Source organism: Hyphococcus sp. D3-15 (assembly GCF_055809375.1).
In genome coordinates this window covers 2,910,637-2,965,506 of record NZ_CM147910.1, presented here as the reverse complement: position 1 = coordinate 2,965,506, position 54,870 = coordinate 2,910,637, and the positions used below count along the sequence as shown (strand labels likewise).

The 54,870-nt window shown below is 59.0% G+C and carries 58 protein-coding genes (2 of these 58 cut by a window edge); 32 read left to right on the top strand and 26 right to left on the bottom strand.

Features of this window, described 5'->3' with window-relative positions:
• Together AC0L8G_RS14715 and AC0L8G_RS14710 are read left to right on the top strand one after the other, a co-directional pair.
• Positions 1–809, top strand: the final stretch of a protein-coding gene (locus AC0L8G_RS14715; protein ID WP_473384931.1) for a S9 family peptidase. Its footprint begins 1,534 nt before the window's first position; 809 of the gene's 2,343 nt are visible here — the last part of the coding sequence; its start codon lies beyond the left edge, outside the window; its stop codon occupies positions 807–809.
• A gap of 104 nt (positions 810–913) precedes the next feature.
• Complete coding sequence (locus tag AC0L8G_RS14710; protein WP_473384930.1) at positions 914–1,291, top strand: hypothetical protein; 378 nt, start codon at positions 914–916, stop codon at positions 1,289–1,291.
• A 607-nt stretch (positions 1,292–1,898) separates the two neighbouring features.
• On the opposite strand, the gene AC0L8G_RS14705 is transcribed toward AC0L8G_RS14710, so the two are convergent.
• The 7 genes from AC0L8G_RS14705 to AC0L8G_RS14675 form a co-directional block, all read right to left on the bottom strand.
• A complete protein-coding gene (locus tag AC0L8G_RS14705) occupies positions 1,899–2,126 on the bottom strand; it encodes a hypothetical protein (protein ID WP_473384929.1) in 228 nt (75 codons plus the stop codon).
• Between the two features lie 100 nt (positions 2,127–2,226).
• On the bottom strand, positions 2,227–3,777 hold the full coding sequence (locus tag AC0L8G_RS14700) for a PepSY-associated TM helix domain-containing protein (protein WP_473384928.1): 1,551 nt from the start codon (positions 3,775–3,777) through the stop codon (positions 2,227–2,229).
• Positions 3,778–3,788: 11 nt separating this feature from the next.
• On the bottom strand, positions 3,789–4,097 hold the full coding sequence (locus AC0L8G_RS14695; RefSeq protein ID WP_473384927.1) for a hypothetical protein: 309 nt from the start codon (positions 4,095–4,097) through the stop codon (positions 3,789–3,791).
• Complete coding sequence (locus AC0L8G_RS14690) at positions 4,094–4,807, bottom strand: sulfotransferase family protein (RefSeq protein WP_473384926.1); 714 nt, start codon at positions 4,805–4,807, stop codon at positions 4,094–4,096. The genes AC0L8G_RS14695 and AC0L8G_RS14690 overlap by 4 nt, the downstream gene beginning before the upstream one ends.
• Complete coding sequence (locus AC0L8G_RS14685) at positions 4,783–5,562, bottom strand: tetratricopeptide repeat protein (protein ID WP_473384925.1); 780 nt, start codon at positions 5,560–5,562, stop codon at positions 4,783–4,785. Before AC0L8G_RS14685 ends, AC0L8G_RS14690 begins: the two co-directional genes overlap by 25 nt.
• Positions 5,563–5,570: 8 nt before the next feature.
• Complete coding sequence (locus AC0L8G_RS14680) at positions 5,571–7,703, bottom strand: TonB-dependent siderophore receptor (RefSeq protein WP_473384924.1); 2,133 nt, start codon at positions 7,701–7,703, stop codon at positions 5,571–5,573.
• Between the two features lie 1,194 nt (positions 7,704–8,897).
• Positions 8,898–9,626, bottom strand: coding sequence for a hypothetical protein (locus AC0L8G_RS14675; protein WP_473384923.1), 729 nt, complete (start codon positions 9,624–9,626; stop codon positions 8,898–8,900).
• 167 nt (positions 9,627–9,793) lie between these two features.
• On the opposite strand from AC0L8G_RS14675, the gene AC0L8G_RS14670 reads away from it, so the two are divergent.
• Positions 9,794–10,558 carry a response regulator gene (locus AC0L8G_RS14670; RefSeq protein WP_473384922.1) on the top strand — a complete coding sequence of 255 codons (765 nt, stop codon included), beginning with the start codon at positions 9,794–9,796 and terminating at the stop codon, positions 10,556–10,558.
• Complete coding sequence (locus tag AC0L8G_RS14665; protein ID WP_473384921.1) at positions 10,558–11,925, top strand: ATP-binding protein; 1,368 nt, start codon at positions 10,558–10,560, stop codon at positions 11,923–11,925. The genes AC0L8G_RS14670 and AC0L8G_RS14665 overlap by 1 nt, the downstream gene beginning before the upstream one ends.
• A 48-nt stretch (positions 11,926–11,973) precedes the next feature.
• On the opposite strand, the gene AC0L8G_RS14660 is transcribed toward AC0L8G_RS14665, so the two are convergent.
• Positions 11,974–12,306, bottom strand: a complete 333-nt coding sequence (locus AC0L8G_RS14660) for a hypothetical protein (protein ID WP_473384920.1) — start codon at positions 12,304–12,306, stop codon at positions 11,974–11,976.
• 288 nt (positions 12,307–12,594) lie between these two features.
• On the opposite strand from AC0L8G_RS14660, the gene AC0L8G_RS14655 reads away from it, so the two are divergent.
• The 10 genes from AC0L8G_RS14655 to AC0L8G_RS14610 all read left to right on the top strand — a co-directional run bounded on the left by AC0L8G_RS14655 (position 12,595) and on the right by AC0L8G_RS14610 (position 23,916).
• Entirely contained in the window at positions 12,595–13,005 is a 411-nt protein-coding gene (locus AC0L8G_RS14655; protein WP_473384919.1) for an EF-hand domain-containing protein, read from the top strand.
• Positions 13,006–13,156: 151 nt separating this feature from the next.
• Positions 13,157–14,221 carry an efflux RND transporter periplasmic adaptor subunit gene (locus AC0L8G_RS14650; RefSeq protein ID WP_473384918.1) on the top strand — a complete coding sequence of 355 codons (1,065 nt, stop codon included), beginning with the start codon at positions 13,157–13,159 and terminating at the stop codon, positions 14,219–14,221.
• 12 nt (positions 14,222–14,233) lie between these two features.
• The gene (locus tag AC0L8G_RS14645) at positions 14,234–17,296 is read left to right on the top strand and encodes an efflux RND transporter permease subunit (protein WP_473384917.1); all 3,063 of its coding nucleotides are present in this window, start codon (positions 14,234–14,236) and stop codon (positions 17,294–17,296) included.
• 10 nt (positions 17,297–17,306) lie between these two features.
• A complete protein-coding gene (locus AC0L8G_RS14640) occupies positions 17,307–18,692 on the top strand; it encodes an efflux transporter outer membrane subunit (protein ID WP_473384916.1) in 1,386 nt (461 codons plus the stop codon).
• Between the two features lie 6 nt (positions 18,693–18,698).
• Positions 18,699–19,292: a DUF1214 domain-containing protein gene (locus AC0L8G_RS14635; protein WP_473384915.1), complete on the top strand. Its 594-nt coding sequence runs from the start codon at positions 18,699–18,701 to the stop codon at positions 19,290–19,292.
• Positions 19,289–19,822 carry a DUF1254 domain-containing protein gene (locus AC0L8G_RS14630; protein ID WP_473384914.1) on the top strand — a complete coding sequence of 178 codons (534 nt, stop codon included), beginning with the start codon at positions 19,289–19,291 and terminating at the stop codon, positions 19,820–19,822. The genes AC0L8G_RS14635 and AC0L8G_RS14630 overlap by 4 nt, the downstream gene beginning before the upstream one ends.
• A gap of 322 nt (positions 19,823–20,144) precedes the next feature.
• Positions 20,145–21,125, top strand: a complete 981-nt coding sequence (gene dusA, locus AC0L8G_RS14625; RefSeq protein ID WP_473384913.1) for a tRNA dihydrouridine(20/20a) synthase DusA — start codon at positions 20,145–20,147, stop codon at positions 21,123–21,125.
• Positions 21,125–21,955 (top strand): sulfite exporter TauE/SafE family protein, encoded by an 831-nt coding sequence (locus AC0L8G_RS14620; protein ID WP_473384912.1) that lies wholly within the window; start codon positions 21,125–21,127, stop codon positions 21,953–21,955. The genes dusA and AC0L8G_RS14620 overlap by 1 nt, the downstream gene beginning before the upstream one ends.
• Positions 21,956–22,057: 102 nt before the next feature.
• Positions 22,058–23,032: a beta-ketoacyl-ACP synthase III gene (locus AC0L8G_RS14615; protein ID WP_473384911.1), complete on the top strand. Its 975-nt coding sequence runs from the start codon at positions 22,058–22,060 to the stop codon at positions 23,030–23,032.
• A gap of 89 nt (positions 23,033–23,121) precedes the next feature.
• The gene (locus AC0L8G_RS14610; RefSeq protein WP_473384910.1) at positions 23,122–23,916 is read left to right on the top strand and encodes a hypothetical protein; all 795 of its coding nucleotides are present in this window, start codon (positions 23,122–23,124) and stop codon (positions 23,914–23,916) included.
• Positions 23,917–23,947: 31 nt separating this feature from the next.
• Here the strand turns inward: AC0L8G_RS14610 and AC0L8G_RS14605 are convergent, their stop codons facing one another.
• Positions 23,948–24,778, bottom strand: coding sequence for a sterol desaturase family protein (locus tag AC0L8G_RS14605; RefSeq protein WP_473384909.1), 831 nt, complete (start codon positions 24,776–24,778; stop codon positions 23,948–23,950).
• 102 nt (positions 24,779–24,880) lie between these two features.
• On the opposite strand from AC0L8G_RS14605, the gene AC0L8G_RS14600 reads away from it, so the two are divergent.
• The 3 genes from AC0L8G_RS14600 (at position 24,881) to AC0L8G_RS14590 (ending at position 26,706) form a co-directional block, all read left to right on the top strand.
• The gene (locus AC0L8G_RS14600) at positions 24,881–25,579 is read left to right on the top strand and encodes a Crp/Fnr family transcriptional regulator (RefSeq protein ID WP_473384908.1); all 699 of its coding nucleotides are present in this window, start codon (positions 24,881–24,883) and stop codon (positions 25,577–25,579) included.
• A 132-nt stretch (positions 25,580–25,711) separates the two neighbouring features.
• Positions 25,712–26,428, top strand: coding sequence for a PepSY-associated TM helix domain-containing protein (locus AC0L8G_RS14595; RefSeq protein ID WP_473384907.1), 717 nt, complete (start codon positions 25,712–25,714; stop codon positions 26,426–26,428).
• 59 nt (positions 26,429–26,487) lie between these two features.
• On the top strand, positions 26,488–26,706 hold the full coding sequence (locus AC0L8G_RS14590; protein WP_473384906.1) for a SlyX family protein: 219 nt from the start codon (positions 26,488–26,490) through the stop codon (positions 26,704–26,706).
• Positions 26,707–26,718: 12 nt separating this feature from the next.
• Here AC0L8G_RS14590 and AC0L8G_RS14585 read toward each other — a convergent pair whose 3' ends face one another.
• Positions 26,719–28,218 carry a phosphomannomutase/phosphoglucomutase gene (locus AC0L8G_RS14585; RefSeq protein WP_473384905.1) on the bottom strand — a complete coding sequence of 500 codons (1,500 nt, stop codon included), beginning with the start codon at positions 28,216–28,218 and terminating at the stop codon, positions 26,719–26,721.
• Between the two features lie 197 nt (positions 28,219–28,415).
• Between AC0L8G_RS14585 and AC0L8G_RS14580 the strand changes: the two genes are divergently transcribed.
• From AC0L8G_RS14580 to AC0L8G_RS14570, 3 genes are read left to right on the top strand one after another with little or no spacing between them, the layout of a single operon-like run.
• Entirely contained in the window at positions 28,416–29,135 is a 720-nt protein-coding gene (locus AC0L8G_RS14580; RefSeq protein WP_473384904.1) for a Na+ dependent nucleoside transporter N-terminal domain-containing protein, read from the top strand.
• On the top strand, positions 29,017–29,703 hold the full coding sequence (locus AC0L8G_RS14575) for a nucleoside transporter C-terminal domain-containing protein (protein WP_473388880.1): 687 nt from the start codon (positions 29,017–29,019) through the stop codon (positions 29,701–29,703). The genes AC0L8G_RS14580 and AC0L8G_RS14575 overlap by 119 nt, the downstream gene beginning before the upstream one ends.
• A 34-nt stretch (positions 29,704–29,737) precedes the next feature.
• Positions 29,738–31,003: a metal-dependent hydrolase family protein gene (locus AC0L8G_RS14570; RefSeq protein WP_473384903.1), complete on the top strand. Its 1,266-nt coding sequence runs from the start codon at positions 29,738–29,740 to the stop codon at positions 31,001–31,003.
• 31 nt (positions 31,004–31,034) lie between these two features.
• Here the strand turns inward: AC0L8G_RS14570 and AC0L8G_RS14565 are convergent, their stop codons facing one another.
• Entirely contained in the window at positions 31,035–31,508 is a 474-nt protein-coding gene (locus AC0L8G_RS14565; RefSeq protein ID WP_473384902.1) for a YegJ family protein, read from the bottom strand.
• Between the two features lie 74 nt (positions 31,509–31,582).
• On the opposite strand from AC0L8G_RS14565, the gene AC0L8G_RS14560 reads away from it, so the two are divergent.
• Positions 31,583–32,179: a uracil-DNA glycosylase family protein gene (locus AC0L8G_RS14560; protein ID WP_473384901.1), complete on the top strand. Its 597-nt coding sequence runs from the start codon at positions 31,583–31,585 to the stop codon at positions 32,177–32,179.
• Positions 32,180–32,201: 22 nt separating this feature from the next.
• On the opposite strand, the gene AC0L8G_RS14555 is transcribed toward AC0L8G_RS14560, so the two are convergent.
• Positions 32,202–33,266 (bottom strand): lysozyme, encoded by a 1,065-nt coding sequence (locus AC0L8G_RS14555; RefSeq protein ID WP_473384900.1) that lies wholly within the window; start codon positions 33,264–33,266, stop codon positions 32,202–32,204.
• A gap of 245 nt (positions 33,267–33,511) precedes the next feature.
• Positions 33,512–33,874, bottom strand: a complete 363-nt coding sequence (locus tag AC0L8G_RS14550) for a hypothetical protein (protein ID WP_473384899.1) — start codon at positions 33,872–33,874, stop codon at positions 33,512–33,514.
• Between the two features lie 419 nt (positions 33,875–34,293).
• On the opposite strand from AC0L8G_RS14550, the gene dksA reads away from it, so the two are divergent.
• The gene (gene dksA, locus AC0L8G_RS14545; RefSeq protein ID WP_473384898.1) at positions 34,294–34,710 is read left to right on the top strand and encodes an RNA polymerase-binding protein DksA; all 417 of its coding nucleotides are present in this window, start codon (positions 34,294–34,296) and stop codon (positions 34,708–34,710) included.
• Between the two features lie 218 nt (positions 34,711–34,928).
• The gene (locus AC0L8G_RS14540; RefSeq protein ID WP_473384897.1) at positions 34,929–35,132 is read left to right on the top strand and encodes a cold-shock protein; all 204 of its coding nucleotides are present in this window, start codon (positions 34,929–34,931) and stop codon (positions 35,130–35,132) included.
• 247 nt (positions 35,133–35,379) lie between these two features.
• Here the strand turns inward: AC0L8G_RS14540 and lysM are convergent, their stop codons facing one another.
• A complete protein-coding gene (lysM, locus tag AC0L8G_RS14535; RefSeq protein WP_473384896.1) occupies positions 35,380–35,811 on the bottom strand; it encodes a peptidoglycan-binding protein LysM in 432 nt (143 codons plus the stop codon).
• 16 nt (positions 35,812–35,827) lie between these two features.
• Positions 35,828–36,424, bottom strand: coding sequence for a DUF937 domain-containing protein (locus AC0L8G_RS14530; protein ID WP_473384895.1), 597 nt, complete (start codon positions 36,422–36,424; stop codon positions 35,828–35,830).
• 321 nt (positions 36,425–36,745) lie between these two features.
• Between AC0L8G_RS14530 and AC0L8G_RS14525 the strand changes: the two genes are divergently transcribed.
• The 5 genes from AC0L8G_RS14525 to AC0L8G_RS14505 all read left to right on the top strand — a co-directional run bounded on the left by AC0L8G_RS14525 (position 36,746) and on the right by AC0L8G_RS14505 (position 40,878).
• A complete protein-coding gene (locus tag AC0L8G_RS14525) occupies positions 36,746–37,399 on the top strand; it encodes an RlmE family RNA methyltransferase (protein WP_473388878.1) in 654 nt (217 codons plus the stop codon).
• Positions 37,399–38,874, top strand: coding sequence for an IMP dehydrogenase (guaB, locus tag AC0L8G_RS14520; protein WP_473384894.1), 1,476 nt, complete (start codon positions 37,399–37,401; stop codon positions 38,872–38,874). The genes AC0L8G_RS14525 and guaB overlap by 1 nt, the downstream gene beginning before the upstream one ends.
• A gap of 17 nt (positions 38,875–38,891) precedes the next feature.
• Positions 38,892–39,014, top strand: a complete 123-nt coding sequence (locus AC0L8G_RS14515; RefSeq protein WP_473384893.1) for a hypothetical protein — start codon at positions 38,892–38,894, stop codon at positions 39,012–39,014.
• A 230-nt stretch (positions 39,015–39,244) separates the two neighbouring features.
• A complete protein-coding gene (locus tag AC0L8G_RS14510; RefSeq protein WP_473384892.1) occupies positions 39,245–39,502 on the top strand; it encodes a hypothetical protein in 258 nt (85 codons plus the stop codon).
• 77 nt (positions 39,503–39,579) lie between these two features.
• Positions 39,580–40,878: an RsmB/NOP family class I SAM-dependent RNA methyltransferase gene (locus tag AC0L8G_RS14505; protein ID WP_473384891.1), complete on the top strand. Its 1,299-nt coding sequence runs from the start codon at positions 39,580–39,582 to the stop codon at positions 40,876–40,878.
• A 175-nt stretch (positions 40,879–41,053) separates the two neighbouring features.
• Here AC0L8G_RS14505 and AC0L8G_RS14500 read toward each other — a convergent pair whose 3' ends face one another.
• From AC0L8G_RS14500 to AC0L8G_RS14450, 11 genes are all read right to left on the bottom strand, one after another.
• Positions 41,054–41,941, bottom strand: coding sequence for an MBL fold metallo-hydrolase (locus AC0L8G_RS14500; RefSeq protein ID WP_473384890.1), 888 nt, complete (start codon positions 41,939–41,941; stop codon positions 41,054–41,056).
• Between the two features lie 51 nt (positions 41,942–41,992).
• The gene (locus tag AC0L8G_RS14495) at positions 41,993–42,742 is read right to left on the bottom strand and encodes an SDR family NAD(P)-dependent oxidoreductase (RefSeq protein WP_473384889.1); all 750 of its coding nucleotides are present in this window, start codon (positions 42,740–42,742) and stop codon (positions 41,993–41,995) included.
• A gap of 15 nt (positions 42,743–42,757) precedes the next feature.
• The gene (locus AC0L8G_RS14490) at positions 42,758–43,765 is read right to left on the bottom strand and encodes an alcohol dehydrogenase catalytic domain-containing protein (protein ID WP_473384888.1); all 1,008 of its coding nucleotides are present in this window, start codon (positions 43,763–43,765) and stop codon (positions 42,758–42,760) included.
• Positions 43,766–44,590 (bottom strand): SDR family NAD(P)-dependent oxidoreductase, encoded by an 825-nt coding sequence (locus tag AC0L8G_RS14485; protein WP_473384887.1) that lies wholly within the window; start codon positions 44,588–44,590, stop codon positions 43,766–43,768.
• Between the two features lie 3 nt (positions 44,591–44,593).
• The gene (locus AC0L8G_RS14480) at positions 44,594–45,127 is read right to left on the bottom strand and encodes a 2,4'-dihydroxyacetophenone dioxygenase family protein (RefSeq protein WP_473384886.1); all 534 of its coding nucleotides are present in this window, start codon (positions 45,125–45,127) and stop codon (positions 44,594–44,596) included.
• Between the two features lie 12 nt (positions 45,128–45,139).
• Positions 45,140–45,547 (bottom strand): VOC family protein, encoded by a 408-nt coding sequence (locus tag AC0L8G_RS14475; protein WP_473384885.1) that lies wholly within the window; start codon positions 45,545–45,547, stop codon positions 45,140–45,142.
• Positions 45,548–45,550: 3 nt separating this feature from the next.
• On the bottom strand, positions 45,551–46,084 hold the full coding sequence (locus AC0L8G_RS14470) for a 2,4'-dihydroxyacetophenone dioxygenase family protein (RefSeq protein ID WP_473384884.1): 534 nt from the start codon (positions 46,082–46,084) through the stop codon (positions 45,551–45,553).
• A 75-nt stretch (positions 46,085–46,159) separates the two neighbouring features.
• On the bottom strand, positions 46,160–46,882 hold the full coding sequence (locus AC0L8G_RS14465) for a sulfotransferase family 2 domain-containing protein (RefSeq protein ID WP_473384883.1): 723 nt from the start codon (positions 46,880–46,882) through the stop codon (positions 46,160–46,162).
• A gap of 123 nt (positions 46,883–47,005) precedes the next feature.
• Complete coding sequence (locus AC0L8G_RS14460; RefSeq protein ID WP_473384882.1) at positions 47,006–47,434, bottom strand: twin-arginine translocation signal domain-containing protein; 429 nt, start codon at positions 47,432–47,434, stop codon at positions 47,006–47,008.
• A 77-nt stretch (positions 47,435–47,511) separates the two neighbouring features.
• Positions 47,512–50,058, bottom strand: coding sequence for a TonB-dependent receptor (locus tag AC0L8G_RS14455; RefSeq protein ID WP_473384881.1), 2,547 nt, complete (start codon positions 50,056–50,058; stop codon positions 47,512–47,514).
• A 487-nt stretch (positions 50,059–50,545) separates the two neighbouring features.
• A complete protein-coding gene (locus tag AC0L8G_RS14450; RefSeq protein WP_473384880.1) occupies positions 50,546–51,481 on the bottom strand; it encodes a helix-turn-helix domain-containing protein in 936 nt (311 codons plus the stop codon).
• Between the two features lie 559 nt (positions 51,482–52,040).
• Between AC0L8G_RS14450 and AC0L8G_RS14445 the strand changes: the two genes are divergently transcribed.
• The 4 genes from AC0L8G_RS14445 to AC0L8G_RS14430 form a co-directional block, all read left to right on the top strand.
• The gene (locus AC0L8G_RS14445; RefSeq protein ID WP_473384879.1) at positions 52,041–52,880 is read left to right on the top strand and encodes a p-hydroxycinnamoyl CoA hydratase/lyase; all 840 of its coding nucleotides are present in this window, start codon (positions 52,041–52,043) and stop codon (positions 52,878–52,880) included.
• A 24-nt stretch (positions 52,881–52,904) separates the two neighbouring features.
• Complete coding sequence (locus tag AC0L8G_RS14440) at positions 52,905–53,606, top strand: alpha/beta fold hydrolase (protein ID WP_473384878.1); 702 nt, start codon at positions 52,905–52,907, stop codon at positions 53,604–53,606.
• 66 nt (positions 53,607–53,672) lie between these two features.
• Positions 53,673–54,149, top strand: a complete 477-nt coding sequence (locus AC0L8G_RS14435) for a MarR family winged helix-turn-helix transcriptional regulator (protein WP_473384877.1) — start codon at positions 53,673–53,675, stop codon at positions 54,147–54,149.
• 30 nt (positions 54,150–54,179) lie between these two features.
• Positions 54,180–54,870, top strand: the 5' portion of a protein-coding gene (locus AC0L8G_RS14430) for an MFS transporter (RefSeq protein ID WP_473384876.1). Its footprint extends 629 nt past the window's final position; only the first 691 of its 1,320 coding nucleotides appear in the window; its start codon is at positions 54,180–54,182; its stop codon lies off the right edge, out of view.

The window sequence follows — 54,870 nt, the reverse complement described above, 5'->3', positions numbered from 1 at the left end:
TCGAAACGACCGTGCCGGACTATAATGGCGGAACCAGAATAGCGCGCAGCGTGGTCATCGCGCCTAAAAACAACGAGCCTTCAGACGGGCCCCCGCCGGCCATTGTCTGGCTCTATCCCGGCACCGACCTTTCGCGGTTCCTCAATCAGTTCGGCGCGCCCGTTTTCGGTGTTCCGGCAAGTGCCTATTCCAGTCACGGGTACGCGCTTGTCCTTCCCGATATTGACCTCGGGCCATCCGGGCGAAAAGCCGATCTGATGGAAGAGATCACCCGGCAGTTGCTGCCGCAAATAGGCAAGGCGGCGGAACTGGGTTTCATCGATATCGACCGTGTGGCGTTGCGTGGCCAGTCTTTCGGCGCACTTGCCGCTGCAGGCGTCGTGGCGAGTACTGATCTGTTTTGTGCGGCGTTGTTGAGCAGCGGCACCTATGACCTCGCCGGCGCCTATGGGGCTGTCGCCTTGCGCGGCGACGCTGCGCTTGACCGCAGCAATTGGATAGAGCGCGGCCAGCCGCGCCTCGGCGCCGATCTGTGGTCTGCGCGTGAGCGATATATTGAGAATTCGCCATATTTTCATGCGGATAAAATTGATACGCCGGTGCTGATCGTGCAGGGGAGCGCGGATGAGTTCGGATATGCCGAGGCCGGAAAGCTTTTCGCCGCATTGCGGCGGCGGTCAAAGAAAGTCGAACTCGCCATTTACGATGGCGGCGGCCATTTGCCCGCTAGCTGGCCGGCGCCGCAAGCCATTGACGCGCATCAGCGAATACTTGTCTTTCTTCAGACCTGCCGTGCGCAAGACGATTAGAAAGGCGCCGCATAAGCCATGGGCGGGATGCGGTATTTTGTACGCCACATCGGATAAGGTTCTCGACCGTAGATATTGTAGCGATGAAAAAGGATGCGAGCATCATGGAGACAACCCACACAATCGCAACGCTCGCCGGCGCGTATCTGATCGTCACGGGTCTGGGGATGATCATCTCCATGCAATTTTATGAGCGCATGACGGGCATGGGGGCGAAGTCAAATCCCGTCCTCATCAATCTTTCCGGCATGGTCCATTTTTTGATCGGCGGGTTGGGTCTTTTGCTGCATTTTCGCTGGTCATCGCCGCTTGAGATCGCCGTGACGCTGACCGTCGCGGCGACCGCGTTGAAAGGTGCGATGCTGATTATGATTCCGGCGCTCACCTTGAAATCTCCGCCGCAATCGCGAATGCAATTGCGCTTGACCGGCGCAGGGTTTTTCGCCTTTGGCGGCTATCTGGGCGTTTCCGGCTTGTTGTAACCCGGCGGCTTGGAGCATCCGCCTGTCTTGTCGGCGTTTCCGGACGCGCCGAAACCGCGAAGGAAGCTTGTTGATTGTAACCGGTTTCCTGTGCGCACCATGTGCAATGAGCAATCGAAACCGGTTTAAAGCTGCGCAAATTCGTCTATATGTGTGCGGGAAGGAGTCTGCCGAACCTGTTGCCGCCTAAGAAATATGAAAGAAAATCAATTATATAAGTTTTGCGCGGTGCTCCTGATGGATGATGAAGACTAACGATTGCTTCCAATGCCTTACGAGGCGGCGTGTGCAGTATGTGTGTGCACGGAAGGACTTGCAGAGACAAAGTTTTAATAAGAACGTGCAATCGAATGTCGCCTATGGTTTAGCGCAAGCGGTGCACGGGGTGACAAACTTGAAGGCGCCCGTTTGATTTATAGGGTCGCATTGTAATGGCTTTTGCATGTGAATTGCGAAAAGCCTGATTCCACTGTCTTTCGGAGGCCGAAGCGAAACTCGTCCCTGCGCATCCATCTTTGAAGACTTTTTTCGCGCTTGAAATCTATCGCGTGGAGCGAGTCCTATTGCGGATATCTGGCAATAGCCACTGGATTAAAATTCGATTGGACTAGTCATCACCGACTAGCGCATTTCGCCTGCGGGTGCGCCGCTTATACATGCTGAGAATCACAGTCATGGTCACAGCGACAAAAAATGCTGCAATCGAAAGGGTCAGGACCCAGACCAGTAAACCGAATGCCGGCCCAAAGCGGAACATGCCGAAGATCATGTTCGCGCCCAGCAAGGTAAAGCCCGTCCAGTTGAGCCTGTGCGGTGCTGCGGTGAGATAGGGCATTGTCTGCGCGATGGCGGCGCGGTGCTGCTGCTGGCCCGCAGCGAGCAGAAAAAACCTGCGAAGGATGTCAGCAGTATTGAAATGTAGACAAGGGTTTCCGTCATCTTGTGTCTGCCGATCCGGAGGCGAGGGTTGCTCCTGACAAAGGGCGACCGTTCAGCCTGAGCGCTGAATAGATGCATATGGCGGCGGCGGTCAGCATGAACATATCGACGCCGGCGACGCCGAACTGGCTGCGGGCGAGGGCCGCCGGTATCCAGTCGCCCGTCGTCAGGCCGTTCAACAACACCGCCGCAAGGCATGCCGCCGCGATCACCCAGCATTGCTCCCGCCAGGCAGTCCCGCGACGAATAAAGGCGTGCACGAACGCTCCGATCCAGGCGATATGGAACACCCAGACTTCAATAGCGTCGCGCTCGGCGACGCCGAGAGGCAACACGCGATTGGCGATCATGAAAGCGGCGGAGGCGATGAGCGCGCCGGTAACCGACCCGACGGCGAGACCTTCCACGAGCCTGATGCCGCGCATGCTGTTCTTTGCATATTTTTTGCGCCGCGATTCCACCCAGAACATAAATCCGGTCGCAATCAGCACACAGCCTGCAAGGCCCGATATGAAATAAAGCCATCGCAGCACGAGGCGCCGGAACTGAACCAGATGGAGCCCGGCAATCGTGTGATAGATCTCTGTAGAAACGGTATTGTCTGTCTTGAACAACATTTCGCCGGTGGCGGCGTCGAACCAGATGGAATCGTACCGATAAGCGACGCTGTTTTTTGAAGACCGCTGCAACTCGAAATAAGCGTTTGCGTCGCCGGGATGGTGGAGGCGGATGCGTTTTGGTTCGTCGCCGTTCCAGGCAGCACGCGCAGTTTCGAACATCGGAACGAGGGTAGAGACCTCGCCGCCAGGCTCGCCGGAAGCGGCTCGTGAAAAATAGCCTGTGCTGACTTCTTCCGGATTGCCCTCGAAAATAACTGACTGCGCCGCCGGCACATACATCATGCCGAACATGGCGATGCCGGAAAATGAGATGACGAGATGAAAAGGCAGGGCGAGCACGCCGCTGAGATTGTGAACATCGAGCGAGGTGCGCTGGGACTTCGATCCGGCGCGCAAGGTGAAGAAATCTATGAAAATCTTCTTGTGGATAATGACGCCGGATATGCAAAGGGCCATCATGATGAGCGCCGCCACGGCGCAAATCATTAATCCGAGGCTGAACATGTTCAGATGAAGCGTGAAATGGTACCGGTAGAAAAAGCCGGTTCCGCCTTTTGTGCCGGGCTCGCCGTAGTTTTCGCCGGTCGCGGGATCGAGAAACTCCCATAAATTGGACCCGTCCTCGGTGCGGACATAGGTTTCGAGCGCCGGCGTGCGCGCTGTCGGCAGATCGAGGGTCCAGACGGCGGCGCCGGGATAGTTCTCCTTCATGACCGCCGGCAATGCATCGAGATCCATGAGCGGCTTCGGCTCGACCCGCGACATCGGCATCGTCCAGCGGTCGATTTCGCGGTCGAAAACAGACAAGGTCCCGGTCCAGAAGATGATGAACAAAAGCGCGCCCACGACGGCGCCTAACCAGGTGTGCAACCAGTTCATCGCGGGCCTGAGACCGCGGCTCTCGTCAAGAATGGCGGGAGGGGGCATGCGCGAAGTTCCTAACTCGGGATCGGGATCGAGGGCTCTAAAGCCTTTGCTGCTGCGAAGGCGATTGTTGCGCCGACTATCGTCACAGCGGCGATTATCCAAAGACGGCGTTCACTGAACGCCCAGAGTAGGATGCCGCAATAAAAAAGACTGAATGAAATTCCGGCGGCGAAATAAGCGTCCATCCGCACGCCGCCGAAGGCGAGCGTCAACGCAACGCCGAGCAGCGTCGCCATTCCGACGGAAAGCTGATAGCCGCCAACGAACGCCAGCAGGAAGCGCAGCATGACCCGCGCCCAGCGTGGAAGCGTTAAAGTCATGTCCGCCCTTCCTTGTGCGCAGCCGCAAGCTCGCCGAGCATCGGTTCATAACGCCGCCAGCGTTCTACAGATGTGGTGTAAACGGGCTGGCGCACTTGCCAGCGGCTCGGCGTCTGCACTGCGCGTTCGCTCTTATGAAAAGCGAGGCAGCGTTCGTCCCAGGGCAGGCCGAGGAAATCGACCAGACTGCGCGCCGTCCCTTCGACATCGCCGATCATGCTTTCATAGGAGGTATCCATGAGGTGCAGGGACGCTGCGTCCCGCCAATGCTGCATCAGGCGGCGGTAGCCGCGCCAGTAATGGGCGATATCTGAAAGGTCCGTCGCCCAGCGCTGTTCCGGCGTGAAGTTCTCGGCGAATATCGACAGGCCGTTGTCGCGCAAATCGCGCGTGCAGTGAATAATGCCGGCATTGGGAAAGGCGAGGGCCACAAGGCCGAGATGCCAGAAATTGAGCGGCTGTTTGTCGATGACCCTGCGGGCCGTTTTCGGGGCCAGCATGTCGAGCCGGTTCAGATGGTCGCGCGCGATGGCCGCAATGTGGGTTCCATCCAGCTCCATGGCCGCTTCCGGCCAGGCCGGCTCGGTCCGGCCGAGACGGTCCGGCGTTCCCGTCGCCATGTCGGTGAGGAGATCGAGCTCGCCGGCGCCGTAAATATAGGGATGACCCGCGAGGATCTGTTCCGTCAGGGTCGTGCCTGAGCGCGGCAATCCGACAATAAAGACAGGGCGCTCTGAAAGGTCTCCCCAGTCCCGCCGGGCTGCAAAAAATCCGGCGAGAAAATCTCAATCAATCTGTCAATGCGCGCATCGAAAGACTTGCGATCAAACGGGCCTGTCGCACGGCGGCGCGCAGCGTTCGCAGCCGACCATGAAGCGAAGGCTTCATCATGTCTGTCATTGCGGGCCAGCGCCTTGCCAAGCGCGTAGCCGATCAGCGCAGCGTCGGGATCCGGCGCAGCCTCCAACCTCGTGCCTGCAACTGCAAAGGTCTCTTCCAGAAGGTCGCCTTCAGCAACGCCGAGAAGTCCTGCAAGGCCCTCGGGATCGAGCGGCTTGCGCTTGAGCAGGCTCCGGTAGATCTGCGCGGCCGCGGCGCGGTCGCCGAGATCTTCGTAAACGGCGCCAAGCCCTGTCGATGCGCTGTCTGGCGGATTGCCCGTTCTGAGGGCGGATTCATAATGGCGTATCGCCGCCTCAAGCTTGCCGTCGAGCGCGAGAGTGCGGCCCATGAGGGTGCGAATTTCGGCGTTGGAGGGCTCGCAGGCGATGGCGCGTTCGAGACAGGCGATGGCTTCGGCGCGCTGGTGATTGCGCGTCAGGATTCTCGCAAGCCCCACATATGGCGCGGCAATGCGCGGATCGGCCTTGGCCGAAAGCCGATAGGCTTCAAATGCGCCGGGAACGTCGCCTGCTTCCTCGCAGGCGACGCCCTTGTCGTAGAGTGTTTTCCCGGCGCCGGCCATGCGCTTCGCTAGAAGCGCGCCCGCACGGTCAAATAAGCCGAGCGCGGATTGCCGAAGCGGTTTCCGGTTGCAGGCGTGCCCGTCGAATATCCTATGCTTTCGCGATATTCCTCGTCGAGGAGATTGTGCACATTGAGCTGAACGCTGAATGTTTCGGAAACCGGATAGGAGACTACCGCGTCGACCAGCGTGTAGCCTTCATAGTCGATGCCGAAACGCGGCGCCGGGCGTTCCGAGATGCCGCGCAGGCCAAGGCCCAGCCGCAGATCGGCAAGCGGTCCGTCTTGCACTGTGTAGGCGCCAAAGGCGCTGAACGTGTGGTGGGGCACGAGCGCGACAGGATCGCCTGCGTCCTGGCCGGCGCTGGCGGCGATGACTTCCGTGATTTCCGCATCGACATAGCCGTAAGCGAGGTCGAGTTTCAGCGCAGGCGTCACGTCAATACTTGCCGCGGCTTCGAAGCCTTTGTGTTCCTGCTCGCCCGTGGCGATGACATAGGGAGGATCGCCCGGAAGATTGCTCGGATCGGTCGTCGCCACATTCTGCCGGGTGAGGGCGAAGGCCGCGGCGGTTAGCGTCACCCTGTCGTCGAAGACGCTTCCCTTGAGGCCGATCTCATAGTTGACCGCTGTTTCCGGTTCGATGAGATCGCCGCTTCTCCGTGTTCCCGATTGCGGAATGAAGCTCTCAGCATAGCTCAAATAAGCGTTGAAACCGCCTAGCAGCTCATAGCTGGCGCCGACGCGGAAGGTTACGTCGTCGGACGGGGTTTTGTCGCCCGTCGCCAGATTCGTGACTTCATAATCGTCGTAGCGTGCGCCGGCGGCGATCGTCAGCCGGTCGGTGGGACGGAGGTTGGTTTCAGCGTAGACCGAGTACAGCTCGTCCTCGCGATCAGCATAGGGAGATAGCGGAATGCTGTCGAAATCCGGGACCCCGAAGGTCGCCGCATCGAAGTCCGTGATGTCGACCACGCCCAGAACGCCGCCAAAGCCCCAATAGCTGGCGAACTTGGTCCATTGCGCCGATGAGCCGATCACCCAGTCCTGGCGCTGGCCGAAGGCGTCGAAGCCGCCCACAAGCTGAACGTCTCCATAGGCGACATTGGTGTCGCGGTAGCCGTGTGAGTAATAGACATAGGCTTCCGTTTGTCCGGAGCCGAAGCCCCGTCCGCCGGAATAATTGTAGCCGCTCTGGCTCGTCTGATAGTCGAAATCCGTATCCTGATAGCTGCCGCGCACAACCAGCTTCAGATTGTCGAGAAATTCGTGCTGAACTTCGCCGTCGGCATATATGTCTTTGCCTTTCTGTTCGGACGGAACGCCGAAATAGGTTTCCGCATCGAAGACGTCGGGCACTGTGCCATCCGTATAAACCGGAAAGCCGGAACCGGGAACGCTGTCCCGCTTGGTATAGGAGACCGACGCCTGGGCCCGGGTGCGGTCGCTGAAGTTCGCTTCCAGCACGGGGCGCACGGAGAATGTCTTGGTTTCCTCCGGGTCTTGCGGGCTTTGCTGGTCCTCATAAGCGAGCGTGATCCGCCCGCTGAATATCTCCGAACCAAGCAGCGCGCCCGCATTTGCATCTGCTTCCAGACGATAGGTGCCGTAGCTGCCGCCGCGGGCTGTCAGGTCGATGAAATCGTTTTCCTGCGGCGATTTCGTCACCTGATTGATGACGCCGCCGGGAATGACCGGACCGAGCAGGATTGAAGCCGGGCCTTTGACTATTTCAAAGCGTTCGATCTGCGACATGTCGCGGCGGCCGGCGCCGCGGCTGTCGTTTTCGGGGCGGTTGTTCGTCAGAACCGTGCCGTATAGCCCGCGGATCAGGTAGGACCCGCCCGTGGGCAGCAACTGGGTTTGCCGGCGCACGACGTTTGGAACGGTTTCAAGAATATCCAATGGATTGAAAAACCCTCTTTCCTCCATCGCCGCTTCGTCGATGACGGAGAGCGAGAAGGGAAGCTTCTCGGGCTCGATCGGCAGCCGGTTCACCAGCGAATTCTGGAACCGCCCGGTCACGACGATTTCGTCTGTGGGTGAACTGGCCGGCTCTTGGGCTATCGCCACAGAGGGCGTGGTGAGCATGGTTGCGGCCAGAAGCGCGCGCCGGAACGGCAGGGTGGATGTAAGTGACATTAAGCCCCCTAAAACGCAATTAATAATCAGTCGCAATGCTGGCTAACTTATATGCGAATGATTTGCAACCGCAATTTCGAAAAAACGGTCTGCAAATCTTGCTTCCGTTTCATGAAGCTGCGGGCCGCTCGTTCGTATGAACAATGCGCTGGTTTAAATCGGCTGGCGGCTCAGTCGGCTGTGAGTTTTTTGTATAGCGTAACAACGGCTCAAAACCGGCTTGGCCCCAAGGGATGAACCATTACGTGCGTATAGCTGGCGCGCTAGCGCGGTTTCGACTCAAAATCGTTCTTCAAAAGCTGCTCTGCCGCATGATTCAAAACAAGTAATGGCTTCAACATTTGGGTCGCTAATCGCATACTGAAATCCGAATTACTTTACAAATACATGTTCATTGTAGCCTGGGTGACCCAATGCTTGGTTGAGGTGCTTTTGAAGAGTCTGACGACAGACGAAATCCGAGCACGCTAATAAGTGGTTCGAGACTCGCCAGTTCTTCAAACGGAGACAATTTGCGACGAGAAGGGCCAGTCACGGAAATTTCTTTCGTCCTTCAATAGTATACTTTCTATGCCGAGCCTTAAAGAAAAGTCATTGCCAGCATGGCTGAAGCTAAATGCATGACAATCGATAAAGCAGCAAGAAGTTGTATTGCCTTTGATGGATGGCGCGGACCAAGTAACGATTTCAACGCCTTTTGGAACAGTGTGTGCAGTATGTATGCACACGGAAAGGCTGCCGGGGATAAATGTTTATCGATTAAACATGCGGTGTGTTGAAACGCCGGCTTGAATGCGTTGATGTGAATTACGGCCGCTTCACACCTCACGGGAGTCTAGTCACGAATAACCGGTAGAGAGTCGCATCGGCGCGGATGTTTTATATTAGGTAAAATCTTCAGCGAATAAGGGCGCGCACCGTCTCGGAGAGGGAGGGGCAAGGACGGTGCGCGCCGCATAAGCCGCCCTTGGGGTAGGCGGCAATGTTTTGAATAGGTTGCCCGCAGTCGGAAAAGAGAAACATCGGGGTCGTCCGTCGGAGCAACATGCAGGCGTTTTATTTCAGCAGTGATCCTTTCTTCCATCTGTTTAATGTCTCAGACCTCGTCTGAGGCATGGAGTTTGTAATGTTGGCGTGTTGCCAGGAGTTGCTTCGGGACGACGAAATTGTCACTGAATGTTGCAGAGGCGCGAATTATTTCGGCCACGCCTCGCGCGAGATCGTCAAACCAATGCCGGTATAGGGAATTGGATCAGAGTTGCCGGGGCTGGCGTCTTCATATCCGACATAGGAGCGCACCGTCAGATTAAAGCGTTCTGTCAACGGACGATAGTAAAGTGACGATAGCTCATTTGTATTCTCTCCGTAGACGACGGCGTTTTCATGAAGTCCATAAAAGTGAGTCGAGGCGTCTTGTTCACCCGAAGGACGTTGAATGTTGGCGCCGGCGAATACCGTATCGATAGCGGTTCTCCAATCGCTGTCATCGCGCGTGCGGGCGTCTATGCCGGCAAAACCGGTGAGCGGCCCGGAGTCCTGGAGGGCGTCGCCTAAAAGAGTGTATTCGACGGCGCCAGCGGAAGACTCTTGAAAACTCCTTGCGGCCGGCGAGGCAATAGCTGCGGGAAGCGGGACAGCTTGAGCCATCGGATTGTCGAGAACGAACCTATGATCGGAACCCTCTGCAAATATGCTGGCGTCAGGCATGCGGGGTGTGGAGGCTGACGGCGAAATCGACCCCGCATCTCCTGAGATGCTCGGCGCAAACTCGGTGAGACCGACGGCGCTGTATTCCGGTCCGGCGGTAGGGAGGAGCGGTTGAGCATTCGCCGGTGTTGCCGCGAAGATGAACGCCGTGCATGACATGAAGCCGCCGGCTAGCGCCGCGCATAGCGCAGGCTTGTTGTGGTGATGATGTGGCATAAATAACCTTTCTGTCTAACTGCCGGCGCAGTCGCCACAGAGAAATTGCCAGAGTATGAGAGAGGGATCGGGGGGCGTGACGATTGGCGCCGGGGGCGGGCCGCCGCCACAATTCGTCACAAAAATAGCCCTGCAAACAGGCCCGGAAATGGGCTAAACCCGTCCCCATGAACCAGATCAAGGGCGCGCCCCGTATTCTTATTGTGGACGACGACGGAGAGATCCGTAAGCTCGTTTCTGACCTGTTGGAACGCAACGGCATGGTCGCCGTCAGCGCGCGAAGCGCGGCGCATGCGGATGAAGCGCTGTCGGAAGGCCGCTTCGACCTTATCGTGCTTGATCTCATGATGCCGGGCGAAGACGGGTTGACCTTCTGCCAGCGCCTTCGCCGGGATTCGCGCGTGCCGATCATCATGCTGACGGCCATGGGCGAGGATATTGACCGCATCCTCGGCCTGGAAATCGGCGCCGATGATTATTTGCCAAAGCCCTTCAATCCGCGCGAGCTCGTCGCCCGCATCAAGACCGTGCTTCGCCGGGCGCCGCCGCTCCTGCCGGGCGAGACTCACCGTCTTCCGGAACAATACGCTTTCGGCGAGTTCATTCTTGACGTTGACGAGCGCGAGCTGCGGCGCAAGGACGGCGCGCGGGTGACGTTGACGTCGGGCGAATACGCCTTGCTGCAGACGCTGGTGGAACATAGTCCGCGCGTCCTAAGCCGCGATCAGCTTCTCGATTTGACGCGCGGCGCCGTCGCCGGACCATTCGATCGCAGCATCGATTCCCAGATCAGCCGTTTGCGACGGAAAATCGAGAGCGATGCGCGCCATGCGCAATATATCAAAACAGTCCGCAACATTGGCTACGCTTTCGCCGGGGCTGTTGAAAAAGTCAGCGGCGGGCGCGCCGCACGCGCGCAGGCGTCAGACTGATGCGCAAATTGAATCCATTCCGAACCTCGCTTTTCACGCAAGTTTTGGTTGTTGCATTGGGCGCGCTTTTCGGGTTGCTCCTGGTCATGCTGGGTTCCTTGCAGACAATAACGATGCTTCGGCTGACGCCGTTCGCGCTGGAGGATTTCGCCGAGCCCGTTGCCGAAATGGCGCTCCTCGCGGAAAGCGTGAGGCCGGAAGCGCTTCAACAGTCGCTCGCGGCCTTTGGCGGGCCGTCCCGCGCCGCCCGCATCAGCGCTGCGTTCCCGGAAAACGCCGAATATCGCTCCAACTACCGCGAGCGCCTTTTGTCGCGCAGCTCGAGAGTGGCCGCGATATTGGCGGATCGCGATATTCGTTTCCGCTATCTTTCAGGCGATAAGCTGATCGGTGTTTATCGAGAGGACGGTGTCTCAAGAGCATTCGCCGCGCTTGAGGTCTCTGTTGCTTTGGAAGACGGCAAGGTGCTCTCGATGGTGTTCTCCGCCGCGTCGCTGATTTCCTCGCGGCCGCGCAGTTATCTCGTCGTATTGCTACTCGCGGTAGTTTCGATCGCCGCCATCATGGCGCTGTTGATCGCACAAGCGATGAAACCCTTGCGTGAACTTGAGGTTTCAGCGCAACGGTTTGGCGCCAGCATCGATCCCGAACCTGCGCGCGAGAGAGGGGCGGAAGAAGTCAGGCGCGTGGCGCGTGCGCTGAACGCCATGCAACAGCGCGTGAAGGCCTTGGTTGCGGAGCGGGCGCGCATGGTTTCCGCCATTTCGCATGATGTGCGCACCAGTCTCACGCGCTTGCGCCTTCGTCTTGACCAGCCGGAGAACCTGGATGTGGGCGCGATGACGCGCGATCTCGATCAGATGGAAACGCTGCTTAAAGATATGATGACTTATGTGCGATCCGATCAGCCGGCGGCCCAGCAGGAACTGGTCGATCTTGGCGCCTTTGCGAAGTCATATGCTGCTGATGCGCCGGAAGGTCTGCAAATTGACGATGCGGACAAGGCGGAAGACTTCCTGATCGCTGCTGACTCGCACGCATTGATGCGGGCGCTCAATAATCTCGTCGACAACGCCCGTCGCTATGGCGGCGGCGCCCGTCTGGGCTGTCATGTCTCAGACAGAGGCTTCGAAATTCGCATTGAGGATAGCGGCGAGGGGATTCCCGAAGAGCAATTAGAATCCGTCTTCGAACCGTTCTTTCGGCTGGAGGGATCGCGCAGCCGCGAAACTGGCGGCAGCGGGCTTGGCCTCGGCATTGCGCGGGCGCTGATCAGGGCGCAAGGCGGAGATATTGTCCTGTCAAACCGGCCGGGCGGCGGATTGCGGGCGTCGATCATTTTCCCGGCGTCGCGCCGCGTTCATTAAGAGCAATTTTTGCTCGACAGTGAGCCGGTCGTTCGCCAGCGCTATGACTTAGCCGCCCTGGCCGCACTGCTCGTAGATATCGGCGATCTTGTTGTTCAGGTCTTTTTCAAGCCGGCCGGTCGCCATGCGCGCGCGATCCCGATAGTCCCTTGTCGCGACCCCCGTCGCCACGCCGACCGGCGTCAGCGTGCCGAGCGCTGCCCGCACACGCGCTCGCCTTCCGGGGATCGCCGCGGCGAGGGCCGCAATATCTTCATCAGCCGTCGAACAATTGATGGGCTTTTCGAGAAGGGCCTCGTTCGTGTCATGGACTGTCGTGCAGGCCGCCGCAACAAAGGCGAGACCGCACAAGCAGCATAGATTGCGCTTCGTAATGTTCATCTGAATCTGTCCTTCAAAAACAATAGTGAGGCAGGGCTATCCTGCGCTCGGCGCGGGGCCCTTTAGTCGACCTTGACTCGACAGACTACTGACGAAAGGCAGGGGCGTAATAAGAAAATAGTTCGGCCTCAATAAGGCAGGCTTCGCCAGCGCTTCGACGGTCTCTGCAACATTTTGACAAGAAAAACCGGCCGCCGGGCAAATTGCGGAAATGTTTGCCCGCCACATAGGCCGGGCAAACACATGAGCCGGCATGTCGCCGGCATTCATAACAAATGGAGAAACCCAATGAAGACTGTAATTACCACGATCATCGCCACTCTTATCGTCGCCAGCGCCGGCGCCGCTCAAGCGTCAAGCTGTGTTGACGGTGAAGAACTCTATGCAAAAGCCGATATTAATGGCGACGGCGTGATTACAAAAGACGAAGTCCGCGAGATGCGAAGCGAAGCTTTCTCGCGGCTTGACCGTAATGGCGACGGCGTCGCTGATCCGTCAGACGCGCCGCGCCGTTTCAGCGATCGCTACTTTGAAAAATTCAAACCGCTGCTCGCGAAATTCGATGAGAACGGCGATGGCGGGCTTGGCCGGTCCGAGTTCATCGACGCGCCCATGACGGGTTTCGATAACGCGGACGAAAATGGCGATGGCGAACTTACTCAGGATGAACTCGCCGGCCGAGCCGGTCGGAGCTGCTGAGCAGGCGCGTTTCAGGCTGCGCTGAACAACAATTTCAGCGCGGCCCAGCATCTGCCGAAATAACAGAGCAAATATCACACAGTCGTTAGCGCGCATAAAGCGCAGCCAGAAAGACGACCTTTGCTGCGTTTGGCAAACCGGAGAGAGAATAATGAGCAAGAAGCGCTATCGTAATCTGTGCCTCGCAAGCTGCGCGGCCTTCATGGCCGCGTGTTCGCCTCAAGGTGAAGCGCCGTCAGAACCGGCCGTGCGTCCCGCGAAGCTGATGACCGTCGAAGCCGCCAGCAATCGCCGGACGATCGAATTTCCTGCGGTGGTTCGCGCGTCGCGTTCCACGCAACTTGCGTATGAAGTCGGCGGCCGTCTTGAAAGTCTTGACGTGTTTGAAGGCGCCGAAGTCGAACAGGGACAAATCATCGGACAGATCGCCCAACGCGATTATCAAAACAAGGTCGCTCAGGCGCGATCTGAATATCAAAACGCCGAATCCGAATATCAGCGCGCACACCGCCTCGCTGAACAGGACGCCATTTCAAAAAGCGTGCTGGAAGCGCGGCGGGCGCAACGGGACATTGCGAAAGCCGCACTCGACAGCGCCGAAAAAGCGTTGAGCGACACCACCCTTGTCGCGCCTTACTCGGGCGTGATTTCAACGGTCTATGTCAAACAGTTTCAGAATGTGCAGCCGCTGGAGCCGGTCGCCATACTGCAAAGCGAGGGCGTTGAGGTTCTGATCAACATTCCGGCGAATATCATAGCCTATGTGCCGCAATTCAAGCCTGTCTCGACGCAGGTCATTCTCGACCCGGCGCCGGACAGGGCTTTGCCGGCGACGCTGAAAGAAGCGAGCGCCGAAGCGGATCCCGCCACCCAAAGCTATGAAGTGAGTTTCGGCTTTACGCCGCCTGAGGATCTTCTGATTTTGCCGGGCATGACGGCGACATTGAAAGCCGAACTCGAATTGTCGGAACTTGCTGACAGCGTTCGCGGCGGGATCGCCGTTCCGCGTTCTGCAATCAATGTTGAAGGGGACGAGCTTTTCGTTTGGGTGACAAGTCCGGACGATATGACGGTGTCAAAGCGAATTGTAACGACCGGTTCCAATCTCGGCGAAAACGTCGCCGTCACCGGCGGGCTTGAAGCCGGTGAGACGATTGTCGCCGCAGGCGGATCATTTATTCATGAGGGCATGAAACTGCGCCCTTGGAACCAATAAGGCGCAGCCCCCATGAACATCGCAGAATTCTTTATCAAAAACCCGCTCGTCAGCGCGCTTGTCGTCATCTTTTCCCTGGCAGGCGGCTGGCTTGCCTATCAGGACATGCCGCGCTTTGAAGACCCGGAATACACAATCCGGGTCGCCCGTGTGGACACCTCCTATCCTGGGGCGTCGCCGCAGGAAGTTTTAAATGAAGTGACGGAACCTCTGGAGACCGCAATCCAGCAATTACAGGAAGTCGAATCCGTCGAGTCTGTCTCATCGGCAGGCCATTCGCAGATCAGCGTCAATATCAAATATGAATTTTCGCGCTCAAAGTCCGACCTTCAGGTGATCTGGGGAAAGCTACGAAACAAGATCGACGACGCTCAAAGCGCTCTGCCGCCCGGCGCGGGAACGTCAACGGTGAATGACGATTTCGGCGATGTGTATGGGCTTTTTTATCTGATGACAGGGGAGGGGTATTCCCTCGCCGAATTGAACAAATATGCGAAACAGCTGAGGAAAGACCTTCTGCAGGTCGAGGGCGTGGCGAAGGTCGCCATCTCGGGCGCGCCGCAGGAAGCGATCTATGTCGAGGTGTCGCGCGAACGCGCCGCCGCGCTCGGCGTTTCTCTGAACAATCTTTACAATACGCTTTCCCAGCAGAATTCCGTCGTCGCCGCCGGCGATGTCGTGTTGAGTGGCGAGCGCCTTGTCATAAACCCGACAGCTGAAGTCACGTCCGTTGAGGCTATCGAAAATCTGATTATCAGCGATGCCGCCGAAGGGAGCGTATTGCGGCTGAAAAATATCGCGACCGTCACGCGCGGGTTAAAGGAGCCGGAGTCTTTTATGATCCGGTATGACGGCGCGCCGGCGCTCGCCATCGGCGTTTCGAACGTGTCCGGCGCCAATGTCGTAAAGCTCGGCGAAGCGATTGATGCAAAGCTGAAAGAGATAGAGAGCCAGCGGCCGATCGGCGTGGAGCTGCACGAATATTACCACCAAGGAAAAGTTGTTGATGGAGCGATTCAAGATTTCGCGATGAATGTCGTCGCAGCGCTTGTCATTGTCTTTCTCACCTTGCTGATTTTCATGGGCTTCAAATCCGGCGTCATCATGGGCGTGACGGTTCTGCTGACTATGGCGGCGACGCTCTTCATCATGCAGTTGAGCGGAATCCCCATGCACCGGATATCGCTTGGCGCGCTTGTCATCTCGCTCGGCATGCTCGTTGACAATGGCGTTGTCGTGACGGACGGCATTCTCGTTGGCGTCCGGCAAGGGCGCAACAAGCTTGAGGTCATAAAAGAAATTGCAGCGAAAAACATGAAGCCGCTCATTGGCGGCACGTTGGTGGGGATCATCGCCTTCGCACCGATTGGTTTTGCCCCGGGCGACACGGCGGAATATACCGGCGATTTGTTCTGGGTCGTGATGATTGCGCTGGGTTTGAGCTGGTTTTTCGCCTTCACCATCACGCCCTTGCTTTGTTATGTGTGGTTCGACGAAAGCAAGGCGGCGGCAGAAGCGACCGCGAAAGAGGACAGCGCCTTTTTCCGCGCCTATAAAGCCTTCATTCAATCCGCAATCTATGCGCGCTGGATCGTAGTCGCCGCGACGATTGCGGTCTTCGCCTCGGCTCTGTGGGGCTTTCAGTTCGTGAAGTCGGGTTTCTTCCCGGCCTCCACCTCGCCTCAAGTGGTGGTCGACTATTGGAAGCCCGAAGGCGCTGATATCAGGCACACAGAAGCGGATGTGGCGCGGCTTGAATCCTATGTGCGGACGCTGGAAGGCGTCGAGCATGTGCAATCCCTCATCGGCGGCGGGACGCTGCGCTATATGCTGGTCTACGGCGCTGAATCGCCGAGCTCGGCCTATGGTCAGCTTTTGATCAAGACGTCGGACTATAAAAAGAATGACCGTATCATCGCAGACATAGACCGGTTCCTGAATGCGCAATTCCCGGACGGACAGGGCAAAGCCTGGCGGTTCGTCCTCGGGCCGGGCGGCGGCTCCAAAATAGAAGCGACGTTTAAAGGACCTGATCCGGCCGTGCTGCGACAGCTTGCCAATGAAGCGAAAGCGATCATGGCGGCGGATGGCGGCGCGCGCTCCATAAAAGATGACTGGCGCAGACCGGTGAGCGTCATTGAGCCGATCTATTCGGCCAGCAAGGCGCAACGGGTCGGCATTTCGCGCGAAGACCTCGCCAATGCGCTCAATGCCAATTTTTCCGGGAAAAGCGTCGGTGTTTATCGCGAGGGCGAGGATTTGATTCCGATTATCTCCCGTGCGCCGGAAAGCGAGCGGCAGGGTCTCTCCAATATCGGCAATATCCAGATCTTGAGCCCGACAAGCGGCCGCACGGTTTCGTTGTTCCAGGCCGTTGACGATATCCGGACAGTCTGGCGCGATCCGCGTTTGTTGCGTGAAGACAGAGTGCTCACAATTAAGGCGCAATGCGATCCAAAGCCCGACGAACTGGCGAGTGCTCTTCTCGGACGCATCCGGCCGAAAATAGAGGCGATTACGTTGCCGGATGGCTACACGCTTGAATGGGATGGCGAGGCCGGCAGGTCGGCGGAATCGAACAGCAATCTTGCGTCGACCATTCCGCTCGGGCTTCTCGCCATGGTTCTCGTGGTCGTGTTGTTGTTCAACAAAATCCGTCAGCCGGTCATCATCTGGTCGGTGGTCCCGCTCGCCATTGTCGGCGTCGTGATCGGTCTTGTGATTACGCGAACGCCGCTGGAGTTCATTGGCATATTAGGGCTGCTCTCCCTTTCGGGTCTGCTCATTCAGAATTCGCTCGTGCTGGTCGATCATACAGATAATCTGATCGCGGAAGGAAAGCCGAGGTTTGACGCACTGACCGAGTCTGCGGCGAGCCGTCTGCGCCCTGTCACCCTTGGCGCTTTTACGACTGTGCTGGGCGTCATCCCGCTTTATTTTGATGCGTTTTTCAAATCCATGACCGTCGTTCTAGCCTTCGGCCTTACCTTTGCGACCCTGATCACCTTGGTGATCACGCCGGTTCTTTACGCCATCTTTTTCAACATTCGCAGCAGCGAAGTCGCTGCGGCCTAAGGGGGCCTCTATGAAAAGCACTAGACTATTCTTGCTTGCGGCAAGCACCGTTATGCTTACGGCTTGTGCGTCAATAACTTCTCGCGAAGAAACGAGCGCGGCGGCGCGGCAGAGCCTGCCGGCTGTACCAAAGGCCTGGGCGGCGGCGCAGGAGTCAGTCGGCGACGTTGAGGTCGGATGGATCGACGCCCTTGGCGATGAAACCTTGAGCGCCCTGGTGCGCGAGGCACAAGTCCATAACAGAAACATACAGGCCGCCGCCGCGAATGTTGAGAAATCCTGGGCGCTGACCAGAAAGGCGGGCGCCGGCCTCAAACCGCAGGCGAACCTCACAGGCGGCGGCGCCCAATCGGGCGGCGTGACCGGCGCCGGTCAGGGCCGCGGCAGCGCGAATGCCGGACTGCAGGTTGGTTGGGAGCTTGATGTGTGGGGGCGCATCCGAGCCGGCGAGCAGACGGCCGCGGCCAGCGCGGAAGCCGTCGAGGCGGATTATCGTTTCTCGCAGCATTCTCTCGCAGCGACCATCGCCCGCGCCTATTTTCTGGCCATAGAAGCCGGCAGGCAGTCGGCCGTCGCCCGCAAAGCCGTGGACGCGCTCACCGAAACGCGCCGCATCGTCAATGTGCAGTATAAGGAGGGTCTCGCGACGTCGCAGGAGCTGGCCCTGTCAAAGTCGGATTTGGCGACGGCGAACGCCACATTAACGGCGGCTGAAGGCGCGCAGCGCGACGCACTGCGCGCGCTTGAAGTGCTGTTGGGCCGTTACCCGGGCGCCGATCTTGACGTACGCAATAGCTTGCCGGCGACGCCGCCGCCGCCGCCGGCCGGAACGCCGTCCGAACTTTTGGAGCGCCGGCCGGACATCGTCGCTGCGGAAAGGCAGGTCGCTGCGGCGTTCAATAATTTAGATCAGGCGAAAGCCGCGCGGCTGCCCGCGATCAGCCTTACGAGCAGCCTTGGCGGTTCGTCTAGCGAGCTTGCAAATCTCTTAAATCCTGCGAATGTCGCATGGACCGTCGGCGGCAATTTGCTGGCGCCCATTTTCGACGGCGGCGCGCGCAAGGCGCAGCTTGTAATATCCACGGCGGAACAGAAGCAGGCGCTCGCCGCCTATGGCCAAACGGCGCTCAATGCGTTTCAGGAAGTGGAAACCGGGCTCGATCAAAGCGCCGTCTTGCGCGAAAGCGCGGCCTCCCTGAAAGAAGCGGCGGTTGAAGCGAACGAGGCGCTACGCATCGCCCATCTGCGTCACAATGAAGGTGAGACCGATTTGCTGGATGTGCTGACAATCCAGCAAAGAACTTTCAACGCCGACAGCAATCTTGTGACGGTCGAGCGGGCACGTCTTGAACAATGGGTAAACCTCAATCTCGCCCTTGGCGGCAGTTGGGAATAGCGCCGCATGAGAATCTTATTTTCATTCTTTATTGGCTCCGCGCTCGGGCTGTTCTCAGTGCTCTGGCTTTCGGGCTTTGGCCCCGGGCCGCAGCGTTGGCTGAAGGGTATCGATGTCGCTGGCTGGAAAACCGATCTGGCCATCGGTTCGGCATCCGCCAATCCTTATGTCCGCGCAGGCGTCGCCCGCCGCGGACTTCTGGCCCTTTCAAAATCGGAGGCCATCTACTTTACGCGCAATGTCGACGATTCCGGCGAGCGATTGCGTGAGAGCTGCAAATACCAGTTATCGGGATTGGCGTTTCCCGGGCAGTGGTGGTCGATAACGCTCTATGACGCCGACAGCAGGCTTCCTGACAACACTGACAATGCCCTCTCGATTGACGCGACAAAGGCAGGCGAAACGCAACAATGGACTGCAATCATCGCGCCGGTTAAACCTGAGGGGGAGGAGCGTTGGGTATCGTCACGCAATGCGGGTCGCTTCGACCTGACCCTTCGCATCTATCGGCCGGCTTCAGATCTACAGTCGTCACCAGAAAGCGCTTTCGACCCGCCATCAGTCAAAAAGCTGACCTGTGCCAAGGGAGAGGCTTCATGAGGAGAGCGTTTTTTGCCCTTGCCGCGTTAGCCTCGGGATTCGCCATCGCTCATATAGCGGCGGTGCAGGCTATCCCCGGCGTCATCATGACCGTCGCGACCAAAAAGATTGCTGAGCAAGGCGACCTGGACGTCAACACATTTCGCCTGAGCCAGCGCGTCACGCCGCAGTCGCAAGCAGTCGTTCGGCCTTCGTCTGATCTCGCCTATTCCTTGTGCCTGTACGATCTCAGCGAAGGCCCGATCAACCTCACCGTCGCGCCTTGGCCCGCATATTCCTCTGTGTCGTTTTATGATGCGCAGACGAATAATTTTGCGACTGTGCGGGCTGAAAACGGCGCCGACATTTTGTTGACGTCAAAGAGCTCAGAACTTTCCGCCGGTCGGGCTCAAGAGCGCCATGTTTCACCGACAAGAACCGGCGTCATCCTTATTCGCCGCCTTGCTCCTACGGAAGGGGACTATGATGGCGTGGTTTCAATAGCAGCAGATGATCGCTGCGCTGGCGCAGGTCAGCTTTTCGGGGGATGAAGATGCGCATCAGGAAGTTGCGACCCTCTTCCGTATGATGTCTTCCCGGCGGTGTTTGGCGGCGACGCTCTCGCCCCGGTCAGCGCGGCGCTCCATTTCGAGGCCCAGCTTTCCGCATCGGCGCGGCGGCGAAACGTCTCGGAGGCGTAGCAGCCTTTTCGGCGTATCTGGGCACGCCAATTCTCGAAGAGAGTTTCTTGTAGAGGGCCAATTTCCTGTGCGCTCTATGTGCAATGAGCAATCGAAACCGGTTTAAACCTGCGCAAATTCGTCTATCTGTGTGCGGGAAGGAGACTGCCGAAGCTGTTGCCGCCTAAGAAATATGCAAAAAAAACAAACACATAAATTCTGCGTTGCACCGTTGATGGACGGCACGGACCGCCATTGCCGGTATTTTCACCGGCTGCTGAGCAAGCGCGCGCGGCTTTATACGGAAATGATCACCGCCGAGGCGGTGCTGCATGGCGACCGGGACTTTCTGCTGGGCTTTGACGACAGCGAGCATCCCGTGGCGCTGCAGCTCGGCGGCAGCGAGCCGGACAAACTCGCGCAGGCGGCAAGGCTCGGCGCGGATTTCGGCTATGACGAAATCAATCTGAATGTGGGATGCCCCTCGGACCGGGTGCAGTCCGGCGCGTTCGGCGCCTGCCTGATGAAGACCCCCGACCTTGTGGCGGATTGCGTGGCGGCGATGAAGGCGGCGGTCGATATTCCGGTTACAGTCAAATGCCGCATCGGCGTTGACGATCAGGATCCGGAAGAAAGCCTGTTCGGTTTTGTCGAGAAAATATCCGCGGCCGGTTGCGAGGTCTTCATTGTTCATGCGCGCAAGGCATGGCTGCAGGGATTGTCGCCGAAAGAAAACCGCACCATCCCGCCGCTCGACTATGATTTGGTCCGTCGATTGAAAGCAGCGCGTCCCGATTTACGCATCATATTAAATGGCGGCATCGAGACCATTACGGATGCGTCAGCGCTGGCGGCGGAATTTGACGGCGTCATGCTCGGCCGCGCCGCCTATGGCGCGCCCTATCTGCTGGCGTCGGTGGACGAGTTGATTTTTGGCGATATGAGTGAAGCGCCGTCCCGCGACGATGTGGTCAAGACGATGTCGGCCTATGTAAAACGCGAATTCGCGAAAGGCGTGCGGCCGCATTCTATTACGCGTCACATGCTCGGACTTTATCACGGCGCGCCGGGCGCCCGGCGCTGGCGGCGCTATCTTTCTGAAAACGCCAGCGCGGCGCGCGCCACCTTGCTCGATGATGCGTTGAACGCCATGCACGCAAAAGAGCCCGTCTGATGACTGCGTTTTTCACCGAACACTGGCTGTTGATTTCCGCGTTGCTTGCCGCAGGTTTTGCGTCCGGTTTCGCCGGCGGCCTGTTCGGCATTGGCGGCGGCGTGATTACGACGCCGGCGCTTTATGCGATCTTTCAATTGCTCGGCTATGAGGATGGCCCCAGTCTTAAAACCGCGATCGGAACCTCGCTTGCGGTGATCATCGTCACGTCGCTGCGCTCGCTGTCGACGCATCATCGCGCCGGTCATGTGGATGTTGAGATGCTGCGCCAATGGGCGCCGTGGATCGCCTTCGGCGCCGGCGCGGGCGGCGCGCTCGCCCATTGGGCGCCGGCGGAGTTGCTGACCATCGTTTTTGCGGGCGGCGCCTTCTATGTTGCCTATCGGCGGCTCTTCGCCAAAAACAAGGGCCACGCAAAACCGGTAAACCTCAATCGTAAGCGCTTGAAAGTGCCGCTCGGGCTCGGGACCGGCTTTTTCTCAAGCCTGATGGGAATCGGCGGCGGCGCCATGGGCGTGATGGTGATGACTCTCGCCGGGCGCACCATGCATCAGGCGATCGCAACCTCTGCGGGTTTCGGGGTCGCGGTGGCCGTGCCGGGGGTGATTGGTTTCATCGCATCGGGGATGGCGGCGACGGCGCTGCCGGCGGCGTCGCTCGGATATGTGAATTTGCCCGCCTTTGCGGCGATGGCGCTGATGGCGGGCGTCGCGGCGCCGCTTGGCGCAAAGGCGGCGCACCATCTCGATGGCGACCTCCTGTCCAGGGGATTCGGCGCTTATGTGCTGTTCGCCTCCGGCGCGCTTGCCTACGACGTCTTTCTCGGCTGACATGGCCGGGCAGAAACTTGTGCGGTGCGGCAAATTTGTCGTCGTCATATCCGCCCGGCATGCCTACATTGTCCGTTTGCAAGACTCAGGGGAGGCGTCACGATGGCGATCGAAACCATTGTATCCGGCGTAGGATCATTTTTGCCCGAACGCGTGGTGACCAATGACGATCTCGCCAAAATCGTCGACACTTCCGATGAATGGATCCGCAGCCGAAGCGGCATCGGCCAGCGCCATTTCGCCGCCGATGACGTGGCGACCTCCGACCTCGCCGCCGCCGCCGCCTGGAGCGCGCTCGACCAGGCCGGGTTGAAGCCGCGCGATATCGGGCTGATCATTGTCGCCACGGTGACGCCGGACAAAACCTTCCCTTCTGTCGCCGTCTATGTGCAGGACAAAATCGGCGCGCCTCCGGGCATCGCCTTCGATGTCTCGGCGGCCTGCGCCGGATTTTTATACGCGCTTAATATCGCCAATGACTTCATCAAAACCGGACAGGTGAAACATGCGCTGATCATCGGCGCGGAGAAACTGTCCTGCTTCCTCGACTGGGAAGATCGTGCAACCTGCGTGTTGTTCGGCGACGGCGCCGGGGCGGTGGTGTTGAGCGGTGAGGAACCGCAGACCGCGCGGCGCCCGCGCGGCGTGCTCGCGACTTATCTTTCTGCCGATGGCCGGATGGCCAAGCATCTCTATGCCGATGGCGGTCCGTCATCCACCGGCACGGTCGGCAAGGTGCGCATGAACGGCAAGGAAGTCTTCCGCAATGCCGTCGAACAGATTTCCAACGCCGTGTTTGAAGTGACCGAACGCGCGAAAGTCGGCCGCGACGAGATTGACTGGTTCGTGCCGCATCAGGCGAATATCCGTATCATCGAATCCTGTTCGAAAAAGCTTGAGCTTTCCACCGACAAGATCATCGTGACGATCGACAAACACGCCAACACCTCATCGGCGTCGATTCCGCTGGCGCTTGATGCGGGCATTCGCGACGGGCGCATTCAGCGCGGCCAGTTGCTGGTCTTCGCCGCGCTTGGCGGCGGCCTCGCCTGGGGCTCCGCGCTGATTCGGTATTAGAAAAAAATATTTACTTGCGCCCAGCTTGTTTCGCGCATGCACAATGATACTGTGCGCGCGCAATCAGTTACGTTTCTGGGGAGAAGCAAGTGATCAGACTTTTTACCGCCACGATTTCCGCATTCGCTCTCATGGCCGGCGCCGCATCCGCCGCCACTGTCGTGCTCTATGATCAGGATTTTGAAAACCCTGACGCCTACAGCAATGATGGCGGCGACGTGAATATTTTCGACACGATCAACGACAATTATGGCGGCCAGCCCGCCGGCTTTGATTTCGCGCAAGCCTTTACCGTTGAAGTGTTGAACATTTCCGGTTCGGCGCGGGGCGGCGGCACCGCCGCCTTCGGCACCGGCTGGTCCGACCCGAGCGGCATTGGCGGCGACTTTTCCATTGGCATGTTGTCGAGCGCGCAGAATGACTTGCTTGGGCTGACGTTCGATATTGGCGATCTGCCGTTTTTCAATCTCGGCATAGACATCACCAGCATCGACCTCAGCACCTTTGGCGGTCCCTTCGTTCCCGATGGGGTGACGCCGATTTTCCAGTTCACGCTTTATGACAATCCAACCGGCGCGAACACGACCGGCGGCGGCACGATCCTCGATCAGAAAACGCTTGAAGGCCTGGCCTCTGCGCGAAACGTGACGGACTGGACGAGCGCGATCATCGCCCTGTCTGCCGCCGGCGCGACGAATGGAAAAGTGACATTGCAGATCGACCTGCTGCAGGGCGGATATGCGGCGTTCGACAATCTGCGTATCACGGCTTCAACGGTTGAGGGCGATCTCGGCGAGGTGCCAATTCCGGGCGCGGCGCTGTTGTTCCTCTCCGGTCTTGGCGGACTTGCCTGGCGCGGCCGCAAAGGCCTCAAGAAGGCCTAGTCGGCGTTTATCAGAAACGTTTCGACCACAATCACTCCGCAGGCGCCGCCTGCGGAGTTTTTTGATCTTTGGTTCTGACAAGCGGCCACAATAATTGTTCGCCCGCGCTGGTTTCCGGCAGATTCTCCACGCCGAATTGTTCGGGAAAGCGCCGGGTGATTTTCGCCGTGCCGAACAGCACATCCCAGAAGAACAGCAGATTGCCGTAATTGCCTTTGTAATTCGTCACGCCGTCCGCCTGATGCTTGCCGTGATGGGCGCTGTGGGTCGCCGGCGTCGATATGGTGCGTTCGACGACCCACATCACGGGGGAGAGCCATTTGATTTTGTAAAGCGGTTCGTCCCAGCGCACGTCGGAATGAGCGCCGAAAATCACCGCCATTTTGACGACGATATAACCGGCATAGATCCAGCCAAGTCCGAGATAGATCAGCGCGCCGGAAAACCACAGGCCGGGCATCAACAGATAATAGAAAATATTATTGCGATAGACGACGCGGATCGAAAGATACTCGCCATTGTGATGCGGGCGGTGAAGATTATAGAGCCAGGGCAGGCTGTGCGATGCGCGGTGCCACCAATATTGCGTGAGGTCATCGAAAATCAGAAACAGCCCAATGCCTGCGATTAACGGAATGCCGACAAGCGCGTCTTGCGCGCCGGGCGCGACGAAATGCGCGACAGTGGCGCCGCCGAGCAGCGCCAGAGGCTGCGTCACCAGCACAAGCGTCAGTATGCTGATCGATTCTACGATGACGTCCTGGCGCCGTTGTCCCGGCTTGCGGAAGAAATTCGTAAAGATGATCTCAAGCAGGGCGAAGCCCGCAAGAATGCAAAGGATCGCGATCATTTCCGGTTTCATGAGGCTGGCTCCCTAATGCCGCGCGCCGGTTTTCCGGCGTCTGAGGCTTGAATATCACCGCCCGTCGCGCAAGAATGCTAAATAGTTAGCATTTGAGGCGGAATGGCGGATCTGCACGATTTCAACAGCTTGCCGATGATGTCGCTGCTGCCCGACCGGCTGGCGGCGCGCCTGCATGGGGCGGCGGTTGCGGCCCGTTTTGGCGATGGCGAGACCATTCATTCCCGCGGCGACGTGAAGCCGGGCCTGTCCATCATTGCGTCGGGGGCGGTGCGCTTCGCCATACCGGGGGCGGATGGCTCTTACGTCACCACATCGGTTCTGGGGGCGGGGCATTGTTTTGGCGAGGCGACCTTGTTCGCGCATTTGCCCCGCACCCATGATGCGATCGCGGTTGGTGAAACGGCGATCGAGCAGATCGCCAAACCGCGCTTTGACCGGATTTTCGACGAGGAGCCGACGCTGTCCCGATTGATGCTGGAGGCGACGACGCAGCGGCTCTATAGCGTGCTCGATTTCATGGATGATCTGCGGCGGCTGCCCTTGCCGGTGCGAGCGGCGAAATTGATCGCCAGTATGGCGCGCTCGGCCAAACATGCGGACGAAGTGGAATGCAATCAAACGGATCTTGCTTTCACGCTTGGCGTTTCCCGTGTCTCCATCGGCAAGACATTGTCGCGCTTGCAAGATGAAGGGATCATTCGCCTTGGATATGGCCGCATCGGCGTGCCCGACCGGGGCGCGCTGGAGCAATGGATCGCGGCGCATGCGCCGATCCAGCCGCTACTGCGCAGTAAATAGGAAGGCTGGCGGCGTGCTTTCCGCTCCGAAATCAGTGAGACGCTTTTTCTTGCCGATCCAGCGCTGGATTTGCGCCCATGCGCCGTTACACAGGGTTGATACGGATGAATGCAAAAGGGGCGGGCCATCACGATGAGCGACACCAGCACGGATAAAGCCAAAAAACCCGAACGCCGCGCTGGCGGCTATCTGTTTATCCCGCAAAACCTCCAGACCAATACGGTTCTCACCTGGTTGCGGCGCAGCCATGCATGGACCGGCTTTTTCGGGGCGCTGTTTTTCTTTGTGCTCGGTCTGACCGGTTTCTATCTCAATCACCGCACGGCGATCATGCATATTGATGGCGGCGCGGTGAAAGAGGTTGCGTCATTATCGGTTCCCGTCGCGCCCGATTTAATCGGCGGGGAAGACGCGCTCGCGGCGTGGATGCAGGAAGAATTCGAGATCAACGCCGAACCCTCGCGCGGGCGCCGCCGGGCTGGCGGGCCGGTTTCTTTCGGCGGGCGCGAAGGCGAGCAGGCGCCGCGCTATACGGTGAGCTTTCGCGGGCCCAATGCAGTCATTACCGGCGAGTATGAGCTGGGCGCCAACCGCGTCGCCGTCACGCGGAGCAATGCCAGCTTGCTCAAAGGATTGATCGATATGCACAAAGTGGTGGGCGTGAATGCGATGTTCATCCTGATCATGGACGCCATGGCGGGCGCGATGATGTTTATGGTGCTGTCGGGAATTTTGCTATGGACGCGCCTGCATGGGCCGCGTCTCGCGGCGGTCGGCATTCTCGGGGCGGTTGCGGCGGCGAGCATGGTCGCGCTATCGGGAAGCTGGATCGGATGGGCCGCGTCGTAATCGCGGCGCCACGGCCTTAGGCCCAATGCGATATTGGGCGGATTGAAGGGATGTCAGTCATGACGGACGGTACATTGAATGCGCGTCTTGAGCGGCTTGAAGAGCGCTCGGCCTTTCAGGAACACACAATTGAAGAGCTCTCCAAGGCGCTGACCGACCAATGGAAGCTGCTTGAAACCTTCAGGCGCGATGTGGCGCGCCTTACAGATGAGCTGAAGGCGGTGGAGGACAATATCGCCCATGGCGACCAGCGCGAACCGCCGCCGCCGCATTATTAAGCGGCAGGCCCACTAGATCTTCTGGTTATACTCGCCGACTTCAGAATGTTTGCGCAGCTCTGCATCCATTTCCGCGAACATTTTTTTCATGTTCTCTTCCGAAGTCGGGCTTTCGATCACCACCACAAGCTCCGGCTTGTTGGAGGAGGCGCGAATGAGCCCCCATGTGCCGTCTTCGGCGGTGATGCGAATGCCGTTCACGGTGACCACGTCGCGAATTTTCTGACCGATGATCGTGCCCCCGGATTTGGCGCGTTCTTCAAAGGCTTTCACAACTTTTTCGACAACGCCGTATTTCGTCTCATCCGCGCAATGGGGCGACATGGTGGGCGACTGCCATGTTTTCGGCAGCGACTTGCGCATGTCGGAGAGTTTCATATCCGGCGCCCGGTCGAGCATCTGGAGGAGGGCGATGGCGGCGACCAGGCCGTCATCATAGCCGCGCCCGATCGGCTTATTGAAGAAGAAATGACCAGATTTTTCAAAGCCCGCCAGCGCGCCCAGCTCATGGCTCTTGCGCTTGATATAGGAGTGTCCGGTTTTCCAATAGATGGTCTTGGCGCCGTTCTCGATCAGCACCGGATCGGTGACGAAAAGCCCGGTGGATTTCACATCGACCACAAATTGCGCATTCGGCGTAATGGCGGACAGATCGCGGGCGATCAGCACGCCGATCTTGTCAGCGAAGATTTCTTCGCCCTCATCGTCGACTACGCCGCAGCGGTCGCCATCGCCGTCAAAGCCAAGCGCCATGTCGGCGCCATGTTCGCGCACCGCCGCCTGCATGGCGTGCAGCATTTCCATATCTTCCGGGTTCGGATTATAGCGCGGAAACGTATGATCGAGTTCGGCGTCCATCGGGATCACTTCAACGCCGAGGCGCGACAAGACTTCCGGCGCAAAGGCGCCCGCCGTGCCGTTGCCGCAGGCGGCGACGACTTTCAGCTTGCGCTTGATTTTGACGCCCTTCGAGAGATCGTCCATGTAGCGTTCGCGCAAACCGTCGACAAATTTGTAGGCGCCGCCGGGCGCGTCCTTGAATTCGCCATTGAGGACGATTTCTTTCAGGCGGCCCATTTCGTCGGGCCCGAAAGTGAGCGGACGCGCGGCGCCCATCTTCACGCCGGTCCAGCCATTTTCATTATGGCTCGCCGTCACCATCGCGACGCAGGGAATGTCGAGATCGAACTGCGCGAAATAGGCGACTGGCGACAGCGCGAGGCCGATATCATTGACCTCGATGCCGGCGCTCATCAGGCCGACAATCAGCGCCTGCTTGATCGAGGTCGAGTAGCCGCGGAAATCATGGCCGACGACAATGCGCGGTTCCTTGCCCATTTCGCGGATCAGCGTGCCAAGTCCCTGGCCCAGCGCCTGGATGCCGAGCAGGTTGATTTCCTTCTCAAACACCCAGCGGGCGTCATATTCGCGGAAGCCTGTGGGCTTGACCAGCGGTGTGACTTCATAGGCGAGCGTGTTGGCTTTCAGATCGGCGCGGGGCGTACGCAGCATGGCATGTCCTCGAGAAACTGACGGTTTTCGGGGCACCATAGTCACCCCTGCGCGCTGTGCAAGCCGCAAAGAACATTAACAGAATCAGTGACAAAAGGGCCTCCCTTGCGCATAGTTCGGGCTGTCATAAAAGGGTCGTGGGGAAGTGTCGGGGCTGCAAGCCGGACTTGCGCCAGCTGAGGGGTTTATAGAGTTTCATGGAATTGCCATTTGAGTTGGCGGATATTGGCCTGCGCGGACAGAGCGCCATGGGCCTGGTGGTCTTCGTTTTCATCGCCTGGCTGTTTTCCAGTCAGAAAATGCGATTTCCGTTTTTCGCAGCAATCTGGACCATCGGCGCGCAGATCGCGATTGCGGCGTTTCTCCTTTATCAGCCCTGGGCCCGGCGCGCTCTGGAATCCCTGCAGGACGTGGTTGAGGTGCTGCAGGCGGCGACCCGCGAAGGCACGACCTTTGTGTTCGGATTTCTCGGCGGCGGCGATGCGCCGTTTGAAGTCGTTAATGAAGGCGCGATGTTCAGCTTCGCCTTTGGCGCGCTGCCGCTCGTCATCTTCTTCTCCGGCCTTTCCGCCGTGATGTGGCATTGGGGCGTGTTGAAGATTTTCGTGCGCGCTTTTGCGTTTCTTCTGGAAAAAGTGTTTCGCGTCGGCGGCGCGGTGGCGTTGTCGTCAGCGGCGAATACATTTTTAGGACAGACCGAAGCGCCTTTGCTCATCCGTCCGTATCTTTCGAAAATCTCCCGGCCGGAATTGCTGATTGTCATTACCGGTGGATCTCGCCACGGTGGCCGGTTCGGTGATGGCGGTGTTCGCCATCATCCTTGCCGATGTGGACCCGTCGATCCTTGGTCACATCATTGTCGCGTCGATCATTTCGGTGCCGGCGGCGATCCTGATGGCGCAGGTGATGATGCCTGAAGACAAAGGCGTGACGCCGACGCCGGTCGAGGCTGCGGATGATTTCGGTTATGGCGGCACGATGGACGCTTTTATGCGCGGCGTGACTGACGGCCTTGGCCTTTATCTCAATATTCTTGCTTCGCTGATCGCGTTTATCGCGGCGGTGGCGCTGATCAATATCATCCTCAGTGCGGCGCCGGACATCGCCGGCGCGCCGATTACGCTGGAACGCATGCTCGGGCTGATGTTCGCGCCCTTTATGTGGCTGGCGGGCGTTCCATGGGCGGAAGCGAAAGCGGCGGGTGAATTTATGGGGCTGAAAACCGCCCTCAATGAATTCGTCGCCTATTTGCGCCTTGCGGAAGTGGAGCCGGGGGTTTTCAGCGAACGCTCCATGCTGATCGTTGTTTATTCGCTATGCGGTTTTGCAAACTTCTCAAGCCTCGGCATTGTGATTGGCGGGCTTACGGCGCTGGCGCCGGACCGCCGTCAGGATGTGATTGATCTGGCGCCGCGCGCGCTTGTCGCGGGCACGCTGGCGACGCTGATGACCGGCGCGGTCATTGGCCTGATTTGGATTGGTTGATTTTTTCGCCGCAAAGCGGCTTGGGGAGTATGACATGCAGATGAAGACAATACTGGCGAGCGTCGCTTCGGTGCTGGCGCTTGGTGCGGTCGCGCAGGCGCAGCCAACCGTGGTGAAGGCGGCGCGCTATCTTGATGTCGCATCGGGCCGCTATGTTTCGCCGGCGGTGATCGTTGTCGAGGACGGCAAGATCGCGGCGATCAATCCAGCCTCCGCGCCGGAAGGCGAGATTGTCGATCTCGGCGACATGACTTTGCTCCCCGGTCTGATGGATGCGCACACGCATCTGGTTTATCAAATCGAACCGGGCTTTGAGACGGCGGAAGTGCGGTTCACGACCGCAGACTTTGCTTTCCGCGCCGCCGCCAATGCGGAAAAAACACTGCTCGCCGGGTTCACCACCGTGCGCGAGGTCGGCGCCTTTGGCTATGTCGACGTTGCGCTTGGCAAAGCGGTAGAGGCGGGCCGGGTGGCGGGCCCTCGCATCATTCCGGGCGGCTATGCGCTCGGCATTACCGGCGGGCATTGCGACACCACCGGATTTATCCCGGGCATTCTGGAGCGCGATGAAACCACCGGCGTCGCGGACGGCGCCGACGGGTTCACCCGCGCGGTGCGCTATCAACTCAAGCATGGCGCGAAGGTGATCAAAATCTGCGCGACGGCGGGCGTATTGTCGTTCGAAGATTCAGTCGGCGCGCAGCAAATGAGTTTTGAGGAAATGAAAGCGGTCGCCGACGAGGCGCATCGCCATGGCGTCAAAGTCGCCGCTCATGCGCACGGGACTGAGGGCATCATCGCGGCGTCGGAAGCGGGCATCGATTCCATCGAACATGGCTCGGTGATCTCCGAGAAAGCCGCCAATGTGATGAAGAAGAACGGCACCTATCTCATTTCGACGCTGTATCTCGCCCAGACTATCGATTGGGATGCGCTGCCGCCGGCGCTCGCCGCAAAGGGCCGCGAGGTGATGCCGCTTGCCGATGAAAGCTTCAAACTCGCCTTGCGCAAGGGTGTGAAGATGGCGCTTGGCACCGATGCCGGCGTTTATCCCCATGGCGATAATGCGGGCGAGTTGGTCCGCCATGTGGAGCTTGGTCAAACGCCGATTGACGCGATCCGCAGCGCCACGATCAACAATGCTGATCTGTTCGGCGTCAGTGATCGCGGACGCATCGCGCCGGGCCTGCTGGCTGACCTGATCGCCGTGGATGGCGATCCGTTGACCGATATCAGCGAGCTTACTGACGTTGATTTCGTGATGCTCGGCGGCGCGGTTTTCAAAACGCCGGCCGAATAGGCGGCAAAGCGTAAACGATGGACGTACGACGCTAGAAGTCGGCCAGCATTTCGCGATATTGCGCCGCTTCCTTAGGGGGCAGGGTTGGGATCAGTGCACGGATGGTATGGCCGCCGTGAATTTTCCCGTCCTTCATGAACATCCAGTCGCTGACTTCCTCGCGCGTGAATTCGTAAGATTGTCCTTCGCGAACTTTGCGCACGACCGCTGGCCTGTTGCTGATGACGCCTTTGAATCCCGTGGCGGTTTGCGTGAAGGGCGTGACCCAGAAATGCTCAACGCCATATTGATCTTCGATCTGCACCTTCAGCGCATAGGACGATGTGTTCGGCGCGGGTTTTTCCGCCAGGATCAAAAATTCCGTCAGCGAGGCGCGGGCTCTATTCATCGCCTTGTTCATGGCGGCATCATTTTCGGCGACCTGCACAGTCTTGTCTTCCGCGCCAGACTGGCCGCAGGCGGCGGTGAGGCTCAAAAACAAGAGCGCGCAAAGAAATCTCACCATGATGTGCTCCGGAGTTGATTGGCGCGCACGATAGAATGGCAATATTGAACAGACCTTAATCCCCGGCGTCCTAAATGAAGATTGAGACATTATTAAAGGAAATCCGAGCTTGCCGTTTATGCGTCGAGGCTCCGAAAGGCGCGCCGCTGCCGCATCAGCCGCGCCCGGTGTTGCGCGCTTCGTCGAAGGCGAAACTCGCCGTATACGGACAGGCGCCCGGTAATCTCGTCCATCAAAGCGGCAAGCCGTTCACGGACCCGTCCGGCGTTCGCCTGCGCGACTGGATGGGCGTGAGTGAAGACGAATTTTACGACGAAGATAAAATTGCAATCATCCCCATGGGCTTTTGCTTTCCCGGCTATGACGCAAAGGGCGGCGACTTGCCGCCGCGCAAGGAATGCGCCGTCCATTGGCGCGCGCGGTTGATGGAGGCGTTGCCAAATATCAAGACGGCGATCCTGGTGGGCGCCTATGCGCAGAACTGGCATCTGGGAACGGACGCGAAAAAAACGCTGACGCAAACGGTTGAGTGCTGGCGCGATTATCGCCCGCAATATTTCGCGACGCCGCATCCGTCATGGCGCAACAATGCCTGGCTTAAAAAGAACCCGTGGTTCGAGAGCGAGCTGCTGCCGGTGTTGCGCCGCCGTGTACGGACATTGTTGAAATAGCCGCGATGCGTTGGCGCCCGGCCTAGCGTTTGTAGTTCATCCAGTCTTCGATGCGCGCATAGATGACGAACAGCACAGACAGGACGATCAAGATCAGCAGCGAGAATTGTATCTGCGCTTCGACCGCATGGGTTTCATGTTTGGAGGGACGATCCGGTACTTCAATCATTTCGCCGGTCGTGACGCTTTGGCCGTCGCCAGTCGATTCATTCGCCAGCACGTCCTCGCCCGTATCGGCGCCGGTCTCGCCGGCGGTTTCACCGGTTGCATCGCCCGCGGCGTCTCCGGTTGCGTCGCCGACAATTTCGCCAGCTACATCGCCTGTCGCGTCGCCAGTTGCCTCACCAGTTGCATCGCCAGTGGTTTCAGCGCCGGTGTCGCCTGTGGTTGGCGGCGTGGCGGTTTCGCCGGTGTTCGGCTTTTCGGTAAAGCCATGACCGTTTTCGATATTGGTTTCGATCTGGTCCAGTTCGTTGGCGTCGTTCTTACCCATCGTTGACGCCGCAACGCCGGCGCCCCCGGCGATGGCCGCGCCTTGCACGGTCCGGCTCTCCGCCACATTGCCGCGGCGCGGGGTGTCTTCGACCGGGGTCGTGCGGGTGTTTTCCTCGAATTGATCCGGATCGCGCACATCGGCGATTTGCATGGGCTGCAGGAACAGCGCCCGTTCCATTGCGCGCCGGCGGGTCAGGCCAAGCACTTCGCGCAGGACGCCGCCAACCGTCGCCTTGTTCCACCAGGTCAGCGCTTCAGCAGCGCCAATCCGGTCGCCGCGATTCAAGCGTTTCAGCGCAGTCGATCCGCGAAACGCCGCTGCGCCCACATTGTAGACGAAGGAGACAAGCGCATCGAATTCATTTTGGTTGAGCGCCACTTTGACGGCGTTGTCGACGGCCTGTTCGCGCGGCTTGAGATCGCGGCGAAGCAGTTCCTCCGCGTCGCGCTCGCTGATTTTCATGCCCTCGACCACATCGGCGCCCGTATGGCCGTAACCGATGGTCCAGATCCCTGCGATATCCTGATAGGCCTCGAGTTCGAGCCCCTCGAACTGCTTGATCAGTCCAATCCCGCTTTCAGACGTCTTCACGAAAAGCTCCCACACCCCGCTACAGGAATACCTTAACCCTAAAAATGGGCGAAAAGTAGAACCGGCGGCCGGAAAACAGGATTTCTCTCAGCCCCGTGACCGGGGCATGGGGCGGTTCCTCAACCGGCGGGCGAGGAGGGGCGGGAAATCCCGAAAAAAGAATGGCTTAGGGGGAGGCGTGCAGAGTGCGCTTCAGCCGATACCGGCTTGCGGCGCAAATTTGCAATGGGGTGGGAATGTGGCGCTCAGATCGCTTCGGCGAGCTTTGCGGCCTGGCCGCCGGCGCGGTCGAGCAGACCCTTCTGGCGGGCGGCGCGGGCGTTGAATTCCTCTGTCGCGACACGCAAACGGGCGAGCAATACGGGATCGACCTCGGTGATGCTGGTCCGGTCGGCGGCGACAAGCTGGATCGATTGAGCATAGGCGGCCGCCAGGCGGGCCTTTTCTTGCTGCAGCGAGGTGATGTCGTCTGCGCGCGATTGGGCGAGGGCGAGGTTTTCCTGCTCGAAGATCTGGCTGAGCGACTCAGTCAGCTCAAGCAAGGTCTGCACCCGGTCAGCGGCGCAGGGCTCGATCGCAGCATCCTGCGTTGAAGGCGCCAAACTCATGAACTCGCTCCTGCTTATCGGCGCTTGCTCCTCTGTGATCGGAGCAAAGCGGTATGCGCCGCGCCCGGTAACGGCGCCGCTGTTGCTGCTATACGAAACCGTCAAGAACAAAGGATTGCGCAGATTGGTGAAATTGTCGGGAATTGCCCGAAAGGGGCCAGCCGCCTTGATTCTGGGGGCCGGGAGCCGTGTTGCGGCGCAGCGAGAATATGCGTCTGACGGCGCCCGGACCGGCGCTTCGGCCCGGGCTGTGCGGGGCTGGCAACTGAATATCAAGATTTCAATTTTATGAAATCTTCCCAGCTACGCTACAGGTGCGAAAAGCCTGCTTGAGCCCATGGGAAGGCGCCGTTATAGAGGCGGCACCTCAGGCCCCGGAAACGGGGCTCGGGTAGAGGCAAGTTAGTTGGGAGAAGACCATGTCGGCGTCCGAGATCGATGAGTATCGTCCGTCCGAAGATGAACCCTTCATGAGTGACCGTCAGAAGGAATACTTCAGAAAAAAGCTTCTCGCCTGGAAACAGGACATCTTGAAAGAAAGCCAGGGCACCCTGACCAACCTTCAAGAAGATGATAACCACCTGCCAGACATTGCTGACCGCGCGTCCAGCGAAACCGAAAAAGCGCTGGAGCTGCGCACCCGCGACCGTCAGCGCAAATTGATCTCCAAGATCGATTCCGCCCTGCGCCGGATTGAGACAGGTGAATACGGCTATTGTGAAGAAACCGGCGAGCCGATTGGGGTCCGCCGCCTTGACGCCAGACCGATCGCCACCTTGTCGCTTGAGGCCCAGGAGCGCCATGAGCGCGAAGAAAAGGTCTATCGCGACGATTAATAAAACGCCGCTTGCGGGAGGGCCTCTCAGCGCCTATATGCAAGGGGCAATTTCTGTTTTGGCCCGCAGCCGAACCGCGGCCGACACACCGTCTGCTAAGCTTTCGACCTCTTTCCAAGACACGGGTTGCACTAACCGGCCGGCGCATTAAGCGCGGCGGCCAACCGTTTGTCGGAAGATTTTCCGGCAAGCGCGCCTAATGTCAAAGGAGACGAAAGATGGCGACTGGAACAGTGAAATGGTTTAACGGCCAAAAAGGCTATGGCTTCATCCAGCCGGATGATGGCGGCAAGGACGTTTTCGTTCATGCAACTGCTGTCGAACGCGCAGGCATGTCCGCCCTGGTCGAAGGTCAGAAAATCAGCTTCGAGATCGTGACCGATCGCGGCAAGGCTTCTGCAGGCAACCTGCAAAAAGTCTAAGTCGTTTTCCGGCTTTGAATAGAAAACGGCGCCTCTTTGAGGCGCCGTTTTTTTGTGCCGCTATGTCAGGCCCACTTGCGGCAAGCTGATCCATTTAGGGGCTGCGCCTTCGTTCTTCGAGACACAAAAATTTCTTCATCCTGAGGAGGCCGTAAGGCCGTCTCGAAGGGCGCCGAAATTTTTGTTCCTCAGAATGAAGGCTTTGTGAGCCAGCACATTTTCAACATGCGCTGGCTGTTAGGCCGATCTAGCTGATTGACGGGATCCGCAAGGTTTGACCCGGATAGATTTTATCCGGATGCGAAAGCATCGGCGTGTTGGCTTCGAAGATCACCGGATATTTCATCGCGTCGCCATAATGATCCTTGGCGATTTTCGACAGCGTGTCGCCCTTTTTGACGGTGTAGAAGACGGACTGTTTCGGCTCGTCTTCAATGTCGATATGGGCTTCGACTTCGCCAATGCCCGGCGTGTTGCCGGCGGCGACAATCGCTTTTTCCGCTTCGGCGCGGTTCTTGGCTTTGCCCTTCAGGACGATGCGGCCATCGCCGGCGTCTTCGACTTTCAAATCTTTGACTTCGGTTTTATGGCCGGTGATCCGGTCCTTGATGCCTTCGGTGATGTTGGAAACGCCCTCGCGAAATTTTTCGCCCGCGTCTTTTACAAACTTGAACAGCATATTTTGTCCTCCTTCTTTATTTCTTTCCGAACAGGCCGCCGAGCAATTGCTTGCCCGCCTGTTCCAGCAGATCGTCTTTGAAATCGCCGTCGCCATCCTGATCGAGGAAGCCCATCAGGCCGCCCAGCGCCGCGGGCGCCGCATTCTGGGCGCGCACGGTTTCCTCGGTGACGAGGCCGGCGAGCGCCGAAGCGTCGAGGCCCTGTTCGCGCTTGGCCCGGCCGAGTGAGGCCAGCACCGCCGGCGCCGCCATGGCGAGCAATTGCGTGATCTGGCCCTGATCGACCCCGGCCGTCTTGGCGAGGGCCTGCGTCGTCTGGGCCTGCTTGCCGCCCAGAATATGGCCGAGAATGCGCTGTCCATCGGCCAGCACGTCGTCATTGCCGAGCTGCGAGATGTTGTTCAAAAGGCTGCCATCATGCTTGTCGAGGGCGCTCGCCAGCGCCTGCGCGCCTGCCGGCTGGGAGGCATTCTTCTTGAGGCCCGCCATTAGCGCCGCCATGGCCATGGGCATCATTTTCTCCGCCACGCCCTCGCTGAGGCCGGTTTTTTGCGCGGCCTGCTGGGATACCTGGCTGGTGACCACTTGGGTCAATTGATCCAGTAAAGACATGTATTTTCCTGTTTTGCTGAAAGCTCCGTTCTCTCCACCCGTAGTCGTATGAACGCCTAGGACTGCATTGTGGCGAAACTGGGGGCCGGAAGCGAATCACGAGCGCAGAAAAACCGGTTGAAAGCGCTGATGACTTCGCTATGAAGGCCCATGGAGCGACGCAATTCCTCATCAAAACCGCCTTCTAAGCGGCGTAAATCTGCGAAAAAGACGGGCCGCGCGAAAAAAACCAATATCGCGACGACCGCTCTCGGCGCCGAGCCGGAAAAGCGCGGCCGCAAGAAAGATGCGCCGCTGGCTGGCGGCGGCGAGCCGCGCGGGATGCGCGTTAATGTCAAAACCGCGCGCCGCCGCGATCTTGCGTCTACGCTCTGGCTCGACCGGCAATTGAACGATCCTTACGTCCAGCGCGCCAAGGCTGAAGGCTGGCGCTCGCGCGCAGCGTTCAAGCTGCTTGAGATGGATGAAAAGCATAATCTGTTAAAGCCGGGCGACCGGGTGGTCGATCTCGGCTGTGCGCCCGGCGGCTGGCTGCAGGTGGCGGTGAAGGCGACCGGCAAAAGAGGCAAAGTCGTCGGCATCGACTATCTGCATGTGCCCGCCGTGCTCGGCTCTGACATACTGGAAATGGATTTCCTTGATGAGGCCGCGCCGGACAAGCTGAAAGGCATGCTCGGCGGCATGGCGGATGTGGTGCTGTCCGACATGGCGGCGCCGACTACCGGCCATCAGTCAACGGACCATTTGCGCATTGTCGCGCTCGCCGAAGTGGCGCTTGAATTCGCCGAAGACGTGCTGGAGCCCGGCGGCATGTTTGTTTGCAAGGTGTTCGCCGGCGGCGCGGAAGGCGAATTGCTGAAGCGGTTGAAACAGAATTTCGCGATTGTGAAACACGTCAAGCCGAAAGCCTCGCGCTCTGACTCGGCGGAGAAATATGTGATCGCGACGGGATTTAGAAAGACGGAGAGCGAGTAATGAATATCCGTGAAGCGCTGACATTCGATGATGTGCTCTTAGAGCCGGGCGCGTCGGAAGTGATGCCGAGCCAGGTCGACGTAAAAGCGCGGCTGACCCGCAGCCTGACGCTCAACATTCCGATCATCTCCGCCGCCATGGACACGGTTTCCGAAGCGGAGATGGCGATCGCCATGGCGCAAAATGGCGGCATCGGCGTTCTGCACCGCAATCTCAATATTGAAGAACAGGCCGAGCATGTGCGCCGGGTCAAACGCTTTGAAAGCGGCATGGTGGTCAATCCGCTGACCCTGCCGCCGGACGCGACGCTGGAACAAGCCTGGGCGATCATGGATGACCGCAAGATTTCCGGCTTTCCGGTGATCGAAAAGCCGGACGCCAATGGGGTCGGCAAGCTGGTCGGCATTCTCACCAACCGCGATATGCGCTTTGCGTCCGATCCGAAGCAGAAAATCTCCGAGCTGATGACGCGCGAGAACCTCGTCACCGTGCGGCCTCACACGACTCGCGAGGAAGTGACCAAGCTGCTGCACAAGCACCGCATTGAAAGGCTGATCGTCGTCGATGAGGATTATCGCTGCATCGGCCTGATCACTGTGAAGGATATCGAAAAGGCGCAAAAGCACCCCAATGCCGCGAAAGACGCGGAAGGGCGTCTGCTGGTTGCGGCCGCGTCTTCGGTTGGCGATGCGGGCTATGAACGCATTGAAGCGCTGATCGATGCGGGCTGCGACGTGATTGTCATCGACACCGCTCATGGCCATTCCAAGAAAGTCGCCGAGCAGGTGGAGCGGGTCAAACGCGCCTCCAATGCGACGCAGGTGATCGCCGGCAATGTGGCGACCTATGACGCCACCAAGGCGCTGATCGATGCGGGCGCGGATGCAGTGAAAGTCGGCATCGGGCCGGGCTCGATCTGCACCACGCGCATTGTCGCGGGCGTCGGCGTGCCGCAACTGACCGCCGTGATGGACGCCTCGCGCGCGGGCCGCGAAGCCGGCGTGCCGGTGATAGCCGATGGCGGCGTCAAATATTCCGGCGATATGGCCAAAGCCTTGGCGGCGGGCGCCGATTGCGTGATGATCGGTTCGCTTCTGGCGGGTACGGATGAAGCGCCGGGCGAGGTCTTTCTCTATCAGGGCCGGTCCTACAAATCCTATCGCGGCATGGGCTCGATCACCGCCATGTCGCGCGGCAGCGCCGACCGTTATTTCCAGGCCGATGTGAAAGAGCAGATGAAGCTCGTGCCCGAAGGCATCGAAGGACAGGTGCCTTATAAAGGGCCGATCAGCCCGATCCTGCACCAGCTTGTGGGCGGCGTCCGGGCGTCTATGGGCTATGTGGGCGCGGCGAGCATTGTCGAGATGCAAAAACGCGCGAAATTCGTCAAAATCACCAATGCGGGTCTGAAAGAAAGCCACGTCCATGACGTCGCCATCACCCGCGAGGCGCCGAACTATCCGACGCCGAACTAAAAGCGGGAGCAGGTGAAATGGAGTATTTCGGTTTTATTGGTTTTATACTCGCGGTGATCGCCTATTACCGGATCGACAAGCTCGAAAAAGAGCTGAAAAAGACCAGGCTGCTGGACGAAAATTTCAAGTCCGAAGACTGAGATGAGTACGCCGCAACAGGGTGGCTGACGCATCGCCGGGACAGGCCGCATCCAACGCGAATTTAATGTTCCTATAGCGAACAACGAGGCCTTTGCGGACCACCGGAGATTGATGGCGCCGCGATTTGGAGTAGGCTGTGAAACGGGCGCGCCGCTATGGTTGCGTATTGGGACGGCAATTGCCCAGGACCTGAAATTCAAAGAATGAAATCTCTACGGGAGTTGACGTCATGAAAAAATTTCTGATTGCGGGCGCAATGGTCGCTGCATTCGGCATGAGCGCTGCGATGGCTGGTGATCCTCAAGCGTCATGCGAAAAATTCGCGGCCGACAACGGCATTTCCGCCGATCCTTGCACCTGTATTGCTGAATCCGTTGGCGATGATGCGGACCTGATCGCGGAGCAGGACTCGCTCGTCACCTTGGAAGACTTTGACAACGCCTCTGCCGAGCTGCATGACGCGATCGATCATTGCATTCCTGCATAAGCGACTTTTTTTAAGCGCCGCGATTTGTCCGTGACAAGATGAATCGCGGCGTTTTTGTTTTTTGGGACTGAAACAGCATGCGCCTTTCCGGACGGATATCCGCCGCGATTGAAATTCTCGAAGATTTTGAATCGAGGCGCGTGCCCCTGAAAACCGCGATAGCGGATTGGGGGCGAAATAACCGCTATGCAGGCTCGAAAGACCGCGCCTTTATTTCCGGGCTCTGCCTTGATGCATTGCGGCGGCGCAAATCCCTGGCGGCGAGCATGGAAAATGATTCAGCGCGCGCGGCGGTGCTGGGCGCCTTGCATTTCTCCTGGAAAATGAGCGCTGCGGAAATCGCCGAGGCGGTGGTCGATGAGCATGGCCCCGGCGCGTTGAGCGAAGCGGAAATCGCAGCGCTTGCAAAAGACGAGCTCGCCCCCGGCGCGGATTATCCTGAATGGCTGGCGCCCCATGTGACGCGCGTCTTCGGCGCAGATGCGGCGCAGATCATGGATGCGTTTTGTGAGCGCGCGGATATCGACCTGCGCCTCAACACATTGAAGACGGCGCCGGAAAAATCCTTAGCCGCTTTGAAGACCGTCAAGGCAGAGGCAATTCCCCTTTTGACAACCGCCGCGCGCATCGCCGCGCCGGACCCCAGCGAAAAAGCGCCGGGGGTGACGGTCATTCCCGCCTTCAACAAAGGCTGGGTCGAGGTGCAGGATCTCGGCAGCCAGTTGGCGGCGAGCGCCGCTGGCGCGATCAAGGGCGCGCAGGTGCTTGATTATTGCGCGGGCGGCGGCGGCAAGACGCTTGCGCTCGCCGCGATGATGGAGAACACCGGGCAGTTATACGCATATGACCGCGATCCGCGCCGGTTGCAGCCCTTGTTTCATCGCGCCAAACGCGCGGGCGTGCGCAATCTGCAAATCCGCACCCCGGCTGGCGGCGAGGGGCTTGATGACCTTGCCGGCAAAATGGATGTGGTCTTTGTCGATGCGCCCTGCACCGGCGCCGGCACATGGCGGCGCCATCCCGACACCAAATGGCGGCTGACGGAAAAACAGCTTGAAACCCGCATGGGCGAGCAGGACGCGGTGCTGGAACAGGCGTCTAAATTCGTCAAACCCGGCGGGCGCATGATCTGGGTCACTTGTTCATTCCTGATGGAAGAAAATGAAGATCGGCTGGCGGGCTTCCTTGCGGCGCATACGGATTTTTCCCGCTCGCCGGCGATTGACGCCATGGCGCAGTCGGGCCTCCTCACCGATGAAGGCAAGAGCGTGCTTGGCGCTTGCGCAACGGGCGAGGGCGCTATTCGCCTGACGCCGGACAAAATCCGTGCTGATGGTTTTTTTGTGGCGACGCTGTTGAAAGCGGCGGCTGGATAATCGAGCGGCGCCCCAATAACGGGAATCGCGCCGGTGAAAATACATCCTATGTGATGAATTCTTTCACGAAACCCGCATTTGGTGCGTAGTTATCCACGGGTTTCGCAGCGGGCGTATGATGCCTTTTCGTCAGACTACGGAAAGGAACAAAAATGCACGCAGATTTGCCAAAGGGTTATTCCTCCCAGCGCGGCTCTTCGCCTTTCGCGACTTTCGAAGAATTGCCAAGCAGGAAATCGCCGAGCACGTCGATGCTGTCCGGATAGGCTTCGATGACAAGCGCGCGCAGTTCTTCGCTGTTCTTCGCTTTCCTCGTCGCCTCAAGCCAGAAGTCGATATAGCCGCGGCTATAGGCAAGGCTTGACGCGTCATTGGGCAATCCCGGTTTGGAATGTCCGGCGACAACGATTTCGGCATTAAGCGCGGCAAGCTCGTCAATCGCCTCGCCCCAGGCGCGGACTTCCTTGCGGCCATGCTCGCCGAACCACAGGAACATTTCATTATATAGAAGATCGCCCGCGAACAGGGCGTTGATATCAGGAGCGTAAAGCGCCGTCGCATGAACATGATCGCCCTGCATGGGCCCAATCACTTTCAATTCATGGCCTTCGAGCAGGAAGGTGTCGCTGTCGAGCGGCGCGGGCGCGGTCGGGGTTTTCGGCCCGTTGGGCCCAAGCATCGGGCTCCAGCGTTTCACCTTGAAGGGAAGCGAGCGCCAGATATCGGCGACCACAACCGGATGCGCGACCACCTTGGCGTTGGGAAACGCATCGGTCAGCACTTCCATGGCGAAGAAATGATCGGGATGGTCATGGGTGACGAAAATCGTTTCGAGTTCCTTGCCGCTGTCGAGCACCATGGCGACGGTGCGATGGGCGTCGGCCATGGTGAAGGGCGGATCGACCAGCACGGCTTTGTGCTCGCCCTTGATCAGGGCGACATTGGAATAGAGCGAGCCGGCGCTGGTTCTGAGGACTTCGACCTCGAGCGGCGCCTTTTCTTCGGCGATGGCGGGCGTTGCAAATACGAAAAACGCGGCAAGCGCGCAGGCGATGCGGTTCATTCTTCCCTCCCTTGCGGCGAATTTGTTCGCCGTCATTCAGATCGCTGCAAATCAAATCGCAGTCTGGCCGCCATCGACGACAATCACGGCGCCATTGGTGAAGCTCGCTTCATCAGAACACAGATGCAGCACCATGCCGCTCATTTCTTCGGGCTGCGCGTGGCGGCCGATCGGCGAAGTCGGCAGGAACGCCTCCAGAAAGCCTTCGCGCTGGAACCACGGTTCCGTCATCGGCGTTCGCACAAAGCCGGGGCAGATGGCGTTCACGCGAACGCCCTGTTTCACATATTCAATGGCGGCGGTTTTGGTGAGGCCGAGAACGCCATGCTTGGAGGCGATGTACGGCGCCATGCCCGGATTGGCGATAACCCCGCCCACCGAAGAGGTGTTGACGATGGCGCCATGGCCTTGCGCCGCCATGATCTTGATTTCCGCCTTCATGCACAAGAAGACGCCTTTCAAATTGATCGCGATGGTTCGGTCAAAGGCCTTTTCGTCGAAATCGGCGAACAATTGTTCTGGCGGAAACACGCCGGCATTGTTGAACGCCGCGTCGAGCCCGCCATGGGTTTTGACGGCGGCGGCGACAAGCGCGTCCACATCGTCGCGTTTGGAGACATCGCAATGACGGAAGGCGGCGGTTCCGCCTTCGCTCTTGATCGCGGCGACGGTGTCTTCGGCGGCGTCGTTATAATCGCCGATCATCACTTTCGCGCCTTCGCGCGCAAAGGCGAGGGCCGTGGCGCGGCCAATGCCGGTGGCGGCGCCGGTGACGAGAACGGATTTGCCGTCATAGCGCATGGCTTACCCTTCCTTTTAGCCTTTGGGCGCGATCAGCACCTTGCATTGATGGGTGCGCTTTTTCAGCGATTCAAACACATCGGGCACAGCGTTGAGGCTGATCGTGTCGGTGATCAGCGCGCGCGCTTCCGCCGCCCCGGCGTCGAGCGCATCGAGCGCGGCTTCATATTCCTGGCGTTTGAAAAAGGCGGACGTCTGGATGCGCACTTCTTTGGAAAGCGCGACAAAGGGCACGAAAGTTTCCGGCCGTGTGCACAGGCCAAGCACCAGCACCGTGCCTTTGACGCGCACCTGGTCAACCGCTTGGGGGATGAGCCCCGGCACGCCGACGCATTCATAAACAATGTCGGCCTTGCCGCCGAGCGCGCGTTCGGCCGCAGCGACCGGTTCTTTGAGATCAACGATGAAGTCCGTTGCGCCCATCTCGCGGGCGCGGGCCTCCTGATAATTGTTGATGTCCTGCACCACGACTTTCGATGCGCCGAAGCGGCGGGCCCAGAACGCAACGCCGAGCCCGATGGGACCGGCGCCGAGGATCAGCACTTTGTCGCCGGGCTGTTGCGCCGCCATCATCACCCCATGCAGGGCGACGGCGAGAGGCTCGATGATGGCGCCATCCGCAAGGCTCGCCGATTTCGGCAAGGCGACGCATTGATTTTCATTGGTGACCGCGAATTCGCTGTAGCCGCCGCCTTGCAGATGCATCTTTTCGCACCAGGCGGGTTCGCCCGCGAGACAAGTCGGGCATTTGCCGCAGCTCGCGATCGGCACGACAGAGACGAGATCGCCCATCTTCAGCCGTTCAACGCCCTTGCCGAGGGCGACCACTTCGCCGGCGAATTCATGGCCGAGCACCGCGCCCTTGTCGACGCCGAAGGCTTCGTCTTCGGTCATGTGCAGATCGGAGCCGCAAATCCCGCAGCGCCCGACAGAGAGCACGACTTCGCCCGCTTGCGGCGTTGGATCGGCGATATTTTCGAGGGCGAGCTTTTGATGAAGCCCCTGATGTACGACTGCCCGCATCTATTTTCCAAATCCTCCAAGCGCCATGCCGCCATCGATCAGCATCTGCGATCCCGTCACATAGTTGGATGCGTCGGATGCGAGATAAAGCGCCAGCGGTTTCATCTGATAAGTTTCCGCAATGCGCCCGAGCGGCACAACCGAGTCCCAGGCTTCGCGCACCACCGGGTCCTGCAACCAGCCGCCGCCAATATTGGTGACGAAGGGGCCGGGCGCGATCGAATTGACGCGGATGCGATATTCGGCGAGCTCCATGGCGAGGTAGCGCACCATATGCGACACGCCCGCCTTGGCCGGGTGATAAGGCATGCCGACGATCGGTTCGATGACAACGCCTGCGTTGGAAGACGTGGCTATGATCGAACCCGGCTTGCCGCCGGCCTTCATCACCCGCGCGGCTTCGCGCATGGTGTTGTAAACGCCGGTGAGATTAATCGCGATGCAGCGGTCCCAGGCGGCGACATCGTAAGTGTCGACCTGGCCTTCCGGATTGCGTCCGCCCTCAGGCGAAGCGAAACCGGCGCCCGGATCGATGCCCGCATTGGCGAAGGCGACGTCGAGGCCGCCATAGGCTTTCACATGTTCGTCAAAGACCTTGGTCATCGTCGCGCGGTCGGTGACGTCAAGCTTTGCGGCGCGCGCTTCATAGCCTTCGCCCTGCAGGCGCTTCGCCTCGCGTTCGGCGCCTTCCATGTCGATATCGGTCAGCGTGACGCCGGCGCCTGCTTCCGCCATCGCCTCCGCATAGCAAAGGCCAATGCCCGAGGCGGCGCCGGTGACAATCGCGGAGCGGCCTTTAATGTCGAACTGATCAAGTGCTTTCATGGTCTAGATGTAGAGTTGTTTGTTGATGGGAAGGCCGTGTTCCTTGCAGTAGCTCTCATAGTGATTCATGAACCACCAGACGTCGAGCGTTTCGACATGGTTGCCGTCCTCATCGTAAAATTCATTGGCGCCTTGCATCCAGAACAGCGCCTTCATGCCGTTCGGATCGTCCGTGACCAGCGTATGCGCGGTGCCCGGCGTTTCGGTGATGAATTCGCCCGGCTTGCAGACCCAGTCATATTCCAGATAGCGGAACGAGCCTTCAAGCCCGACCGCCCAGACCGGCCCGCGATGTTTATGCGTGCCGATCACGCCCGGCGATTTGATCCAGAGGATGTTGCAATACACATTCTGGCGAACGTCGAAGGCGAGATGGCGGATCGCGGCGTTGTCGCCAAAGGGAACCCACGGGCTCTCTTCTTCCGACTTGCCGACATAGGTGCCTTCAAGGCCGCGTTCTTTGATGAGGTCGCCGTAAAGCTCTTCAACCTGGACGATTTTAAAGGCGCCCGATGGCGGTGCTTTCATGCCGGACATGGTTTTGTCTCCCTAATGATTTCCTGCAAAATAGTTGAGCTCCAGCAGAACGCCGTTCGGATCGCGAACAAAAATCTGCTTCAGTTCGATCGCGACCACATGGTTCAGCCGATGCTCCAGTCCGAGCGAAGTGAGACGGTCGACCATGGCGTCATGGCCGCTGCAATTGAGCGCCACATGGTGGACGGGGCCGGTGTCGCGCGAGAGTTCGGTGACCGCTTCGTCCTGCGAAAGCGTGCCCGGCGTCGTCAGGTGGAAAATCGCGCGCCCGTCGCCGTCATACATCCATTGCACGAGCTTCGGATCGAGCGGCGGCGGCGGGTCGCGGGCTTCGAGGTCAAGAACATCCGCATAGAAATCGACGGTCGCTTTCAAATCGAGCGTTTGAACATTGACGTGATCGAGGGCGTTGACTCGCATGATCTACCTGAACAGCGTTTTGACATAGTCGGCGCCAATGCCGACTTTTTCATAATGCTCGCGTGCGGCGGCGATATAGTCATGGACGTCGTAATGGCCGACGCCATTGCCGTCATCATCGAGCCAGATCAGCGGGCCGGTGACGACAAAGAACACTTTCATCGGATCGGGGCTGTCATAAGCGACCAGCGTGTGGCCTTCGCCTGGCGATTCAAAGATGAAGTCGCCCGCCGTCGCGGTCCAGTCATGTTCGAGATAACCCCATTTGCCGGAGATGGTGTAGGCCCAGATCGGATGCGGATGATAGTGGCGGTTCACCAGGCCCGCCGACTTCGCCATCAGCACGTCGGCCCACATGTTTCGTTGCGGCGAAATCCAGACCGGTTTGGACGATACGGTTTCGCTGATCGGCACCCAATAGCGTTCATCGCCTTCGGCGATTTTCGGCATATAGGCGTCGCCCATCGATTCCGGCTTGAACACATCCTTGATCGGCTTGATGTCTTTCCAGAATTCCGTTGTCGCTGCGTCTGCCATGGTGGTTTCCTTCCTGATGCGCCGCCGGGACAAAGCTGGCCGCGACGGCATCCTGATTATCGTTCGGTGCGCCGCCTACGGAGCATATCCGAAATGCGCATAGTCTTCCTCGTAAACGGAATGGATGATTTTCATCACGTCGGCGTCAAGCTGCGGGCGTTCCTTGACGGCGCGCGCATTGAATTTCTCCAGCGGCGCGCCCATGCCGGTCGCGGCGCGAATATGTTCGTAATCTTCATTGAGCGATTCAAAGCGGCCGACATAATCGACGCCGAGCTTGCCGCGAAGCGTCACGAAATCAAATTGCGGCACGAAGTGAACATAGGTGTAGGCGCTCTCACGGGTGAGCCAGCCACGCACGAAACTCGAAAAATCGTTGTAGCGGGAAAGCTGCGTGTCGGCGAATTCGCGGTCATAAGGCGTGATGCCGCCGCGCTTCAAAAATCCGTAGGCCGACAGAAGCCGATCCAGCGGATCGCGCACAAAGGCGAATTTATAAAAACTGTCGAATTCCGCTTCCGTAAACAACAAGCGGAACATTCGCAGGCGCGTATGCGACATCGCAATCTTGCCGCCATAAAGCGACAGCACGACAGAAATCCCGGCGGTCTTCGGAATGTGAATGAAGATGCTTTTGGTTTTGAAAAACGGCGCGATATTGAGATCGTCCCGGGATGTCAGGGCGCGGCTTTCTTCGATCATTCGAAACCGGTCAGGACGCGCATATTTGTAAACGCTGCGGGTGAGCGCGCCGCGCGGGACATAGTCGAACAGGGTGTGCAGGCGATAGGATTTCATTGCGTCCCGATTGAAAACATTGAGCTGTCTTCAAAAATACCCCGCCGGCGCCGCTCGCGCAATGCGACCCACTTGCCACATTGGCGCTTGTCACAACAATGCACCGCGCAACCCTGCGCATGTTTATGACGCTGTGCGCTCAAGCTCATTCACAAATCCGATTTCCCAAAGCGCCATGGCGCCGTTAGTCGCCGTGATGGTCGCCTTATGCAGGGAGCGCCTCCAGGCATGCCGGCACATCTGCTCAAGGACGAAAAATGTCTGTTTTGTCGTCGCGCCCGCCAGTGCGCCCAAATGCCCGCTGAGATTGAGGCGGCTCTGCGCGCGCCAGAAGCCCGAGGCGTCGCTTTCGATCGGAAGCATCGTCCATACGCCATCGCGGGCGAGCATTTCGTCGATGGCGCGCAAATGGGCGAAGCGCGTATCGAAAATGAACAAGGAGGAGGGGGCGGATTGGGGGCGAGCAAACGCCTGGCTGATGACAACCGGCCCCGTCGCCGCAAGTGAAGTCGCCGCAAGTGAAGTCGCTGTCAGGAAGTCCCGGCGTCTCATGGTGAAGCCTTAACGCAAACCGCAGCGGATCAGAAAAAAGGGCGGGACTTGCGTCCCGCCCCCTAACCCATGGGAGGTTAGAAATTCACGCCCAGGCGCGCATACCATTCGGCCGGACGGCTATAGGTGCCGTAGATCTGGCCGCCGGCGATCTGCGCCTGACCGGTTGTCAGGTAACGTTCGTCGGTGAGGTTGGTGCCGCCGACAGTGACATCCCAGCGCCCATCAGGCTCCTGATAGGAAATGCTGAGATTGAGAATGTCGGTGGAAGGACGCTGCAGCAGGAATGTCCGCTCCGTGTCGTTCCACATCGACGAGGTGTGGGTGTAGTCGGCGAGCAGAACGACCGTGCCGCCATTTCCAAGTTGCGTTTCAAAGCGCGGCGAAACGTTGAACTTGAAGTCCGGCGTTTTCGGCAAGTCTGCGCCGGGAATGACGCCGGCCTGCAACGGATTCGGCGCGACCTGCGCCGGCGCCAGCACGCTCGAATATTCGGCGTTGATGAGGCCGACCGATGCATTTACCGAGAAGCCGTTGCCCGGCGCATAGACCGTTTCGACTTCGAGGCCTTTGATGCGGGCATCGCCGGCGTTTTGAATGGTCGGCGAAACACCCTGCTGGAAGTTCAACTGGATGCCTTCATATTTGGTCGTGAAGGCCGCCACGTTGAGCAGGATGGTGTTGTCCGCGAGCATCGACTTGAAGCCCAGCTCCCAGCTGGTTGCGTTTTCTTCGTCGAAATCCGGCGCGTAGTCGAGCGGGTTCGACAGGCGCGTCGTCCAGCCGCCAGTGCGGTAGCCTTCGGAGTAGCTGCCATAGACCATGACGCCGTCAGTGGGTTTCACCGAGATGCTGACTTTCGGCGAGAAGTTGTTGAAGCTCTTCTCCTGAATGCCTTCGATGTAATAGCGCAGCGGATCGCTAGCCACCGGGAACCCGGCGATTACCCGGCATTCATCGGAGATCGTCGGTACGATGACGTCGCAGGCGTCGGGCGGCGGCACAGTTTCATCCTCCGGCGTCATCGGGTCGTCCGCGACGAGCGGAATGTCGTTGACGCCGAGGAAGTTGAGGATCTTGTAGTTGAGGCCGTTGCGGTCCGACTGCGCGCCCTCAAACTGTTTTTTCTCATGCGTGTAACGCCCGCCCACCGAGACCGTCAGCCAGTCCGTGAGGTCGAAATCGACCTGACCGAAACCGGCATAGTTCTTCGTTTTCAGATAGTTCGGCCCGTCAACCTGCAGGAGGCCTTCGGCGAAGGTGACGAAGTCGTGGAGGTCGCCTTCTTCAACAAAGTAATAGCCGCCGAGGACATAGCGCACCCGGTCATCCATGAAGTCGCCCGTGAGCTGGACTTCCTGGCTGAACTGCCACTGGTCGGTGGTGAAGCTCGTATGCAGGAAGTTGAGCGGCGAGTTGTCGAGATCCATCCCGACATCCCAGTCGAGCTTGCGATAGGCGGAAATGAATTTCAGCGCGGCGTTTTCGGAGAGCTCGAAATCGAGCGCCAGGTTCACGCCGTAATTCTCAAGGCGCGCAACATTGTTGCCGGTCGCATAACTCGTATCGATATCGTCTGTGATGAAACGGTCATCATAGGGCAGGCGGTCATTGTTCGGATCCGCATCCGTGTTGACGCCAAAGATCGGCGGATTGTCGGCGACCCAGTTCAGCCCGCCAATACCGACCATATAGGCGAAAGAAGGCGGACCGCCGCCGCATTCGTCGGCGACCGCAATAATGCCTTCAATGGCGCAGTTATAAGTGCCGGCGAAGACAGCGTCAGAGGTCGCGATCAGTTTGTTTGCGAGCTGGCCTTGTTTGGAGAAGGAATAATCGCCGGTAAGGGTCGCGCGGAATGGTCCGCCATCATCATAAAGCAGCTTGATGCGGGCGTTCTTGGCGTCCGTGCCGCCTTCATAATCGCCTTCATTGCCATATGTGGCGGCGCGCATCGACTGGATCGGCTCGACATTGTAATTTTCAAAACCGGGATAAGGGATGCGTTTCACATAGCCGCGGCGGTCTTTCATGGAGAAGCTGATCGACGATTTCAGGCTCTCCGAAAGCGGAATATCAACCGTGCCGCGCACTTGAAGCAACTCATAGCTGCCGGTGGTCACGTCGCCCTTGAACGAAAACTCGTCGCCCGGTTCATGGGTGACGATGGAGATCGCGCCGCCGATCGTGTTGCGGCCGAACAGCGTTCCTTGCGGACCTTTCAGGACTTCGATGCGCTCGACGTCGAGCAGGTCCTGGTTGGCGCCGATCGAGCGGGCGAGATAGACGCCGTCGAGATAGACGCCGACGCCGGGATCGATATTGAAGGCGAAGTCATTGGCGCCGATGCCGCGAATGTAAGCGGAGATGACGGCGGTGTCGCCGGAGAAGGGCGTGCCGGCGTCAAGCGATACGTTCGGCGTGATGTTGGCGAGGCCGACAACGCTGGTGATGGCGCGCTCTTCGAGCATGTCGCCGTTAAACGCCGATACGGCGATCGGAACATCCTGCACGTTTTCTTCGCGCTTTTGCGCTGTCACCGTGATGGTGTCGACCTGCGCCTGGGCGACGCCTGTCAGGGCGACGGCCAAGGCGCCGATGCTTGCGGTTATCTTGTAGTTCATTACTTTTTCCTCCCGGCATGGATTGCCAATTGCCTTTGCTCAATTGAGCGAAGGGGTTCTTCGGTTTCGCTAATTCAACGTCTTTGCGTTTGGGCTTTGCGCCATTGGCCGCCCATTTTTTCGCTGCTTGCTGTTTTACCCGGTCGCATGCGGATCAATTGCCCGGCGCTGCTTGAAAGAAAGCGCGCACAAAGCCCCGTGGCGGAGCGTGCTGACGACGCAGTGGCTTCGCTGCCCATGCTCAAACGGTCCTCTCCCAGCTGGCGAGCCAATGCCGGATTCAGCGATGCTGAGCCGCAGCTTTGCCGCCTAGTCCCTTGTTTTTATGTCGAAGTACGATTGCAGGCAGACCTCGACCAAGGTTGTTAGTCAAACCGTCTGCTTATTTGTGGAAAGCGTCTTGGATTATTGCGAAACCGGAGCGGACTTACGCGCAAGCTTGCCGGGTGTGATGGTGTTGCAACAGGTACTACGCAATGGAGTAAGGTTAGTGCGTAGCGCGATAAGCAGTCGGCGAGACGCCGTATTTCTGTTTAAAGCAGCGTGTGAAGTAGCTGCAGTCATTAAATCCGGACTCATAGGCGACGCTTGTGATGCTGAGTTGCGGCGCAGCGACAAGGCGATCTGCGGCCCTTGTGAGGCGCTGATCCAGGATGAAGGCCGACGGCGTTTCGCCAATTGTTGCAAATGCGTTCTGGATCGTACGGATGGAAACGCCAAGCTCATCCGCGAGCATGGAGGTGCGAAGCTCCGGATCGCAAAGGCGCGTTTCCACCAGCGACAGAAGCTTGTTGATGATTTTGCTTTCGCTGTCGCTGCTGATCGCCTTGTCGGTGATGGCGAGGGTCAACAGGTCGAAGAAAACCCGGCTTACCCCGTCGCGCCAATGGGGGTCGGCATGGCTTTGGTCGCCTTGCCGCCACAACGACAGAATAAAGTCGTGCAGCAAACGCCGACTGGGCGTTGCGCCCGTAAGGCGGCGGGACAAAATGTCGGAAAGATGCGGAATTCTGTCTGCAAGCGCCGCCCGCGGCATTTCAATGACCAGCATGTCGTTGGCGCGCGACAGCTCCACCCGATAGTCTTTGTTGCTGTCGGTAAGCACGAAATCGCCCGCGCGCAATTCATGAACTTCCCGGCCTTGGGTATGTAGGAACGACCCGGAATGCTGCATGTGCAGCATGACCCGGTCGCCGGCCTGGCGCGCCATATTGGCGTCGCGCTGCACGACGGCGTTCGGTGAGCGGGGGCGCAGCATGGTGAGATCGCCCAGCGTCCAGCGCCACATCTCGGCGTTAAAGGTCTCTTTCGAGGAGTCGATCATCAGGCCACTGAACGTCTCGCTCGCGATTCTGTTCCAGAAATCGAGACGCTCAAGCTGGTCTACATCGGCGGTGGCGAAATGTTCTATTTGCTGGTCCACGAAGGCCTGCCTTTTAACTGCGCCGGTCGACCGGCCTGCCGGGGCCGGCGGAAAGGTGACGCAGGTGTCAATTGTCGCTCGTTTCTCCCGTAGCCGCGATTGCGCGCGCGTTGTCTCCTGCGCGGCTTGGATGCGCGCTTGTTTTCAAAATAATGCGAATTCGAATTTCCTTCAAGCAAAACGCCGCCGCCTATGCGCGCGTAAGGGTGCAACCTTGCGCCGATGCGGGAAGCCAGAAATGCTGCAACGCAGCAAGGGTGTTTGCGGTTTGCGCGGTTTTTCGCGGCCCGACTGGCGCACCTGCTGGCGCACGGTTCTGTCCTATTTTCTCCGCCGCCGCCCGGTTCGCCCATGGGGCCGGCGCGCGCCTGCGGGCGGGGCGAATCGGCCAGACCTCCGGGGCATATGGCTCTTATTTCGCTTTTCGGCGCATTTTTCCGCCGTTCTCGCCTTACGGCGGCGAAAAGATCATGATAGCGAAATTAGTAATGTGACATAACAAACGGGCGGGCCGCATTCCCATGCCGGGGCGGCGCGATCATAATTAATGGAGCAATGAATGACGGCCGAACGCGCAGAGCAAGATACAGTCGCTTACGAGATCGACAACCGGATCGCCTGGGTGAAATTCAATCGCCCTGAAAAGCGCAATTGCATGAGCCCGAAGTTAAACCGTCAGATGCTGCGCGTGCTCGAAGAGCTTGAGTTCGATGACAATGTCGGCGTGGTCGTGCTGACGGGCGAGGGCACGGCGTGGTCTGCCGGCATGGATCTTAAGGAATATTTCCGTGAAACCGAGGCGCTCGGCCTCAAGGGAACAAGAACCGCACAGCGCGAAGCCTATGCCTGGTGGGAACGGCTGCGCTGGTATCAAAAGCCGACCATCGCCATGGTCAATGGCTGGTGCTTCGGCGGCGGCTACGGCCCGCTTTACGCATGCGATCTCGCCTATGCGGCGGACGAAGCGCAGTTCGGTCTTTCGGAAATCAATTGGGGCATTTTGCCGGGCGGCGGCGCCACCAAGGTCGCGTTCGAACTCATGCCGTTCCGCAAGGCGATGTATCACGCCATGCTGGGTGAAAATCTGACCGGCAAGGAAGCCGCAGAAGCCGGCCTCGTCAATGAATCGCTGCCTCCGGACAAGCTGAAAGCGCGCGTGACGGAGATCGCCAACAAGCTCCTCGAGAAAAACCCGTGGACCCTGAAGGCGACGAAAGACGCCATGCGCCGGGTCGGCGAAATGACTTATGAGAATGCTGAAGATTATCTCATTCGCGCGCAGGAAGGTCTCAACTACTTCGACGGCGAAGCACGCAAGGAGGGCATGCGTCAGTTCCTTGATGACAAGACCTACAAGCCTGGGCTTGGCACTTACGACGTCTCGAAGCAAAAAAAATAACCGCGAAAAAGCAAGGCCCGAATTGTGAAACCGACGCTGCTCCTGCTTCCGGGATTGTTGTGTGACGAAACCGTCTGGCGGGGGCAGGTCGACTGCTTCGCCGGACGGGCGGAGGTGCGCGTGCCGTCCTATGGCGATGCGGACCGGATAACGGAAATGGCGCGGATCGCCCTTGAAGATGCGCCGGAGCGTTTCTCGCTTGCGGGTCATTCCATGGGCGCGCGCGTCGCCCTTGAAGTTGTGCGCATGGCGCCGGAACGGGTCGAACGGCTCGCCATTCTCGATACGGGCGTGCATCCGATCAAGCCGGACGAACGCGAAAAACGCATGCGTCTCGTTCGGCTCGCACAGGACAAAGGCATGGAGGCGCTGTGCGATGCATGGCTGCCGCCTATGGTGCATCCTGATCGCAGAACTGATGCGGCTTTTATGGCGCCGTTGAACGCCATGGTGGCGCGCTCTACGCCAGCGCGGTTTGCCGCGCAGATCGAAGCGTTGCTCAATCGTCCGGATACGGCGCCCGGCCTCGCCGCCATTCGCGGTCCTCTGCTTGTGGGCGTCGGCCGGCAGGATGAATGGAGCCCGGTTGATCAGCATGAAGATATTCTCGCTAAGGTTGGGCGAGGCCGCCTCGTTATATTCGAAGACGCCGGGCATATGGCGCCGTTCGAGGCGGCGGACGCCGTAAATTCTGCGCTTGTGGAGTGGTTTGAAGAAGTGTCGTAATATTACGCTCACACCCGCTGGGAATGGGCGTTGCGCGCGCGGTCGCGATAGGCCGGGGGAACGAACATGTCGGTACTGACGGTTGATAAAAACACGGGCTCGCGGGCGGAGGAGGGATCTCCTTCGAGCCTGAGCACCCGGTTTTTAGACGGGTTGGCTGGCTACCAGCTTCGTCAGGCCTCCAACATTTTCATGTCGGATTTCGCCGCTTCCATGATCGGCACCGGTCTGCGCGCCGTTCATGTCTCTATATTATCTGTGGTGGAGGAAAATCCCGGCGTGCGTCAGGGCGAAATCGGCCGTGCGCTCGGCGTTGCGCGGGCCAATATGGCGCCGCTGATGGCAGAGCTTGAGGCGGCGCGTTTGTTGCGGCGCACCACAGATGAATCGGATCGCCGTGCGGTTTCGGTTCAATTGACTAAAAGCGGGGAGGCGTTATTGCGCAATTGCAAGGCGCGCATCGAAGCGCAAGAACGCCGGACACTTGGCAGGCTGACTCGCAGCGAGAAGGAAACATTGCTGCGCCTGTTGAAAAAGATATAACGGGTAAAGCCTCTTAGGGATGAAACAATCATGAGCTCCAAAGACCCTCGCGAGATTCTCGCCCAATCGCCCATGGGCAGATTCCAGATCATCGCCGTCGGCATGTGCGTTCTGTTGAACGCGCTTGACGGTTTTGACGTGCTGTCCATCAGTTTTGCGGCGCCTGGAATCGCCAATGAATGGGGCGTTGATCGCGCTGCATTGGGCATTGTCCTGTCGATGGAGCTGATCGGCATGGCGGTTGGGTCCGTCGTGATCGGCAATATCGCGGATGTCATCGGGCGCCGGCCGACCATTCTGGTCTGCCTGACGGCGATGGCGGTCGGCATGGGGCTCGCCGCGACCGCGAATGGCATTGAGATTCTATCGGTCTATCGTTTCGCCACGGGGCTCGGCATCGGCGGCGTTCTGGCGGCGACAAACGCCATGGTCGCGGAATATTCCAACGCCAAACGCAAAAGTCTGTCTGTCACCACCATGGCGGCGGGCTATCCGATTGGCGCGATCATCGGCGGGACCATCGCCTCGATGCTGCTGGCGCAATATGACTGGCGCTCGGTCTTCATCTTCGGCGCGATCATGACGGTGATCTTCATTCCGCTGATCTGGCATTTCCTGCCGGAGTCGATTGAATTCCTCGCACAGAAGCGCAAGCCCGGTGCGCTCGAAAAAATCAACAAAACCCTCAAGCGCATGGGCCATGAGACCGTAACGGAGCTGC

Excerpts from the sequence above, each read along its gene's own strand:
- AC0L8G_RS14525 (WP_473388878.1), top strand. The coding sequence starts at position 36,746 with ATGCGCGTTAATGTCAAAACCGCGCGCCGCCGCGATCTTGCGTCTACG.
- AC0L8G_RS14590 (WP_473384906.1), top strand. The coding sequence starts at position 26,488 with ATGACGGACGGTACATTGAATGCGCGTCTTGAGCGGCTTGAAGAGCGC.
- AC0L8G_RS14495 (WP_473384889.1), bottom strand. The coding sequence starts at position 42,742 with ATGCGCTATGACGGCAAATCCGTTCTCGTCACCGGCGCCGCCACCGGC.
- AC0L8G_RS14490 (WP_473384888.1), bottom strand. The coding sequence starts at position 43,765 with ATGCGGGCAGTCGTACATCAGGGGCTTCATCAAAAGCTCGCCCTCGAA.
- guaB (WP_473384894.1), top strand. The coding sequence starts at position 37,399 with ATGAATATCCGTGAAGCGCTGACATTCGATGATGTGCTCTTAGAGCCG.
- AC0L8G_RS14475 (WP_473384885.1), bottom strand. The coding sequence starts at position 45,547 with ATGCGAGTCAACGCCCTCGATCACGTCAATGTTCAAACGCTCGATTTG.
- AC0L8G_RS14565 (WP_473384902.1), bottom strand. The coding sequence starts at position 31,508 with ATGGTGAGATTTCTTTGCGCGCTCTTGTTTTTGAGCCTCACCGCCGCC.
- AC0L8G_RS14530 (WP_473384895.1), bottom strand. The coding sequence starts at position 36,424 with ATGTCTTTACTGGATCAATTGACCCAAGTGGTCACCAGCCAGGTATCC.
- AC0L8G_RS14515 (WP_473384893.1), top strand. The coding sequence starts at position 38,892 with ATGGAGTATTTCGGTTTTATTGGTTTTATACTCGCGGTGATCGCCTAT.
- AC0L8G_RS14540 (WP_473384897.1), top strand. The coding sequence starts at position 34,929 with ATGGCGACTGGAACAGTGAAATGGTTTAACGGCCAAAAAGGCTATGGC.
- AC0L8G_RS14675 (WP_473384923.1), bottom strand. The coding sequence starts at position 9,626 with ATGCCACATCATCACCACAACAAGCCTGCGCTATGCGCGGCGCTAGCC.
- AC0L8G_RS14655 (WP_473384919.1), top strand. The coding sequence starts at position 12,595 with ATGAAGACTGTAATTACCACGATCATCGCCACTCTTATCGTCGCCAGC.
- AC0L8G_RS14680 (WP_473384924.1), bottom strand. The coding sequence starts at position 7,703 with ATGTCACTTACATCCACCCTGCCGTTCCGGCGCGCGCTTCTGGCCGCA.
- AC0L8G_RS14485 (WP_473384887.1), bottom strand. The coding sequence starts at position 44,590 with ATGAAAGCACTTGATCAGTTCGACATTAAAGGCCGCTCCGCGATTGTC.
- AC0L8G_RS14505 (WP_473384891.1), top strand. The coding sequence starts at position 39,580 with ATGCGCCTTTCCGGACGGATATCCGCCGCGATTGAAATTCTCGAAGAT.
- AC0L8G_RS14465 (WP_473384883.1), bottom strand. The coding sequence starts at position 46,882 with ATGAAATCCTATCGCCTGCACACCCTGTTCGACTATGTCCCGCGCGGC.
- AC0L8G_RS14670 (WP_473384922.1), top strand. The coding sequence starts at position 9,794 with ATGAACCAGATCAAGGGCGCGCCCCGTATTCTTATTGTGGACGACGAC.
- AC0L8G_RS14580 (WP_473384904.1), top strand. The coding sequence starts at position 28,416 with ATGGAATTGCCATTTGAGTTGGCGGATATTGGCCTGCGCGGACAGAGC.
- AC0L8G_RS14630 (WP_473384914.1), top strand. The coding sequence starts at position 19,289 with ATGAGGAGAGCGTTTTTTGCCCTTGCCGCGTTAGCCTCGGGATTCGCC.
- AC0L8G_RS14600 (WP_473384908.1), top strand. The coding sequence starts at position 24,881 with ATGGCGGATCTGCACGATTTCAACAGCTTGCCGATGATGTCGCTGCTG.
- AC0L8G_RS14510 (WP_473384892.1), top strand. The coding sequence starts at position 39,245 with ATGAAAAAATTTCTGATTGCGGGCGCAATGGTCGCTGCATTCGGCATG.
- AC0L8G_RS14700 (WP_473384928.1), bottom strand. The coding sequence starts at position 3,777 with ATGCCCCCTCCCGCCATTCTTGACGAGAGCCGCGGTCTCAGGCCCGCG.
- AC0L8G_RS14705 (WP_473384929.1), bottom strand. The coding sequence starts at position 2,126 with ATGCCCTATCTCACCGCAGCACCGCACAGGCTCAACTGGACGGGCTTT.
- AC0L8G_RS14470 (WP_473384884.1), bottom strand. The coding sequence starts at position 46,084 with ATGGCAGACGCAGCGACAACGGAATTCTGGAAAGACATCAAGCCGATC.
- AC0L8G_RS14445 (WP_473384879.1), top strand. The coding sequence starts at position 52,041 with ATGACGGCCGAACGCGCAGAGCAAGATACAGTCGCTTACGAGATCGAC.
- AC0L8G_RS14615 (WP_473384911.1), top strand. The coding sequence starts at position 22,058 with ATGGCGATCGAAACCATTGTATCCGGCGTAGGATCATTTTTGCCCGAA.
- AC0L8G_RS14650 (WP_473384918.1), top strand. The coding sequence starts at position 13,157 with ATGAGCAAGAAGCGCTATCGTAATCTGTGCCTCGCAAGCTGCGCGGCC.
- AC0L8G_RS14575 (WP_473388880.1), top strand. The coding sequence starts at position 29,017 with ATGGCGGTGTTCGCCATCATCCTTGCCGATGTGGACCCGTCGATCCTT.
- AC0L8G_RS14500 (WP_473384890.1), bottom strand. The coding sequence starts at position 41,941 with ATGAACCGCATCGCCTGCGCGCTTGCCGCGTTTTTCGTATTTGCAACG.
- AC0L8G_RS14635 (WP_473384915.1), top strand. The coding sequence starts at position 18,699 with ATGAGAATCTTATTTTCATTCTTTATTGGCTCCGCGCTCGGGCTGTTC.
- AC0L8G_RS14685 (WP_473384925.1), bottom strand. The coding sequence starts at position 5,562 with ATGGCCGGCGCCGGGAAAACACTCTACGACAAGGGCGTCGCCTGCGAG.
- AC0L8G_RS14605 (WP_473384909.1), bottom strand. The coding sequence starts at position 24,778 with ATGAAACCGGAAATGATCGCGATCCTTTGCATTCTTGCGGGCTTCGCC.
- AC0L8G_RS14645 (WP_473384917.1), top strand. The coding sequence starts at position 14,234 with ATGAACATCGCAGAATTCTTTATCAAAAACCCGCTCGTCAGCGCGCTT.
- AC0L8G_RS14660 (WP_473384920.1), bottom strand. The coding sequence starts at position 12,306 with ATGAACATTACGAAGCGCAATCTATGCTGCTTGTGCGGTCTCGCCTTT.
- AC0L8G_RS14455 (WP_473384881.1), bottom strand. The coding sequence starts at position 50,058 with ATGAACTACAAGATAACCGCAAGCATCGGCGCCTTGGCCGTCGCCCTG.
- AC0L8G_RS14570 (WP_473384903.1), top strand. The coding sequence starts at position 29,738 with ATGCAGATGAAGACAATACTGGCGAGCGTCGCTTCGGTGCTGGCGCTT.
- lysM (WP_473384896.1), bottom strand. The coding sequence starts at position 35,811 with ATGCTGTTCAAGTTTGTAAAAGACGCGGGCGAAAAATTTCGCGAGGGC.
- AC0L8G_RS14460 (WP_473384882.1), bottom strand. The coding sequence starts at position 47,434 with ATGAGACGCCGGGACTTCCTGACAGCGACTTCACTTGCGGCGACTTCA.
- AC0L8G_RS14695 (WP_473384927.1), bottom strand. The coding sequence starts at position 4,097 with ATGACTTTAACGCTTCCACGCTGGGCGCGGGTCATGCTGCGCTTCCTG.
- AC0L8G_RS14550 (WP_473384899.1), bottom strand. The coding sequence starts at position 33,874 with ATGAGTTTGGCGCCTTCAACGCAGGATGCTGCGATCGAGCCCTGCGCC.
- AC0L8G_RS14710 (WP_473384930.1), top strand. The coding sequence starts at position 914 with ATGGAGACAACCCACACAATCGCAACGCTCGCCGGCGCGTATCTGATC.
- AC0L8G_RS14560 (WP_473384901.1), top strand. The coding sequence starts at position 31,583 with ATGAAGATTGAGACATTATTAAAGGAAATCCGAGCTTGCCGTTTATGC.
- AC0L8G_RS14640 (WP_473384916.1), top strand. The coding sequence starts at position 17,307 with ATGAAAAGCACTAGACTATTCTTGCTTGCGGCAAGCACCGTTATGCTT.
- AC0L8G_RS14435 (WP_473384877.1), top strand. The coding sequence starts at position 53,673 with ATGTCGGTACTGACGGTTGATAAAAACACGGGCTCGCGGGCGGAGGAG.
- AC0L8G_RS14665 (WP_473384921.1), top strand. The coding sequence starts at position 10,558 with ATGCGCAAATTGAATCCATTCCGAACCTCGCTTTTCACGCAAGTTTTG.
- AC0L8G_RS14585 (WP_473384905.1), bottom strand. The coding sequence starts at position 28,218 with ATGCTGCGTACGCCCCGCGCCGATCTGAAAGCCAACACGCTCGCCTAT.
- AC0L8G_RS14480 (WP_473384886.1), bottom strand. The coding sequence starts at position 45,127 with ATGTCCGGCATGAAAGCACCGCCATCGGGCGCCTTTAAAATCGTCCAG.
- AC0L8G_RS14595 (WP_473384907.1), top strand. The coding sequence starts at position 25,712 with ATGAGCGACACCAGCACGGATAAAGCCAAAAAACCCGAACGCCGCGCT.
- dksA (WP_473384898.1), top strand. The coding sequence starts at position 34,294 with ATGTCGGCGTCCGAGATCGATGAGTATCGTCCGTCCGAAGATGAACCC.
- AC0L8G_RS14620 (WP_473384912.1), top strand. The coding sequence starts at position 21,125 with ATGACTGCGTTTTTCACCGAACACTGGCTGTTGATTTCCGCGTTGCTT.
- dusA (WP_473384913.1), top strand. The coding sequence starts at position 20,145 with ATGCAAAAAAAACAAACACATAAATTCTGCGTTGCACCGTTGATGGAC.